Raw genomic sequence first — 55960 nt, 5'->3', positions numbered from 1 at the left:
ACCGGGACTGAAGACGCTGGAGGACGCCACCACCATTCGACGGCGCATTCTGCTCGCTTTCGAGCAGGCTGAGCGGGAATCCGACCCCGCCAAGCGCCAGGCGCTGCTTACGCTGGCGATCGTCGGCGGCGGACCTACCGGCGTGGAACTGGCCGGTACTATTGTCGAACTGGCGCACGACACGCTGCGCGGCGAGTTCCGCAACATCGACACGCGGCAAACGCGCGTGGTGCTGATCGAGGCCGGCGACCGCGTCCTTCCCAATTTCGCCCCGGAACTGTCCGATTACGCCAGCAAGGCGCTCGAGCGGCTCGGGGTGACGGTCGAACTCGGCCGGCCCGTCACGCGCTGCGATGCCGAGGGCGTCGTTTTCGGTGATACGCACCTGCCGGCCAGGACTATCCTGTGGGCAGCAGGCGTTGCCGCCTCACCGGCCGCCGAGTGGCTGGGGGCGGCGGCGGACCGCGCGGGCAGGGTGCTGGTCGAGCCCGACCTGACCGTGCCGGGCAGCCCGGAGATTTTCGTCGTCGGTGACGCTGCGCACGTCTTGCGGCCGGATGGCCGCATGGTGCCGGGCGTAGCACCTGCCGCCAAGCAGCAGGGCCGGCATGTCGCCGCCACGATCAAGGCCCGGCTTGCCGGCGACGCGACCCCGAGGCCTTTCCGTTACAAGCATGACGGCGATCTGGCGACGATCGGCAAGCGCGCCGCCGCGATCGATTTCGGCTGGATCAAGCTTACCGGCCGGCTTGCCTGGTGGCTGTGGGGCCTGGCGCATATCTACTTCCTGATCGGCTTCCGTAACCGGCTTGCGGTTTCGCTGAGCTGGCTATGGATCTACGTGACAGGTCAGCGCAGCGCGCGACTGATCACTCAAGGTGACGACGACAGGAGCTGACGTCTCCGCCCGCGCATATTCATTCGCACGTCATCTGTTTGCTATCTCGGCAGCCAAAGCGCGATCAACCGGTCGGTTGACCTCTTTGAAGACGAAGCTTGTGCACTCGCTCAACCCCATGTCACCACCAGGTGGTGTGGGTTTGTCCTTTCACGTCGGCGGTGCGAAACGCTGCTTGATCACGGGCATGATCAGATCCAGCGCATCCGTGGAAATGCCGCCGGAATAGCCGTCCGGCAACTGGTCGATCAGTTCGGGATCGTCGAGCCCTTGCGAAAAGCCGCCGCCGGCATAGGGGCCGAGCAGGTAGATGCGGGTGTCGACGCCGTCCATGCGATCGAGAAAACGGTCGGGCCAGCCCCACAACCATCGGGCGATGTTGATCGGGATGAGCAGGGTGTCCTGCCGGCAGGCCTCCGGGACATAGCCGCTCCAGCCGAGCGCTGCGTAACGCAGGATACATTGGGTCAGCGATGCGCGGCTCAGCGTATGCATGTCCGGCAGCGCCGCCTTGACCGCCGCGATCGGCCTGTCGCCGCCATACACTGTCAAGCCGGCGCGCTCGGCTGGCGCCAGCGTGGCGAGCCAGGCGGCTAACGTCTCGCCCTCTTTGGGGTCGTTGCTCTTGATGTTGATGTTGAAGCGACGGTCCGGGAAGTGCTGCAGGACCTCGTCCAGCGATGGCATCATGCCGATGCCTTTGCCGCGAAACGGAAAGGTCTTGCCACCATCCGCCGTATAGCCATAGCCGACATCGAGCGCCCTCAACTCGGACATGGCATGGGCGCGCGTTTCTCCCTTGCCTTCAGTGCGGCAATCCAGCGTCCAGTCGTGGAAGACGGCGAATTTGCCGTCCGTAGTAGGGTGGACGTCGAGTTCGAGCGCGTCCGCGCCAAGCGCGAAGGCGGCTTCCATCGAGGGGATCGTGTTTTCAAGGAAAGAATGGCGTGGCGGCAGCATGCGTTCGGCCGTGCAAGTGTCGGGGCCAAGATCCTTGCGGTCGAAATCCTGGGCCATGCCGCGATGGGCAAGCACCGCCGGCGTGCCGGCCGGACGGCTCGACAGCAGCGAGCTGTTGTTAAGCCAGATGCCGCTCGCAGCGACAAGAATGGCAACGAGGAAGATCGTCCGTTTGTGCATGATGTGATTCCAATTCTTGGCGCCGCATCTTGCGTCGGGATCGGACTTTTTCACGGCAGCCAGATGATTGCGTGGCCGCAAATCAAGCGGTGATGTCGCCGAACTGCGCTAAGCCTTGTAGACCACCTGGCGGACATCGATGTAGCTGGCGCGGAAGCCGGCTTCGCAATAGTGCAGGTAAAACTCCCAGAGCTTCTTGAAGCGGTCGTCGAAACCGAGCGGCACGATCTTTTCCCATGACGCCCAGAAGCGGTGGCGCCATTCGGCGAGTGTGCGGGCGTAGTCGTCCGGGAAAATGCGCTCGCGCAGATGAGCGAGGCCATGGTCTTTACCGAGCGTTTTCAGGATCGACGGCGTCGGCAGCATGCCGCCCGGGAAGACGTAACGCTGGATGAAATCCGGCCGCGCACGATAGGTGTCGTAAGCCTTCTCATTGATGGTGATGATCTGCAAGCCGGCGGTGCCGCCAGGCCGCAGGCAATCCTTCATCTTGCCGAAAAACACCGGCCAGTATTTTTCGCCGACCGCCTCGAACATCTCGATCGAGGCTATGCGGTCGTAGGTGCCGGTCTCGTCGCGATAGTCCTGCAGCTTGATGTCGACCTTGTCGGCAAGTCCAGCCTTCTGGACGCGCGCTCTGGCGAAATCATGCTGCTCGCGGCTGATGGTCAATCCGGTGACGCGGCAGCCGATCTCGCGCGCGGCGAATTCGGCAAAGCCGCCCCAGCCGCAACCGATTTCCAGCACGTGGTCTTTCGCGCCGATGCCCGTGTCCTTGGCCAGCGCGCGATACTTGGCGGCTTGCGCGCTTTCCAGATCGTTGGCGCCAGCCGCATAAAGTGCCGACGAATAGGTCATGCTCGGATCCAGCCATTCCCTGTAAAAGGCGTTGCCGAGATCGTAATGCGCCGAAATGTTGCGCTTCGAGCCGGTGCGGGTGTTTTGGTTGAACCAGTGGCGGACACGCTGGGCGGCGTTGATCAGCCAGCTGGCGCCGCCGGCGATGCGCTCTCCGATTTCCGAATTGACCACGAACAGTTCCAGGAAACTGGTCACGTCGGGACTGTCCCAATCGCCGTCCATGTAGGACTCGGCAATGCCGATAGTGCCGCCGGTGAAGGCGCGGCCGAGTAAGCGCCAGTTCTTGAGCACCAGTTCGGCGTCCGGACCTGGCGCCTTGCCGCCGACGAGCACGGCGCGGCCGTCCGGCATCCTCACCTTGAGCGAGCCGCGCGGCAGGTTCATCGCCGCCGACAACACCATGCGCGCCTTGGCCGGCAGGCCTTTTACTGTTTCGGCGAAATTGAATTCGTCCAGCCTGACAGCGTCGCCCGACGCAACGCTGGTGCCTTCCTTATGAGCCATGTCACGCCCCCGGACTTCTGCGGAGCCGGCTTAAGTGGCCAGTTCCACACTCTGACGCAGTTCATTCGCCGGGGCGCGATGGCCGCTCCCGATGAATCCCCACCATAGTCTTTCACGTCCTCGACGCGAACTTCAAGGGGCAGGCGAGGAACTGACTGTGCCAAGCGGCGGCGTTCCGGGCTTTCGGGTGTCCAACGCGGACATTTCACCACGGCAAAGCGAGAAAGATCGGCGAGGTTCGGAGAGAGCGCCGACCAGCGCCGAAATCACTATGGCTGTAGCCATTGCCATGCGATAGTTTTCGCCATGCGTTATGTTATCGTCATTTGCGCCATCACGTTCTTCCTGATCTGGGACGGGCTCTACAATCAGGGCCGCTATCTCGACACCACGGTCAGGGAGATAACGCGTACCGTGCGCCACATCACCAGCCTGGTGTAGATTTCCTTTCCCGCTCGACGCGTGCCGCCGCGACATCGTTGCCGGTTGACGCGACCGCTTTGCCCACACAGAACACGCTTGCACATCGATCGAGGAGGCTGGGTTGATCCGGCATATCGTTTTCTTCAGCGCGCGGCACAAAGAGGATGTCGAGGCCGTACGCACGGGTTTGCTGGCGCTGGGCAACATCCCGCATTCCCGTCTTTTCGAAGTGACGCTCAACACCAAGGTCGATCCGCTTTCGGACGAGATCGACGTGGTCGTCTATGCCGAGTTCGAGGATGATGCCGCTTTGGCCGCCTACAAGGCGCATCCGCTCTATGCCGAGACGACCAGCCAGGTCAAACCGTTGCGCGAATTGCGATATTCGGCAGATGTCGTGGCGGCGCCCTGAAGGGAGAAGCGACCGAACGCGCGTCGCTTATTCTGTCTGAGCGGCGGTCGGTTCGGTCAGATCGGCGCCAGGCCGCTTCGGCGCGTTCCAGACCAGCATGGCAAGGACAGCCATTGCGACGACCGCTGCCCCTACGAACAGTGTCTTTCTCATTTGGATCACGTAGGTTGATTTCCAGCGGCGGCAAGTATTCAGGGGCTCGCGTACCGATGCCGCGCAATCGGCAATCTGGATCCTGGCGGTGTCAGGCGAAGCTCTTGAACCAACCTCCAGAATGATGCACACCGCGCCGGCATGACCGAGACAATGCCAGCAGGCACTCATTCGCCGAGCGCTTATCCGCTAAGCCCCTATCCGCTTGACCATCTTGTGCTGCCTACCGCGAGCCTCGATGGGGCACGGGCGCGGCTCAATTCGCTTGGTTTTGTCGTGGCGCCGACCGGCATCCATCCTTTCGGGACGGAAAACTGCTGCGTCTTCCTTGAAGACGGCACCTATCTCGAGCCGCTGGCGGTGGGCAACGCGCAAGCGGCGGCGAAAGCGATTGCGGACGGCAACGTCTTCGTCACGCGCGATCGCGCCTATCGCGACAAGCGCGGCGACGAGGGATTTTCCGCGCTTGTCCTGGGCACCGGAAATGCGGATGCCGATCATATGCGCTATGTCGAAGCCGGCTTGTCGGCCGGAGACATGCTGAGCTTTTCGCGCGCCTTCGCTGACGCAGCTGGAAAGAGCGACACAGCATCGTTCAAACTGGCCTTCGCCTCGGGTGCCGGGGCGAAAGACGCATTCCTGTTCGCTTGCGAGCGGATCAATGCGCCGAAAGTGGACCGCACCGCATTGCAGGCCCATGCCAATGGCGCAGTCGGCATCATCGAAGTCGTGGCGGTCAGCGACCAGCCATCCGAACAGCATCGATTGATTTCGATCGCGGCGCGCAGTCCCGCGTCCAGACAGGGGAGCACCGCGATGGGCCTGCCGAACGCGACCTTGACCCTGCTTGACCCCGCTGCTTTCGAAGCGCGGTTCGGCATACCTGCCGGCGCGCCATCGAAACTCCGCTTCGCGGCGGTGGTCTTTTCAGTTCGCCGCGCAGACACGGTCGCAAGGCTGCTTGCAGCCTATTCCGTCGAACACGACATACGCGGCAATGATATTGTCGTGCAGCCGGCACCCGGACAGGGTGCGGCCTTTATCTTCCGGGAGATCGCATGAGCAAGCCCAATTCGTCCGTAGCCGTCGGCAATGTCGTCTTCGGCAACACCGCGCCGCTGTCGCTGATTGCCGGCCCGTGCCAGCTTGAGTCGCGCCAGCACGCCTTCGATATGGCTGGCGCACTGAAGGAACTGACTGAGAAGCTGGGGCTGGGTCTCGTCTACAAGACCAGCTACGACAAGGCCAACCGCACCTCGCTTGGCGGCACGCGCGGCGCCGGGCTCGATGCGGCGCTGCCGGTCTTCGACGATCTGCGCAAGGCGTTTTCGCTGCCGATCCTTACCGATATCCACACCGAGGAACAGTGCGCGGTCATGGCGCCGCATGTCGATATCCTGCAGATTCCGGCTTTCCTCAGCCGCCAGACCGATCTCCTGATTGCGGCGGCAAGAACCGGCAAGGTCGTCAATGTGAAGAAGGGCCAGTTCCTCGCGCCGTGGGACATGAAGAACGTCGTCGCCAAGATCACTGGTTCCGGCAACGCCAACGTGCTGGTTACCGAGCGCGGTGCGTCCTTCGGCTACAACACACTGGTGTCCGATATGCGCGCCCTGCCGATTATGGCCGAGATCGGCGCACCGGTTATTTTCGACGCCACGCATTCCGTGCAGCAGCCGGGCGGGCAGGGCGGCTCTACGGGTGGTGATCGGCGCTTTGTCGAGACGCTGGCGCGCGCCGCGGTTGCGGTCGGTGTCGCGGGTGTCTTCATCGAGACGCACCAGGATCCCGACAACGCACCCTCCGATGGCCCCAATATGGTGCCGCTGAAGGATCTTCCCGCCCTGCTTGAAAGGCTGATGGCATTTGACCACGTCGCCAAGAGCTGAGCATGCCCAGGATCCTAAGTCTCGCCTCCCTCTAAACTTGTGACCAGCGGGTGGAATCACTTGGCATCGTAGGAAATGCGGCTAAAACAAATAGATAGAGCGGGATGCCCAGCTCAATTTGAACACATCGAGCTCTAGCGTCGAAAAGTCTGGAACCTTCATCCGCGCCCCTCATTGTCAAGCATAGCGTCAACGACAACGAGGAGTACATAAATGACAACCCAGACCGGACACACTGAAGCCATCGCTGCCTCGCGGGTCATCGGCACATCCGTCTACAACACCGAAGGCACGCATATCGGCGACATCGAAGACGTGATGCTCGACAAATTGTCGAACGGCATCATGTTTGCCGTGATCGGCTTTGGCGGATTTCTCGGCATCGGCGAGAAGTATCACGCCATTCCGTGGGCGACCCTCGACTATGACGAGGACAAGGGCGGCTACGTCGTGCCGTTCACCAAGGAGCAGCTGAAGGCTGCTCCCGCCTATTCTATCAACGAACTGACGGGCGCCGACGGCGAGGCCGCGCGTGACGCTTCATATAGCTACTATAGGGTCGAGCCTTATTGGCATTGACCTTGACCTGCCGGAATCAAAAGGCCCTCGGTTTTCAACCGAGGGCCTTTTTCTGCAGGATATCTACTCCGCCGCTTGAAGGGTCGACAACTCTACCGCGCCTTGTTGAGGCTGCTGAGTGTCACACGACGTCAGAAACGCCGCCGCGATCAGGAACAAACTCACGATACCGCTCAACTGAGACATGGCGAAACTCCTCCAGTTTCGCCCCGCGCAGCTGCGAGCATAAACCAGAAAGCCGCATGCCGCCAAGACTTATGATGACAGCAATTTTTGCTCTGTGAACCGGCATGGCGGAGGTGGTGGCAATATTTGCCGACGCCCCGATTGCGTTTTGCAGCACTTTGGCTAAGACGTGCCCGACGCTTCGTCAGATCAAATCGGGGACATCGCTATGACCGCCATCATCGACATTGTCGGGCGTGAAATCCTGGACAGCCGCGGAAACCCGACCGTCGAGGTCGACGTCGTGCTCGAAGACGGCTCAATGGGCCGCGCAGCGGTTCCCTCTGGCGCTTCGACCGGCGCACATGAGGCAGTCGAGCTGCGCGACGGCGGCGCCCGTTATCTCGGCAAGGGCGTCCTGCGAGCGGTAGAGGCCGTCAATGGCGAGCTGTTCGAGGCGATTGGCGGCATGGAGGCCGAGAACCAGATCCACATCGACCAGACCATGATCGAGCTCGACGGCACGCCCAACAAGAGCCGGCTCGGCGCCAATGCCATCCTCGGCGTGTCGCTGGCAGTGGCAAAGGCTGCTGCGGAAGCGGCAGGCCTGCCGCTCTATCGCTATGTCGGCGGCACCAAGGCGCATGTGCTTCCGGTGCCGATGATGAACATCATCAACGGTGGGGCGCACGCCGACAATCCGATCGACTTCCAGGAATTCATGATCCTGCCGATCGGTGCGCCGACACTGCGTGACGGCGTGCGCTGGGGCTCGGAAATCTTCCATACGTTGAGGAAGCGGCTGAAGGACGCCGGCCATAACACCAATGTCGGTGACGAGGGCGGCTTCGCTCCCAACCTGAAAAGCGCGCCCGCTGCGCTCGATTTCATCATGGAATCGATCGAGCAGGCCGGCTTCAAACCGGGCGAAGAGGTTGCGCTCGGCCTCGACTGCGCCGCGACCGAATTCTTCAAGGACGGCAATTACGTCTATGAAGGCGAGAAGAAGACCCGCGATCCCAAGACCCAGGCCAAATATCTGGCCAAGCTCGCCGCCGACTATCCGATCATCACGATCGAGGACGGGCTGGCCGAAGACGACTGGGACGGCTGGAAAACGCTGACCGATCTCATCGGCAAGAAGACCCAGCTGGTCGGCGACGATCTGTTCGTCACCAACACGGCGCGGCTGCGCGACGGCATCCGCATGGGCGTCGCCAATTCGATCCTGGTCAAGGTCAATCAGATCGGCTCACTGACCGAAACGCTCGACGCCGTCGAGACCGCGCACAAGGCCGGCTATACCGCTGTCATGTCGCATCGCTCGGGCGAAACCGAGGATTCGACCATCGCAGATCTCGCCGTTGCCACCAATTGCGGGCAGATCAAGACAGGTTCGCTGTCGCGCTCCGATCGCATGGCCAAGTACAACCAGCTCATCCGCATTGAGGAAGAGCTCGGCAAGCAGGCGCTCTATGCCGGCAAGTCGATCGTCAAAGGCTGAGCCTACAGAAATATCCGGAATGAGAAGGCGGGGTATTCCCCGCCTTTTTGCTTTCAACATCGCCAAATCCGGCTGCCCGTAACCGTCCATTAAGCACAATCGGGCGAGAAAGGGGCTAGGTCACAGAGTGTTAGAGCGTCCTTTGCGCGTCCAAGAGGATGCGCGGCAGTCTAAGGGGTTTGGATCATGTGGACACGTCAGCACAAGCAGAGAAATACCGGGCGGCTGATCATTCCTTCGCTCTGCGTGGCGTTCCTGGCCTATTTCGGCTTCCACGCCTATCACGGTGAATTCGGCATCTATTCCAAATACCGGTTGGAAGCCGAAACCGTCGACCTGCAAGGTAAGCTCGATGTCGTCAAGGCGCGCCGGCTCGACCTGCAGCGGCGCGTTCAGCTCCTGCATCAGGGCACGCTGGAGAAGGACATGCTTGACGAGCAGGCGCGCAAGGCGCTCAATATGTCCCATGCCGACGAAATCACCATCATGTTACCGGCTGCGGCGAGATAATCATATTTCAGTTAATCGCAAATATTTTCAATGATTTTAATCGCTTAGACGCATGTCAGCCATGCATTTTCAGCATGGCGAAACGCCTTCTCGCGTGTTAGCCTCCCCAAAATCGGTGGGGAGAACTGATCTCCCTCAGTGTCCGCAAGAGACGCCAACAGGGAGTGATGCATGGCCACCGCCGCCAGAAAAGCGCCTGCCAAATCCAAATCCAGATCCGATGGCAAATCGGCGGGGCTTTCAGCCCCCAAGCCTGTCGACTTTACCAAGCAAGAGGAGCTTGACGCCTACCGGCGCATGCTGCTCATCCGCCGCTTCGAGGAAAAGGCCGGCCAGCTCTACGGCATGGGCTTCATCGGCGGCTTCTGCCATCTCTATATAGGCCAGGAAGCAGTCGTCACCGGCATGAAGATGGCGCTGGTCGATGGCGACCAGATGATCACCGCCTACCGCGACCATGGTCACATGCTGGCGATGGAACTGTCGCCCCGCGGCGTCATGGCCGAATTGACGGGCCGCCGCGGCGGCTTGTCCAGGGGCAAGGGCGGCTCCATGCACATGTTCTCCAAGGAGAAGCATTTTTACGGCGGCCACGGCATTGTCGGCGCGCAGGTTTCGCTCGGTACGGGCCTCGCTTTCGCCAACCGCTATCGCGGCAACAACAATGTGACGCTGACCTATTTCGGCGACGGCGCCGCCAATCAGGGCCAGGTCTATGAAAGCTTCAACATGGCATCGCTGTGGAAGCTGCCGGTGATCTACATCATCGAGAACAACCGCTATGCCATGGGCACCTCGGTGTCGCGTTCGTCGGCCGAGACGGATTTTTCGCACCGCGGCGCCTCCTTCAAGATCCCCGGCATTCAGGTCGATGGCATGGATGTTCGCGCAGTCAAGGCAGCCGGCGATCTGGCCACCGAATGGTGCCGCGCCGGCAAGGGGCCGCTGATCCTCGAAATGCAGACCTACCGCTACCGCGGCCACTCGATGTCCGATCCGGCAAAGTACCGCTCCAAGGAAGAAGTACAGAAGATGCGCTCAGAGCGTGACCCGATCGAGCAGGTCAAGGCGCGCCTGATCGACAAGAAGTGGGCCGATGAGGATGAGCTCAAGGCCGTCGACAAGGAGGTTCGCGACATCGTCGCCGACGCTGCCGAATTTGCCCAGAATGACGCAGAGCCGGATCCCTCCGAGCTCTGGACCGACATTGTACTGTAACGGGAGGGCAAGGACATGCCGATCGAAATTCTCATGCCCGCTCTCTCGCCGACGATGGAAGAGGGCAATGTTTCCAAGTGGTTGAAGAAAGAGGGTGACAAGGTCGCCGCCGGTGACGTTCTCGCCGAGATCGAGACCGACAAGGCAACGATGGAAGTCGAGGCCGTCGACGAAGGCACGCTGGCCAAGATCGTAGTTCCAGCCGGCACCGAAGGCGTCAAGGTCAATGCAGTGATCGCCGTGCTCGCCGTTGATGGCGAGGACATCGACAAGGCAGGCGAAGGCGTCGGCGAAGAAGAACCTGCCAAAGCTGAAACCGCAACCACGGAGCCGGCCAAGGCTGAAACGGCAGCGCCCGCGGCTGCGCCGGCCAAGAGCGAGGCAGCAGCACCTGCTGCGGCCGCGCCGAGAACTGAAATTGCCGCCGATCCGGACATCCCGGCTGGCACGGAAATGGTCTCGACCACGGTACGCGAGGCGTTGCGCGACGCGATGGCCGAGGAGATGCGCCGCGATGGCGACGTCTTCGTCATGGGCGAGGAGGTCGCCGAGTACCAGGGCGCCTACAAGATCACGCAAGGGCTGCTGCAGGAATTCGGGGCGCGACGCGTCGTCGACACGCCGATCACCGAGCACGGTTTTGCCGGCGTCGGCGTCGGCGCGGCGATGGCCGGCCTGAAACCGATCGTGGAGTTCATGACCTTCAACTTCGCCATGCAGGCGATCGACCAGATCATCAACTCCGCCGCCAAGACGCTGTACATGTCCGGTGGCCAGATGGGCGCACCGATCGTCTTTCGTGGGCCGAACGGCGCGGCTGCCCGCGTCGCCGCCCAGCATTCGCAGTGCTATGCCGCCTGGTACAGCCACATTCCCGGTCTGAAAGTGGTGATGCCATACACCGCCGCCGACGCCAAGGGATTGCTGAAGGCCGCGATCCGCGACCCGAACCCGATTATCTTCCTCGAAAATGAAATCCTCTATGGCCACTCCTTCGACGTGCCGAAGATGGATGATTTCGTGCTGCCGATCGGCAAGGCGCGCATCCATAAATCAGGCAAGGATGTCACCATCGTCTCCTTCGGCATCGGCATGACCTATGCGATCAAGGCCGAGGCCGAGTTGCGCGGGATGGGCATCGATGCCGAGATCATCGACCTCAGGACCATCCGTCCGCTCGATTTCGACACCATCATCGCCTCGGTCAAGAAGACCAACCGGCTGGTCGTGGTCGAGGAAGGCTTTCCGCAGAACTCGGTCGGCGACCACATCGCCAACCAGGTGTCGCAGCGCGCCTTCGACTTCCTCGATGCACCTGTCATCACCATTGCCGGCAAGGACGTGCCGATGCCCTATGCGGCGAACCTCGAAAAGCTGGCGCTGCCCAATGTCGCGGAAGTCATAGAGGCGGTGAAAGTCGTGACGTACCGGGGTTAACGAGATGTCGCGCGAACTAGAAGTTTCCGCGGAGGTCGTCGAGAACAGCGAATTCGATGAAATACTCCGCGTCTGGATTGGTTCGGACGCGGTCGTCACGATGCAAGACCTCTTTGGACCAAACGCTCACAACTGGGGCATGGTGCTCGCTGATGTCGGCAATGCACATAGCCAGGATGAGACTGGAAAAAGATGGCATCCCTGAAATCGAGACGCTTCAGGCATTGGAAGAAGGCTATCGAGGCAGAATGTCGGAGCAGTTCAATATCCAGCACCGTTCGCTAACCGGGCGGAACTGAGGAGGAAAAATGCCGATCAACATCACCATGCCGGCCCTCTCGCCCACGATGGAAGAGGGCAATCTGTCCAAATGGCTCGTCAAGGAGGGCGACAAGGTTTCGCCGGGCGACGTGATCGCCGAGATCGAGACCGACAAGGCAACGATGGAAGTCGAAGCTGTTGATGAGGGCACGGTCGCCAAGCTGGTCGTTGCGGCCGGCACCGAAGGCGTCAAAGTCAACGCGCTGATCGCCGTGCTTGCGGCTGAGGGCGAGGATGCGGCGGCGGCCGCAAAGAGCGGTGACGGCGCTGCGCCGGCAAAGGCCGAGGCTCCGAAAGCGGATGCCCCCAAAGCTGAAACGCCAAAACCCGAAGCGTCGAAACCGGAACCTGCCGCCGCACCTGCGCCCAAGGCGGAAGCGGCTCCGGTCGCCAATGGCCATGCAAGCGGTGAGCGCACCTTTGCCTCGCCACTGGCCCGCCGCATCGCCCGGGAAGCCGGCGTCGACGTCTCCGCGGTGACCGGCTCCGGCCCGCATGGCCGCGTCGTCAAGGCCGATGTGGATGCAGCGATTTCCGGTGGTGGCGCCAAGGGACCCGCTGCTAAAGCGCCGCCCGCCGGCGCTCCGGCTGTCGCAGCCAAGCCAATGGCGGACGACCAGGTGCTGAAACTGTTCGCCGAAGGCTCCTACGAGCTTGTCCCGCACGACAACATGCGCAAAACCATCGCGCGCCGGCTGGTCGAGGCCACGACCACCATCCCGCATTTCTACCTGACGCTCGACTGCGAGCTCGACGCGCTTCTGGCGCTGCGCACGCAGATCAATGCGGCTGCCCCGGTGAAGAAGACCGACAAGGGCGAAGCGCCGGCCTACAAGCTGTCGGTCAACGACATGGTGATCAAGGCGATGGCGATGGCGCTGATGGCGGTGCCGGACGCCAATGCCTCATGGACCGAAAGCGCCATGGTCAAGCACAAGCATGCCGATGTCGGCGTCGCCGTGTCGATCCCCGGCGGCCTGATCACGCCGATCATCCGCCGTGCCGACGAAAAGACGCTGTCGGTCATCTCGAACGAGATGAAGGACCTTGCCAGCCGTGCCCGCAGCCGCAAGCTGAAGCCGGAGGAATACCAGGGCGGCACCACGGCGGTGTCGAACCTCGGCATGTTCGGCATCAAGGACTTTGCCGCCGTCATCAACCCGCCGCATGCGACGATCCTGGCCGTTGGCGCCGGTGAGCAGCGCGCGGTGGTCAAGAACGGCGAGATCAAGGTCGCCACCATCATGTCAGTGACGCTATCGACCGATCATCGCGCCGTCGACGGTGCGCTCGGCGCCGAACTGCTCGTCGCCTTCAAGCGCATGATCGAAAATCCGATGGGCATGCTGGTCTAGGAAGGAAGAAGGCGGTGCGGAAATTCTTCACCAGCCTTTTTGCCTTCTTCCGCCCCGGCGTGGTGGCAATCATGGTGCAATGGTTGTTGGTGCGCTGGCGCGCCTGGCCGGGCTGTGGCGGGAGCGGAGCGATCGCATGAAGACAATTCTCTGCTATGGCGATTCGCTGACCTGGGGCTATGACACGGCAAGTCTCGACCGCCATCCGCTCGACGATCGCTGGCCGAGCGTGCTGGGGAAGGCGCTGGGCGGCGGTGTTGAGGTCATCGCTGACGGCTTGAACGGTCGCACCACGGCCTTCGACGACCATCTGGCCGGGGCCGACCGCAACGGGGCAAAAGTGCTGCCGACGGTGTTGACGACGCATGCGCCGCTCGACCTGATCATCATCATGCTCGGCGCCAACGACATGAAGCCGTGGATCCATGGCAATCCGGTGGCGGCTAAGCAAGGCATCCGGCGCCTGATCGATATCGTGCGTGGCCATGACTATCCGTTTGATTGGCCGGCGCCGCAGATCCTCGTCGTTTCCCCGCCCGCTGTCAGCCGCACGGAGAATGCCGAATTCAAGGAAATGTTCGCCGGCGGCGACGAGGCGTCGAAGCGGCTGGCGGCGCAATATTCCGCCCTTGCCGACGAGGTCGGCTGCGGCTTCTTCGATGCCGGCACGGTCGCCGAGACCACGCCGCTCGACGGCGTCCATCTCGACGCGGAGAACACGCGGAAGATTGGAAATGCGCTGGCGCCAATCGTGCGCGTCATGCTGGAATTGTGAAGGAGAAGATCCGTGGCTGAGAACTATGACGTCATCATCATCGGCTCCGGCCCCGGCGGCTACGTCACGGCGGTGCGTTCCGCACAACTCGGCTTCAAGACGGCAATCGTCGAGCGCGAGCATCTCGGCGGCATCTGCCTCAACTGGGGCTGCATCCCGACCAAGGCGCTGCTGCGTTCGGCCGAGATCATGCACTATTCGGACCATCTGAAGGACTACGGCTTGAAGCTCGACGGCAAGGTCAGCGTCGACACCGCTGCCGTCGTCGACCGCTCGCGAAAGGTCTCGCTGCGGCTCAACGGCGGCGTTGCCTTCCTGATGAAAAAGAACAAGGTCGATGTGATCTGGGGCGAAGCCAAGCTGACAAAACCGGGTGAGATCGTCGTGTCCAAACCGTCGAAGAAGCCGATGGAGCCGCAGCCGCCGGCGCCCAAGGGCGTCAAGGGCGAGGGCACCTACACCGCCAAGCACATAATCCTGGCCACCGGCGCTAGGCCGCGCGCGCTGCCCGGCATCGAGCCCGACGGCAAACTGATCTGGACCTATTTCGAGGCGATGGTGCCGAAGGAGATGCCGAAATCGCTGCTGGTGATGGGTTCGGGCGCCATCGGCATCGAATTCGCCTCGTTCTACCGCACCATGGGCGCCGAGGTGACCGTGGTCGAACTGCTGCCGGCGGTAATGCCAGTCGAGGACGCCGAGGTCTCGAAATTCGCGCAGAAGCAGTTCGAGAAGCAAGGCATGAAGATCATTCTCGAAGCCAAGGTGACGAAGGTCGAGAAGGGAGCGAACTCGGTCACCGCGCATGTCGAGATGAAGGACGGCAAGGTCGAGAAGATCACCGCCGACCGCATGATCTCCGCGGTCGGCGTGCAGGGCAATATTGAGAATCTCGGCCTCGAAGCGCTCGGCGTGAAGACCGAACGCGGCTGCGTCGTCGTCGACGGCTACGGCAAGACCAATGTGCCCGGCATCTATGCCATCGGCGATGTCGCCGGCCCGCCCATGCTCGCCCACAAGGCTGAGCATGAAGGTGTTGTCTGCGTGGAAAAGATCGCCGATTTCCCCGGCGTACACGCCACTGACAAGCTGAAGATTCCGGGCTGCACCTATTGCAATCCGCAGGTAGCTTCCGTTGGGCTGACCGAAGCGAAAGCGAAAGCCGAGGGCAAGGACATCCGCGTCGGCCGCTTTCAGTTCGCCGCCAACGGCAAGGCCATCGCACTTGGTGAGGACCAGGGCTTCGTCAAGACCATTTTCGACAAGAAAACCGGGCAGTTGCTTGGCGCGCATATGGTTGGCGCCGAAGTGACTGAGCTGATCCAGGGTTTTGTCGTGGCGATGAACCTGGAGACCACTGAGGAAGAATTGATGCACACGATTTTCCCGCACCCAACGCTGTCGGAGATGATGAAGGAAAGCGTCCTTGACGCCTATGGCCGCGCGCTGAACGCATGATAAATCGGCCGCTTGAGACTCAACACGCGAGAGACAAGGAACTCGACGGCAAGGTAATTCGTTTCCGGATGCATTCATCACACAAGGATAGGGCATATGGACGTGAACGGCGTGGGCTGGGTAGCAGCCATCATCATCGGCGGTTTGGCAGGATGGCTTGCCGAGATGTTCATGAAGAGCAATACCGGCATCCTGATGAACATCATTCTTGGCATCGTCGGCGCGATCGTGCTGAATGCCATCCTGCAGGCGCTCAACATCGGCGCCTTCGGCTCCGGCTGGATCGCCTATCTGATCACCGGTTTCATCGGTGCGTGCCTGCTGATCTGGGTAGGACGCATGGTGCGCCGTTAGTTGCTGAACTCTTGCCATGCGAAAACGGCCGTGGCGGCATGCGCCGCCGCGGCCTTTTTCTTTGCTGCGAAAAGTCTTAGATGACTTGTGAAAAGCGAACGTCAGACAGGCGATCGCCAACAAACCGGATTTCAGATGGTCACCGTCCTCGACACGATCGCCAATGCGCCGCGTCTGCGACATCCTGAAAAGGCACACAAGCCCGACCAGGACGTGCTGCGCAAGCCCGACTGGATCCGCGTCAAGGCGCCGATGTCGAAAGGCTATGCCGAGACGCGCGAGATCGTGAAGTCGCACAAGCTGGTGACGGTGTGCGAAGAGGCCGGCTGCCCCAATATCGGCGAGTGCTGGGAAAAGAAGCACGCCACCTTCATGATCATGGGCGAGATCTGCACGCGCGCCTGCGCCTTCTGCAACGTGGCTACCGGTATACCGACCGCGCTCGATCCCGATGAGCCGGCCCGCGTCGCACACGCTGTCAAGCAAATGGGCCTAAGCCATGTCGTCATCACCTCCGTGGACCGCGACGATCTTGCCGATGGTGGCGCGCAACATTTCGCCGACGTCATCCGCGCCATCAGGGCGGCAACACCGTTGACGACAATTGAAATCCTGACGCCCGACTTCCTGCGCAAGGAAGGGGCGCTGGAGGTCGTGGTGGCGGCCAAGCCCGACGTGTTCAATCACAATCTCGAAACCGTGCCGTCGAACTATCTGACGGTCCGCCCGGGCGCCCGCTATTTCCATTCGATTAGGCTGCTGCAGCGGGTCAAGGAACTCGATCCGTCGATCTTCACCAAATCCGGCATCATGGTTGGCCTCGGCGAGGAGCGGAACGAAATCCTGCAGCTGATGGACGATCTGCGTTCGGCCAATGTCGACTTCATGACCATCGGCCAGTATCTGCAGCCGTCGAAGAAGCACCATCCTGTGATCCGCTTCGTCACGCCGGAGGAATTCAAATCCTTCGAAACCATCGGCAAGACCAAGGGCTTCCTGCTGGTGGCGTCAAGTCCGCTGACGCGCTCTTCGCACCACGCCGGCGACGATTTCGCCAGATTGCGCGCAGCGCGGGAAACATTTCTCAAGAAGTCCGCCTAACACTCTGGTTTCATGCCACAATTCGAAGCCCATCGCCGCGTTGCGCATACGCCGGAACAAATGTTCGCTCTGGTCGCCGATGTCGAATCCTATCCGCAATTCGTGCCGCTTTGCGAGGCGCTGACGGTTCGCTCGCGCAAGGAACGCGACGGGCGCTCCCTGCTCATCGCCGACATGAGCATCGGCTACAAGGCGATTCGCGAGACTTTCACGACGCAGGTGCTGCTAAAACCTGACGAGAACGCCATCGACGTCAAATACATCGACGGTCCGTTCAAATATCTGAGCAATGTCTGGCGCTTCGAGCCGGCGGATGGCGGCTGCAATGTCTGCTTCTTCATCGACTACGAATTCAAGAGCCGCATTCTGGGAGCGGTGATGGGGGCGATGTTCGATCGCGCCTTCCGCATGTTCTCCGAGGCGTTCGAAAAGCGCGCCGACGTCATCTATGGGGCAGCGCCGGCGGCCTGATCCGCAGCGAGTGCGCGCAAGCCCAGTTCAAGCGCATGCTTGACCGTCTCCCGGCGGATGAAATTGCGGCCCTTATCGGCGAACAACTGGCATTCGCTGACGACCGGCCGGCCAGTCAAGGCGACACCGAACCAGACCAGGCCGACGGGCTTTTCCGTCGAGCCGCCGCCTGGGCCGGCGATGCCGGTAACGGCAAGGCTCAATCCGGCGCGCGAACGGGTGAGGGCGCCTTGCGCCATCTCGACCGCCGTTTCCCGCGAGACCGCGCCGTGCACTTCAAGCGCGGCGGCGGAAACGCCGAGCATTTCCGTCTTGGCCTCGTTGGAATAGGTGATGAAACCGCGGTCGACCACCGTGGAAGAGCCGGCGATGTCGGTCAGGGCGGCAATAACCATGCCGCCGGTGCAGCTCTCGGCCGTCGCCAGCATGATGCCGCGCTGCTGGCAGGCCTGAAGCAGGGCATCTGCGAGGCCGCTGTCGCTCATTCTGGGACCTCCCCTGGAAACACGACACTGGCGGTCGCGATGGCGGCTATGCCTTCCTCGCGGCCGACAAAGCCGAGCTTTTCGTTGGTTGTCGCCTTGATCGAGATGCGGTCCCGGGAAATTCCCAGCATCGCCGAAAGGGTTTCGGTCATCACTTCGCGATGTGGGCCGACCCGTGGCGCCTCGCAGATCAGCGTGATGTCGGCATTGGCGACGCGCCCGCCGCGCGCGCGCACCAGCTTTGCCGCATGTTCGACGAAGATCCGCGAGGCCACGCCTTTCCACCGTGGATCCGATGGCGGGAAATGCGTGCCGATGTCGCCGGCGCCGCAGGTGGCGAGCAGCGCGTCGGTCAAGGCGTGCAGGCCGACATCGGCGTCCGAATGACCGGACAGTTTCTTGCCGTGCGGGATGGAGACGCCGCACAGCATGACGTGGTCACCGGGCTCGAAGGCATGGACGTCATAGCCATTGCCGGTGCGGATATCGGGAAAACGCGGCCGTTCGCCGGAAAGCCGCTGATCCGCCATCGAAATATCCCTTGCCCAGGTGAGTTTGACGTTGTCTGGCGAGCCCGGAACGATTTTCACCGGAATATGCGCCCATTCGGCAATCGCGGCATCGTCGGTGAAGTCCGCCTTGCCGAGATGATGGGCCTTTTCGTGGGCGGCCAGGATCGGCCAGAACGGAAAGCCTTGCGGCGTCTGGGCGGCATGAAGACCGTTCCTGGAAACCGTCTCGCCGATCATGCCGTCGCCCGACTCACGTTTCAGCGTGTCGGCTACCGGCAGGGCAGGCAGCGCTCCCTGGCGCTCGCCGATAGCGGCGATCGTACGATCTATCAATTCCGCGTCGACGAACGGGCGAACGGCATCATGGACCAGAACCTGGCCCGGCGCATGGCCTCTCAGCGCAAGCAGCCCGAGCCGAACGGAGTCCTGCCTGGACGCGCCGCCGGTGACCGTGACGACCCGATCGGCGCTGGCTCCGGCGGCGCTGCGAAAAAGCGCGCTGTCGTCGGCATGGATGGCAACGACGATGGGGCCGATCCTCGGATGCGCCAAAAACATGTCCAATGTGCGCGCGATGACGGCACGGCCACCAATCCTTTGGTATTGCTTCGGCCCGTCGGCCTGACCGGCGCGCGCGCCGCGCCCGGCCGCGACGATAACCACGGCGACCCTGTCGTCCGCAGCCGAAGCTTGCTTTTCGCTTGCATCTGTCATGCCGAGACGCTTAGTCGCGGCCAAGGCCGAAGGCCAGCATTTTCCCAAATACGCCTCAATGTGACGTCATTGCGCGTTGCACATCGTCACCATTCTGGTTACAGAATGTGCAGCAATCAAAAATGCTTGGTTTTTGTGCATGCCTGATTTGACCAAACTTGATTCGACCCAATTGGCTTCGCCGCTCGATGTGGGAGGCGTGAATATCCGTAACCGCGTGTTTCTCGCACCCATGTCTGGCATAACGGACGAGCCATTCCGGCAACGCGCGCACGCGCACGGCGCCGGGCTGGTCGTGTCGGAGATGGTGGCGAGCGGCGAGCTTGCCAAGGGCAGGGCCGGTTGCGGCCTGCGCATCCGTCATTCCGGGTTGCCGGTTCACATGGTCCAGCTTGCCGGCCGTGAGGCGACGCATATGGCAGAGGGCGCCCGCATAGCCGCGGGCGAGGGCGCCGACATCATCGACATCAACATGGGCTGCCCGGCCAAGAAGGTGACGGGCGGCTATGCCGGCTCGGCGCTGATGCGCGACCTCGATCACGCCTTGTCGCTGATCGACGCGGTGGTCGGCGCCGTCGAAGTGCCGGTCACGGTCAAGATGCGGCTCGGCTGGGACGAAACCGCGCTCAACGCGCCGATGCTGGCGCGCCGCGCCGAGCAGGCCGGCGTCAAGATGGTGACGGTGCATGGCCGCACACGCTGCCAGTTCTACCAGGGCAAGGCCGACTGGCGCGCCATCGCTCGCATAAAGCAGGCTGTATCGATCCCGGTCGTTGCCAATGGCGATGTGGGCTCGCCGGCGGAGGCAGCAATGATCCTCGATCAGTCGGGCGCCGACGCGGTGATGATCGGACGCGCGCATTATGGGGCGCCCTGGACAGCAGGCAGCATCGCGGCAGCCGCGGCAAAAGAGGCGACGCCTGGCGTGCCCGAAGGCCCTGAGGCGTTGGCCGACTACGTCGTTGCCCATTACGAAGACATGCTGACGCTCTACGGCACCGAAAGCGGCGTGCGCCAGGCGCGCAAGCATCTTGGCTGGTATTTCGACCGCCAGGCCGGCGTCATTGATGAGCAGCGAAAGGCCATCCTCACCTCCTTCGAGCCCGTCCGTGTCATTGCCGCGTTGCGTGAGGTGTTTTCACGCGCTCCCGAGGCGATGAACCTGCGGAGCGCGGCATGAACGCCACTGTTGCACAGAGCATGGACATGGCGGACGCCGCCCACATCGTACTCAACACCATCCGCCGCCCGGTGATCATGGTCGATGCGGAGGGGTTCATCACCTTCGCCAATGCCGATGCAGAGGATTTCTTCCGCTCGAGCGCGACCATGCTCGCCCGCAACACACTACATAAGCTCATTCCCTTCGGCAGCCCGTTGCTGACGCTTGTCGACCAGGTGCGCGAGCGCCGGGCACCCGTCAACGAATATCGGGTCGATGTGTCGTCGCCGCGCCTTGGCATCGAGAAAGTCGTCGACCTCTATGTCGCGCCGGTGCCGGAATTTCCGGGCTCCGTCGTGGTGATGTTCCAGGAACGATCGATGGCCGACAAGATCGACCGGCAGATGACGCATCGCGGTGCGGCACGCTCGGTGACCGGCTTGGCCGCGATGCTCGCCCACGAGATCAAGAACCCGCTATCCGGCATCCGCGGTGCTGCCCAATTGCTTGAGCTGTCGGCTTCCGACGAGGATCGCGCGCTGACCCGGCTGATTACCGACGAGACAGACCGCATCGTCTCGCTGGTCGATCGTATGGAGGTGTTTTCCGACGAGCGGCCGATCGACCGCTATCCGGTCAACATCCATGTCGTGCTCGATCATGTAAAAGCGATTGCCAAGAACGGTTTTGCCAAGCGGATCAAGATATTGGAGGATTATGATCCATCATTGCCTCCGGTTTTTGCCAACCGTGACCAGCTCATCCAGGTGTTCCTCAACCTGGTCAAAAATGCTGCCGAGGCGATTGGCGGCGATCCGCAAGGCGAGATCACCCTGTCGACCGCGTTCCGACCGGGCATCCGTGTCTCCGTTCCGGGATCACAGGGCCGCGTGTCGCTGCCGCTGGAATTCTGCGTGCGCGACAACGGCTCCGGTGTCTCCGAAGACATCCTGCCGATCCTGTTCGATCCCTTTATCACCACCAAGCCGAACGGGTCGGGGCTTGGCCTGGCGCTGGTCGCGAAAATTGTCGGCGAGCATGGCGGCATCATCGAATGCGATTCGACGCCGCGCGGAACCACCTTCCGCATTCTGATGCCAGCCTGGAAAGAAACGCCGTTCGGAACGGACGACGATGGCGAAGGAGACCGCAAATGACGGTTCGCGGCAATATTCTCGTCGCCGACGACGACGCGGCCATCCGCACCGTCCTCAACCAGGCGCTTTCGCGCGTCGGCCATGAGGTGCGCGTGACGTCCAACGCCTCGACACTGTGGCGCTGGGTGGCGGCGGGCGAGGGCGATCTCGTCATCACCGACGTGGTCATGCCGGACGAGAACGCCTTCGACATGCTGCCGCGCATCAAGAAGGCGCGACCGGAACTGCCGGTCATCGTCATGAGCGCCCAGAACACGTTCATGACCGCAATTCGCGCCTCCGAAACCGGCGCCTACGAATATCTGCCGAAACCGTTCGATCTGACCGAACTTCTCAACATCGTCAACCGGGCGCTTTCCGAGCCCCGGCGGCCGAAGATCGATGCGCGGGCGGACGAGCCGCCGGAAACGATGCCGCTGGTCGGTCGCTCGGCCGCCATGCAGGATATCTACCGCATGCTGGCGCGGATGATGCAGACCGACCTGACGGTGATGATTTCAGGCGAATCGGGCACCGGCAAGGAACTGGTGGCGCGCGCGCTGCACGAATACGGCCGCCGCCGCGGCGGCCCTTTCGTCGCCATCAACATGGCGGCGATCCCGCGCGACCTCATCGAATCGGAACTGTTCGGTCACGAAAAGGGCGCCTTCACCGGCGCGCAGAACCGCTCGACCGGCCGTTTCGAGCAGGCCGAAGGCGGCACGCTCTTCCTCGACGAGATCGGCGACATGCCGATGGAAGCGCAGACGCGTCTGCTGCGCGTCCTGCAGCAGGGCGAATACACAACCGTCGGCGGCCGCACGCCGATCAAGACCGACGTGCGCATCGTCGCTGCCACCAACAAGGATCTGCGCACGCTGATCAATCAGGGTTTGTTCCGCGAGGATCTCTTCTATCGCCTGAACGTCGTGCCGCTCAGGCTGCCGGCGCTGCGCGAGCGCTCAGAGGATATTCCGGATCTTGTCCGCCACTTCTTCAAGATCGGTGCCAGCGAGGGCCTGCAGACCAAGCGTATTTCCACCGGCGGCATCGAGCTGATGAAGCGTTATCCGTGGCCCGGCAACGTGCGCGAGCTCGAAAATCTTGTCCGCAGGCTGGCCGCGCTTTATTCGCAGGATGAGATTTCCGCCGAGATCATCGAGGCGGAGTTGAAGACCGGCGAAAGGCCGGTCGTTCCCGGTGGCGGCAACCTTATTCCCGACGACCTGTCCATCGGCCAGGCGGTGGAACATTTCCTGCAGCGCTACTTTGCTTCGTTCGCCGGCGAATTGCCCCCCGCCGGCCTCTATCAGCGCATTCTCTCCGAGGTCGAATACCCGTTGGTCCTCGCCTCGATGACGGCAACGCGCGGCAACCAGATCAAGGCTGCGGAACTCCTGGGGCTCAATCGCAACACGCTGCGCAAGAAGATCCGCGAACTCGGTGTCAACGTCTACAAATCGTCCAGGCAGGCATAGAGCGACCTACGTCGGTTCGGACGTACAAAGTTCGCTCTAACGCTTTGAGTTTTCGTGTCGTGCTTCCGGAAACATCGATCCCGATTTTTTCGGCCTGATCCGGTAGAGCGGCGCCTTTCCAGGGGATCGATCGCCGAAAGATTTCCGTCCAGGTCACACTTGTTGCATAATCGCCACAATGCGTTGCATAGATCCGACGCAATCACTGGCTCTAGACGGCGACATGGCTTCACACGCACCGACACTGAGCGAACCGCTTTTCAGCGAACCCGGAACAAGGGACGGACGCCGGCTGCTGGCGCTGCCAGGCGTGGTGGCCGTTGTCGGTGCGCTGGTTACGGCAGCGATCTCCTTCGCCATTCTCGTTGGTGCCACGCCGATCACGCCGGACGAGAGGACGACGCTGGCGCTTATCGCCCTCAATGCGGCGTTCATCCTGTTCCTGATCGCGCTGGTCGGCCGCGAAGTGCATCGTATCCTGATGGCGCGTCGGCGTGGCAAGGCGGCGTCGCGGCTGCATGTACGGATCGTCGCGATGTTCGCGCTGGTCGCTGCGATTCCCGCCATCATGGTGGCAATCATCGCGTCGATCACACTCGACATCGGCCTTGATCGCTGGTTCGAGATCCGCACCAAGACGATCGTCAATTCATCGCTGTCGATTGCGGACGCCTATGTGCAGGAGAACGCGCGCAATCTCCAGGGAACGACGCTGTCGATGGCCTACGATCTCGACGCCTCCCGCACGCTCTACGGCCTCGATCGAACCGGCTTCCTCGATCTCATGAACAAGGAAGCCGTCGGGCGCTCGCTGGCCCATGCCGCACTGGTCAAGCCGGACGGTTCGTTCGTCATGAGCGCCAAGACCGACGCCGATTTTGCCATGCCGGAGCCGCCGGAAGGCGCCATGAGCAGTGCCGCCGACGGCAGGCCGGTGCTGATCGAGCCGAAGACGCGCAACATCATGGGCGCCATCGTCAAGCTGCGCGAGATCGAAGGGCTCTATCTTTACACTATCCGCCTCGTCGACCCCGAGGTGATCAAGGCTCGGCAGATCGTCAGGTCCAACACCGACGAATACCGCGGCCTCGAAGACAATCGCCGCACCTCGCAAGTGGCCTTCGCGCTTCCCTATTTGTCGCTGACGCTGATCATCATCCTGTCCGCCATCTGGACCGGCATTGCGGTCGCCGACCGCCTGGTGCGGCCCATTCGCCAGCTCATCGGCGCGGCCGACGAGGTCGCGACCGGCAATCTCGATGTTGCCGTGCCCGTTCGGCCCTCCGACGGCGACGTCGCCTCGCTCGGCGACACCTTCAACAAGATGCTGCTGGAACTGAAATCGCAGCGTAACGAGATTCTGTCCGCCAAGGATTTGATCGACGAGCGGCGACGTTTTTCGGAAGCCGTGCTTGCCGGCGTCACCGCCGGCGTCATCGGCGTCGATCCGGACGGCATCGTCACCATCGTCAACCGATCGGCCGAGACGATGCTGGCCATATCCGCCACCGCCGCACTCGGGCAGAATCTTTCCGCCGTGCTGCCGCATGTCGGCCGCGTCTTCGAGATCGGCCGCAAATCGGGCAAGCCTGTCCACCGCGAGCAGGTGACCTTCTATCGCGCAGGCGCAGAGCGGACCTTCAACGTGCAGATCACGGTCGAGGCCGGCGGCGACGGTTCGGAGGAGAAGTCCTATGTCGTGACGGTCGACGACATCACCGATCTGGTCCAGGCGCAGCGTTCCTCGGCCTGGGCGGATGTGGCGCGACGCATCGCTCACGAGATCAAGAACCCACTGACACCGATCCAGCTTTCCGCCGAGCGCATCAAGCGCCGCTACGGCAAAGTTATCACCGAAGACCGCGAGGTTTTCGATCAGTGCACCGATACGATTATCAGGCAGGTTGAGGACATCGGCCGCATGGTCGACGAGTTCTCCGCTTTCGCACGCATGCCGAAGCCTGAAATGAAGGCCCTCGATTTGCGCGAGTCGCTGCGCGAAGCCTCGTTCCTCGTCGAAGTGAGTCGCGCCGATATCACCTTCGAGCGCGTGTTCGGCAACGAACCGCTCAAAGGCACTTTCGACAGCCGCCTGATGGCGCAGGCTTTCGGCAATGTTATCAAGAACGCAGCCGAGGCGATTGACGGACTTGATCAAAAGGACCGCTCGCACGGCATAATCCGGATTCAAGCCGGGCGCCAGAATGACGCGATTCGCATCGACGTCATCGACAATGGCAAGGGCCTGCCGCGCGAGAACCGTCAGCGATTGCTCGAGCCTTACATGACGACGCGCGAGAAGGGCACGGGACTTGGCCTCGCTATCGTCAAGAAGATAGTGGAGGACCATGGCGGTCAGCTCGAGCTGCATGACGCGCCGGCGGATTTCCACGGCGGGCGTGGCGCGATGATCAGCATCATCCTGCCGCTTGCCGCCGCCACCGTGCCGTCGCGCGGCGAAGGCAGGACGGAACACGAAAGAGAAACTGAAAAGGTCGGTAATGGCGTCTGACATTCTCATCGTCGATGACGAGGAAGACATCCGCGAACTCGTCGCCGGTATTCTGAGCGACGAAGGTCACGAAACCCGCACGGCATTCGATGCCGACAGTGCCCTGGCGGCGATCGCCGACCGGGCGCCGAGGCTGATTTTCCTCGACATCTGGCTGCAAGGCTCCCGTCTGGATGGACTGGCGTTGCTGGACGAGATCAAGACGATGCACCCGAACCTGCCGGTCGTGATGATCTCGGGCCACGGCAACATCGAAACAGCGGTCTCGGCGATCCGGCGCGGTGCCTATGACTTCATCGAGAAGCCGTTCAAGGCCGACAGGCTGATCCTCATCGCCGAGCGTGCGATTGAAACCTCGAAGCTGAAACGCGAGGTTTCCGATCTCAAGCTGCGCAGCGGCGAAACCTTCGACCTGATCGGCATGTCCTCGGCGATGAGCCAATTGCGCCAGACAATCGAGCGGGTCGCGCCGACCAACAGCCGCGTCATGATCATCGGCCCGTCCGGATCGGGCAAGGAACTCGCCGCACGCGCCATCCACGCGCTGTCAGCGCGCAAGAGCGCGCCGTTCGTGGCGCTGACCGCTGCCAACATCACGCCCGAACGCATGGAGGTCGAGCTGTTCGGTACCGAATCAAACGGTGTCGAACGCAAGGTCGGCGCCCTTGAGGAAGCCCACCGCGGCATTCTCTACATCGACGAAGTGGCCGACATGCCGCGCGAAACGCAGAACAAGATCCTGCGCGTGCTGGTCGAACAGCAGTTTGAGCGGGTAGGGGGCACCAAGCGGGTCAAGGTCGATGTCCGGATCATATCGTCGACATCGCAGAACCTCGAGGCCATGATCGCCGACGGTCGTTTCCGGGAGGATCTCTATCACCGCCTGGCGGTGGTTCCGGTCATGGTGCCGGGATTGGCCGAGCGGCGGGAGGACATTCCCTATCTTGTCGACAACTTCATGAAGCAAATCGCCCGTCAGGCTGGCATCCGGCCGCGGCGCATCGGCGACGACGCGCTGGCGGTGCTGCAGGCCCATAACTGGCCAGGCAATGTCCGTCAGCTGCGCAACAATGTCGAGCGGCTGATGATCCTGGCGCGCGGCGACGATGCCGATGCGCCGATCACCGCCGACCTCTTGCCCGCTGAGATCGGCGACGTGATGCCGCGCACGCCAAATCAGTCCGATCAGCACATCATGGCGCTGCCGTTGCGCGAGGCGCGCGAACAGTTCGAGAAGGACTATCTGATCGCCCAGATCAACCGTTTTGGCGGCAACATCTCGAAAACGGCCGAGTTCATCGGCATGGAGCGCTCGGCGCTCCATCGCAAGCTGAAATCGCTGGGCGTCTGATAGCCAGGCCTACGCAATTATCGGTTACGGCGGCGGCGGAATCGCATAAGAAAGCGCTACAGCGCCGCGCCTTTTGGGACGCGCAAAGGACGCTGTAGCAGTTTGACTTGGCGCACGATCCCTTTCCGAAAACCATTTCGATTTTCGGGATCATGCGCCGACTTCTCCAGGGGTGACCCATGCCGCGCATTGCCTATGTGAACGGGCGCTATGTCGCTCACGCCGACGCTTTCGTGCATATTGAAGACCGTGGCTATCAGTTCGCCGATGGCGTCTATGAGGTCTGCGAGGTGGCGCGCGGCTTCATCGTCGACATGCCCCGCCATCTTGGACGGCTGAACCGCTCGCTGACCGAATTGTCGATCGACTGGCCGGTCACGCGTGGCGTGTTGCCGATTATTTTGCGCGAGGTGGTCCACCGCAACCATGTCACCGACGGCTTGGTCTATCTTCAGGTGACGCGTGGCGTCGCCAGCCGAGACTTTGTTTTCCCGGCGGCGGACACGAAGCCGTCGCTGGTGGTGACCGCCAGGAAAGCCGACCCGGCTGCTGCCGCGAAACGAGCCGAAAGCGGGATCAAGGTCATCACCGTGCCGGAGAATCGCTGGGACCGCGTCGATATCAAGTCCGTCGGGCTGCTGCCAAATGTGCTCGCCAAGCAGAAGGCCAAGGAAGCCGGCGCCCAGGAAGCCTGGTTCGTCGATGCCGATGGCACCGTCAAGGAAGGTGGGTCGTCGAACGCCTGGATCGTCACCGGGGATGGGGTGCTGGTGACGCGTCCGGCCGAGCACGGCATCCTGCGCGGCATCACCCGCACCACGCTGTTCGAGGTAGCTGCCAAGCTCGGCCTAAAGATCGAGGAGCGCGGCTTTTCGGTCGCCGAGGCCCAGGCCGCGCGCGAGGCTTTCATCAGCTCCGCGACCACGATTGCCATGCCGATCGTGGCGATCGACGGTGCTCCCGTCGCCAACGGTCATCCGGGCTCGATAACACTTTCCTTGCGGCAAGCCTTTTTTGACGTTGCGGAAAAAAGTCCAGCCTGATAACCGCACAGGTGGAATGAACATCAATATATCTCGTTCTGCTTGTCGTTATTGACGGCAAGATGGTGTTTGCGTGCTTGACATGTGCCTGACAATTTGGCGCATTGGCCTGCAAACCGAAGGGGATCGGCGAAAGACAAGAACAATGGCGGAACGATCGCAAAATCTTCAGGACCTGTTCCTGAATTCAGTTCGTAAAAGCAAAAACCCACTCACCATCTTTCTCATCAACGGCGTGAAGCTGACCGGTGTGGTCACTTCGTTCGACAATTTCTGTGTTCTGCTGCGTCGGGACGGCCATTCCCAGCTCGTCTACAAGCACGCCATTTCCACGATCATGCCGAGCCAGCCGGTTCAGATGTTCGATGGCGAGGAAAGCCAGGGCGCCTGATTGGCACGTAAAAAAGACGCGGACCGCAGCGTTCGCGAAAAACCAGCATATCAGCCGGGGACGGAAGCCGAAGGCCGGACTCGGGCCGTGGTTATCGTGCCTGTGCTTACCCGCCAGCCGCGCGGCGACGAAGAGACGAATCGTCCGCGCCTGACGCGGTCCGCCGAAGCTCGCCACGACGAGGCGGTTGGCCTTGCCCAAGCCATTGACCTCGACCCGATCCACACCGCGGTGGTGACCGTCAACGATCCGCGCCCTGCGACCTTGCTCGGCAGCGGCAAGGTCGCGGAGTTCGCCGAGATCGTCAAAGAGGGCCATGCCGAACTGGTCATTGTCGACCATCCGCTGACGCCGGTGCAGCAGCGCAACCTGGAAAAGGAATTAAACGCCAAGGTGCTGGACCGCACCGGGCTGATCCTGGAGATTTTCGGCGAGCGCGCGCGGACCAAAGAAGGCACGCTGCAGGTAGATCTTGCGCACCTCAACTATCAGAAGGGCCGGCTCGTGCGAAGCTGGACTCACCTCGAGCGCCAGCGCGGCGGCGCCGGCTTTCTCGGCGGCCCTGGCGAAACCCAGATCGAATCGGACCGCCGTGCCCTGCAGGATAAAATCAAGAAGCTGAAGCACGAGCTGGAAACAGTGCGGCGCACCCGCGACCTGCACCGCGCCAAGCGCAAGAAGGTGCCTTTTCCGGTGGTGGCGATCGTCGGCTATACCAACGCCGGCAAATCGACGCTGTTCAACAGGCTGACCGGAGCAGGGGTGCTGGCCGAGGACATGCTGTTTGCCACGCTCGACCCGACGCTGCGCCGGGTGCGACTGCCGCATGGCACGCCAGTCATCCTTTCGGACACGGTCGGTTTCATCTCGGACCTGCCGACACATCTGATCGCGGCTTTCCGGGCCACGCTGGAAGAGGTGGTCGAGGCCGATCTCGTCATCCATCTGCGCGATATTTCGGATCCCGACACTGCCGCCCAGGCCGAGGATGTCGAGCGCATCCTGGCCGATCTCGGCGTCGATGCCGGCGACACCAGCCGCGTCATCGAAGTATGGAACAAGATCGACCTGCTCGACGAAGGCAACAGGGCTCGGCTTCTTGCCGATGGCGCCGACAGCCAGAAGACGCCGCCGATCGCGATCTCGGCTGCCACCGGCGAGGGCATCGATGTGCTGAAGGCGATCATCGAGACAAGAGTGTCAGGCGAGCTGGAAACGCTGACTGTCACGCTCAAGCCTGAGCAGCTCGGGCTTGTCGACTGGCTCTACCGCAATGGCGATGTGGTCTCGCGCACCGACAATGAGGATGGCGGCTTGACCGTCTCGCTCAAAGCGACGCAAAGCGCGCATGAAGAGATAGAAAGCCGATTACACCGTAAAAACAACGGGTAATTTCTGTTACTTCGCGCTCTTTGCCTGCTGCCAAAGCGCCTCCATTTCGTCGAGCGTGGCCTTTTCCAGCGTGTTTCCGGACGCTTCCAGCGCTAGCTCGACATAGTGGAACCGCGACCGGAATTTCTCGTTGGTGCCGCTGAGCGCCGCTTCGGAATCAACCTTGAGATGACGACCGAGATTGACGACGGCAAACAGCATGTCGCCGAACTCGTCCTTGATCGAAGCCGTATCGCCTTTGGCAAGAGCCTCGCGCAACTCGCCGATCTCTTCTTCGATCTTGTCGAGGATCGGCGCGGCCTCACTCCAGTCAAAGCCGACGCGGGCCGCTTTTTCCTGCAGCTTCAGCGCCCGGGTCAGCGCGGGCAGGGCGACCGGCACGCTATCGAGAAAGCCTTTGCCGTTATCTTCAGGGTCTAGCCCGCGGGCGAGGCGGGCGTTTCGCTTTTCCGCCTTTTCCTCGGCCTTGATCTTCTCCCACATGCCCTTGGCCATACCGGCGCTACGCGCCTTCTCGTCGCCGAAGACATGCGGATGGCGGCGGATCATTTTTGTGGTGATGGCCTGGACAACGTCGCCAAAGGCGAATTCGCCGGCCTCCTCGGCCATCTGCGCATGGTAGACGACCTGCAGCAGAAGGTCGCCGAGCTCGTCGCGCAGATCGTCCAGGTCGCCGCGCGCGATGGCGTCCGCCACCTCGTAGGCTTCCTCGATCGTGTAGGGCGCGATGGTCGAGAAATCCTGCTCGATGTCCCACGGGCAGCCGGTTTCGGGCGCCCGCAGCGCCGCCATGATCTCAATCAGCCGGGAAATGTCCTTCGAGGGTTTCATCGGCCGGATGCTAGCTTGCGTCCGACCGTGTAGCCAACGCCGTCGGACGGCGAGGGGCGATTGTCCACAGCGTTGCTCAGCGTCTCAATCGAGCACGGAGACGATCGCCTTGGCGAGCGCCTCCATGCCGTCCTCCGGCAGGCCGGCGACGTTGATGCGACTGTCGCCGACCATGTAAACGCCGTGCTCGGCGCGCAGCCGCTCGACTTGCGCTTCGGACAGGCCTAGCCGGGAAAACATGCCGCGATGGCTGGCGACGAAATCGAAGCGATCGGAATTGGACTGCCGCCGCAGCGCTTCGGCGAACTGCACCCGAAGCCGCAGCATGCGCAGGCGCATCTCCTCGAGCTCCGCTTCCCAGTCGGCGCGCAGCGTGGCGTCTTCAAGCACGATGCGCACTGCGGCTGCGCCATGGTCCGGCGGCATCGAGTACATGGCGCGCGCCGCCGACAGCATCTGGCTCATGGCCACATCCGCCTGCGCGCCATCTTTTGCCAGGATCATCGCCGCGCCGACGCGGTCGCGATACACGGCGAAATTCTTGGAGCAGCTCGAGGCAACGACCATCTCCGGAACTTTTTCAGCCAGCAGGCGCAAGCCGGCGGCGTCTGTGTCCAGGCCTTCGCCAAAACCTTGATAGGCAATGTCGACAAATGGCAGCAGACCGCACTCGACGACAAGGTCGGCTATTTCAGCCCACTGTGCGGTGTCCAGATTGGCGCCTGTCGGATTGTGGCAGCAACCATGCAGCAGCACCACGTCACCGCTCCTGGCGGTCGCAAGCGCGCTCATCATCTCGGCGAAGCGAACAGAACCTGAGGCAGCGTCGAAATAGGGGTATTCGCGTATCTGCAAGCCGGCGGCACGCATCACCGGCACGTGGTTCGGCCATGTCGGGTCCGATAGCCAGATCGTCGCGTCCGATCGCGTTCTCTTGAGCAGTTCGGCCACCAGCCGCAGAGCGCCTGAGCCGCCAGGCGCCTGCGCCGCACGGATGCGCGTCAATTCGGCCGCAGGGCCAAAGACAAGCCTTGCCATCGCCGTGTTGAACCCGGTATCGCCGGCAAGGCCGAGGTAGGTCTTGGTGTCCTGGCTCTGCAGCAATCGCTTTTCGGCTTCGCGCACGGCGCGCATCACCGGCGTTTTGCCATCGCGATCCTTGTAGACGCCGACGCCGAGGTCGACCTTGTCGGGGCGGGGATCGGCGCGATAGAGGCCGATCAAGGCAAGAATCTTGTCGGCTGGGGCAGGCTGGAGGTCTTCGAACATTTGGCGCGGTTCCGTTGGCCGCGGTGTGATACGCAAATCGGCCGTGCCGCGCCAGCGGTTTTCATTTGCACTAGGCTGAAAACCGCCAAACCGCGCGGCTTTCCGCACGTCAGCCGGTCATGCCATTCTATTACGCCGGCTTGAGGGCAGCAGACGGCAAAGCGGCGACGGATTGCTGCTTCTTGGTGTTGCCCCAACCGATCCGCGGCAGCCATTCGAGGTAATAGGCGAAGCCGAACTGCAGCGCGATGCCTGTCGAGATCAGGATCGTATCGTAGAGAATCCCGCCCGGGCTGACGACCTTCATGACCTGCGCGATCATGGCGAGGATCGTTCCGGCGATGAAGACTGGCAGCGAATGCTTGCCGAGGACCGCGAGCGGGTGTCCGGGCCTGGTCCTCGCCAAGTTGGAAAGCGCCGGGATCGCGACGACCAGATAGGCGATCGCCAGAATGTGCATGAGCCGCGACAGCGACAGGAATGTCTTGTCGAAACCGGTCAGCACGGTAGGCAGGCCGGAGGCCGTCTCGGTGCCCCACAGCGGCAGCCGCACCCAGATCAGCGCGCCGACCAGATACCCGATGGCCGCGCTCGCCATCATCCAGTTGAAGCGGATTTCGCCGCCGCGCTTGACATGCAGCATGCCGGCGATCCCGATGACGAACAGAAACTGCCAGGAGAGGGGGTTCAGGAACCAGAAGCCATCGCCGGGATAATCCGAAGGCGCGATCTGGAAAATGCCAGCGATGAGCCAGAGGACAGCGGACGCAGCAAGCATCAAGCGCAGGCTGAAAGTGCCGATCCACAGGAAAAGCGGTACCGTCAGAAGTACGACGGCATACATGGAAAGAATGTTGTTGTAGCCGATCTGATGCCCGAGCGCCGCGATGCCGAGCAGCGCTTCCGGCGTGTCCTCGATGATCATCTGGATATTGATCAGCTTCAAAAGATCGGGCCGCGAGAAATGCAATGCAGCCGCCGAGAAGATCGCCAGCGTCGCCACGGTGGTCATGATGTGGGTGACATAGAGGACAGCGGCACGCCGCCAGGCTCTCAGGGTCGTGAGCAACCGGTTCCCCGGCTGGAACTTCAATCCGTAGGCGAGCCCAACGGCAATCCCTGAAATCAGCACGAAGGCTTCGGCCGAGTCGGAAAAGCCTAAATTCTTATGCGTGAAATGCTCGAAGATCGTCCCCGGCACATGGTTGATGAAGATCGTCAGTAGCGCTAGCGCGGAAGACATCGATGCGGGTATCCCGCTGGGTTGGCACATTGCCTGTCATGTCGGGGCTTGTCGTGTCTGGGCTTGTCATGTCGGGTCGATAATTCGTTGAACAAAGCGGACCCAGAGGACCGTCGGCGAAGGGAAGATTCGGCGGTGAATGTTTCCTGCCTATAACTCGCTAGTGCCCCGAAAAAGATGACACCTTCGCGATTTCCCGCGTCACAAATTAATTCAGGTATAAACATTGAAATCCACTGGCGCTAAACTGCGGGCGCTGAGGGGCGCGGACGGGAAGCCGTAACCGGCGACGGTGAGGAGGTACGACCTTCCGGATCGAGAAAAAACTCAAGGTGCGGGATTAAAAACCTGTCATGCTCCGTAAACAGGACATGAGAGGGTCGATGCCACGCTTCGATATCGTAGGACAGCTCGGTTCCCTGCGACGCTATGCGCGCTCGCTGACCCGCGACAGCGCCGAAGCGGAGGATCTGGTGCATGACGCGCTGGTGCGTGCCTATGAGCGGCGCGGCACGTTCCGCTCTGGCGGAAACCTGCGCGCGTGGCTGCTGTCGATCGTCCACAATGCTTTCGTTGACGGCTTGCGGTCCCGCAAGTCTGAAGCGGCGCGCGTCGAGCAGGCTGGATATCTTGCTGACGCCAGTATGCAGGCTCCCCAGGAACACTCCGTCCGCCTGGCGCAGGTGCGCGAAGCTTTTTTCAAATTGCCGGAAGAGCAGCGTTCGGCGCTGCATCTCGTTGCCATCGAGGGCCTTACCTACAGCCAGGCTGCCGAGGCCAGCGGCGTGCCGCTGGGAACGCTGATGTCGCGCATCGGCAGGGCGCGCGCGGCGCTCCGTGAAATGGAGAACAAATTGCCGGGGCGATCGAACAGCCACCTCAGGATCGTGGGAGGCCCGTGATGTCCGTGATGAACGAACTGCGCGACCCGGTGACCGATGCCGACCTCGACGCCTATGTCGACGACCAGCTCGACGTTGCCCGCCGCATCGAGGTCGAGGCCTTTCTCTCCGCCCGTCCGGAGGCGGCCGCTCGCGTGATGTCCGACCTCAGGACGCGCGACGAACTGCGCGTGGCGCTTGCCGGATCCAAGGGTATGGCGCGGCCGGCAACGGCCGATGCAGCGCGGCGGCTGGAACGGGGGCTGGCCCGGGGTCGCGTTTTAGGCACGTTTCGCCGGGCTGCGGCGGTCGCAGTCTTGCTCGCCGCGGGCTGGTTGGCGAACGGCATCGTCGGGCCGATATCGGTGACGAAAGTCGTCGCCTCGACCCAGCCGCCTGCCTATCTGGAGGAGGCGATCCGGGCGCATGGCACGACGATCATGCGCGAGGCCATGTCATCTCAGCCCGAAGCGCCGGACTACGATGCGGACGAAATCCGCGCCGCCACGGCGATCGTCATGCCGTCGCTGCCGAAGGACTGGAAGGTCCGTGACGTGCAGATCTATCCCTCGCGGTTCGGCCCGAGCGTCGAGATGGCTGTCGAAACAAATGACCTCGGGCTGGTCTCGCTGTTCGCGATCAGGCCCGGAACGTTCGATGTGGTCAAGCCGACCGCCGCCCCTTCGGGCGAAATTTCCTCGGCCTATTTCCAGATCGGCGAAGTCGCCTACGCGGTCGTCGCCCGAAGCGGTATCCGCGATCTCGATCGCACCGCTGAAACGCTCGCCAAAACGCTTTACTGACCCTCATCAAGGAGAACTCGCATGAACACCCCTGATCTAGGATACCGCACGGGCGTCGGAGCCCAAACCGGGGCCGTCTTCGACGAAGGCCTGCGCAAGCATATGCTGCGCGTCTACAACTATATGGGAGTCGGCCTCGTCGTTACGGGCGTGATCGCCTTCATGGTGGCGTCAACGCCAGCCCTCTACGTGCCGATCTTTTCCAGCCCGCTGAAGTGGGTGGTGATGCTGGCGCCGCTCGCCTTCGTGCTGCTGTTCTCGTTCAAGATGCAGACGATGTCGGCGGCCGGCGCTCAGGCGATGTTTTGGGCATTCTGTGCGGTGATGGGCCTGTCGCTGGCCTCCGTGTTCCTTGTCTTCACCGGCACGAGCATCGCGCGCACCTTCTTCATCGCCGCGACCATGTTTGGCGCGACCAGCCTTTACGGCTATACGACCAAACGCGACCTGACCCAGTTCTCGTCCTTCCTGATCATGGGCCTGATCGGCGTGGTGATTGCCAGCATCGTCAACATCTTTCTCGGCTCGACCGCACTTCAGTTCGCCATCTCGGTGATCGGCATCGCCGTCTTTATCGGTCTCACCGCCTGGGATACGCAGACGATCAAGGAGCAGTTTGCCGAAAACTTCGGTGCGGAATCGCAACAGAAGCTCGCCGTCTTCGGTGCATTCTCGCTCTATCTGAACTTCATCAACATCTTCCAGCTGCTGCTGAACTTCACCGGCGAGCGCGAATAGCCGCGTTGAATCAATGCATGTCGCGGCAGCGGTTTTCGAGCAGCGACATGCATTGACCAGAGACTTAAGCGCGTCGCGAAAATCTCCTGGACGCGGCGCGCCCAAATGACCGGAGTTGCTCCCATGGACAGGAACGACCAGCAGGCGATCGGCAACCTTTTCGAGAAACTTGCGAATGTCGAGCGACAGACGCCGCCGCGCGATGCCGAAGCGGAACGCTTCATCAACGATCAGATTGCCCGGCAGCCCGGAGCGCCATACTACATGGCGCAGACAATCGTCGTGCAAGAGCAGGCCCTGAACGCGGCACAATCCCGCATCGAGGAACTGGAACAACAGGCGCAGCAGTCTGCCGGCGGCGGATTGCTTGGCGGCCTTTTTGGCGGCAGCGGCGCCAGGCGCTCGGGTTCGGTGCCGCGGGTCGGGCGCACCGCTGCTGCTGCGCCGCCGCCTCCGTTTTCCGGCAATGATCGGCAGGGGGCAGGCGGCGGTTTCCTCGCCGGAGCCGCGCAGACTGCGATGGGCGTGGCGGGCGGCGTGCTTCTCGGCAACGCGATCGCAGGCATGTTTGGCGAAAGCGGTGAAGCGCAGGCGGCCGAACAACCGGCGCCACAAGCAGACGATGCCGGCTCCGACGATGCCGGTGATTTCGGCGACGTTGAATTCTGATCATCCGCGGTGCGGGTGGGACCGGTCTTAGACTTCCGCCATTCCGCCGCACGAAGGGCCGGTCGGCGCACAATCCAAGCGGCATGCACTTCCATGGCGCAAGTGCCTCGGTCAGACCTGCCGTCTCTCCGCCATCAGAAACACCGCCAGTAGACAGCACAGCAGGCCAAGGGACAATGGCAGTCCCTGATGTCCAATTAGTTGCATCGCCAGTCCTGTCGCGGGCGAGCCCACGATGCCGCCGATGCCCCATACGAACGCGAAGGCCGCGTTACCAGCGATCAAGGCTTGACCGGTGAAACGCTCGCCGAGTTGGATCAGCGACATGGTGTAGATCCCGAACGAGACCCCGCCCCATACGAAAACGAGCGGCCAGATGAGCCATGAATTGAAGATCGACGGCAGCAGCAGGCAGCCGGCCAGCGAAGCCAGCGCACAGAATAACATGGGCCGCGTCGAGCCGAACCGTTCGGCCACGCGCCCGAGCAAAATCTGCAACACGGCATTGCCTGCGGTGAAACAGGCGATCAGCGAAGCGATGCGCCCCTCGGCGCTGCCGAGCGCGACGCCATAGACCGCAAACAAGGAGATCACGACCTGCTCGAAGACGGCTGCGGCGAAAACCGTGAACAATAGCAGCGGCGCCAGTGCGAAAAAGCCGCCGACCGATATCGCCTTGCCCTCATGCGACATCTTCGGCAGACGCGGCACGACCGCAAGGACGATCAGGCCGCAGAGCGGGAAGGCCACGATGCCGATCAAGAACGGCGGCCAACCCTGCGTGCCGACCAGGCCCAGCGACAGGGGGCCGATGGCGAAGCCACCCGAAACGATCGATGAATAGAGGCCCATGATGCGGCCGCGCCGTGACGCGGGCGTGATCGAGATCAGCCAGGTCTCGCTGATCACGTAAAGCGGATTGACGAAGAAGCCGAGCAGGAAACGCAGCGGCATCCAGGCCCAGACTTCCTGCGTCAAGGCAATCGCGACCAGGGCGAGCGCTGCCAGGATCGAACACAGGATCGCAAGCCGCGCCGCGCCCACGCGCCTCTCCAGCGCCGGAACGAAGGGCGCGGATACGATGAAACCCAGCGGCGTCATCGCCGCCGACAAGCCGATCAGACCTGGTGTCGTTCCCTGCCGCTCCAGAATGAAGCTGAGCAGCGGATAGGTCAGCCCCTGTGCCAGCGCGAACACCGTGACGGTCGCGATGATACCCGCCATCGCAGCCCATGGCATCCGATCCTCTTGCGATGATGTCGTGCTTTCGGCAGTCATTGCGGCATTCGCCTTATGCTTGCCAGAAGGGCTTGGCGATCTCTTCCTCGAACTGCTGTCCCGTCAGACCGATATCGTCGATCAAATGGGGATTGTCCTTCGACATTTGCATAAGCTGCCAGCGAACGCGTTTCCGCTCGCTCCAGGTCGCGACAATGTTTTGCAGCGTCATCAGACTGTAGTGCCGACGCGGCATTTCCGTCGGCACTACGCACGCTCCTGGCCGCGCTGTCTGAGGCGAAACCGACGCAAGAGTATCGTTCATGGCAACCTCCATGTGGGTTTGATGGTCCGAAGGACCGTCGACCTGAAAGAGATTGAATTCTGCAGGATACGAACAGCGTCGTAATTAAGCTCTGGCAAATAGTTCTCAAAACTTCCAAACGGGCTATAGATGCGGCGTATGCAGGAAGAGCGCTTTGCCTTTGGTCCCTTCGTGCTTGATTCCGGTGCGGGAACGCTCCTTCGGAACGATGTCCCCGTTGCCGTTGGCTACCGCGGTCTGAAGCTGCTTGCGGCACTCGTCGCACGGCCCGGCGAAATCCTTGAGAAGGCCGAACTGATGGACGCGGCGTGGCCGGGCACAGCCGTCGAGGAAGGCAACCTCACCGTCCAGATCTCGCAGCTGCGCAAGCTGCTTGGCCCGGCCGCCGATGCCGGTAATGGGGGCAGTGAGTGGATCGCCACGGTTCCGCGCGTCGGCTACCGCTTCACCGGGACCATCGAACAGCTCGGTAGCGCGAAGCGAAAACCTTTGCCGCTGCCCGACAAACCATCGATAGCTGTGCTGCCCTTCGTTAACATCAGCAACGATCCCGAGCAGGAATCCTTCGCGGATGGGTTGACCGAAGACCTGATCACCGACCTGTCCAGGATCTCAGGCCTGTTCGTCATCGCGCGCAACTCGGCCTTTGCCTACAAGGGGAGGGCGATGGATGTGCACGCGATCGCACAGGATCTTGGCGTACGATACCTGCTGGAGGGTAGCGCAAGACACGCTGCGGGGCGTGTGCGCATCAACGCACAGCTGGTCGACGCGGTGAGTGGCGATCATCTATGGGCGGAACGCTTTGATCGCAGCCTGGAAGATATCTTTGCCGTTCAGGACGAGGTCACCGGCATGATCGTGGAGGCGTTACTGGGCCGTCTGCGCGCACCGCCGCAGCGCAATCGGCCTAAAAATCTCGATGCCTACGATCTCTGCGTGCGGGCGCGCAAGCTGATGGATGACACGCCGCAGATGGCGCGGGAAGCGCATCTGATGCTCACGCGCGCGGTTTCGCTCGATCCGGAATATGCCGAGGCCTATCGCTGGCTTGCGATGAACCACTGGATGGGACGGGTGCATTCTGGCGGACCAACCGAAACGTCCCGTAGCGTTGCCTTGGAACTGGCGCGCAAAGCGGTGGCGATCGACCCCAACGATGCCGGCTGCCGCTGGGTTTTGGCTTATCTGCTGGCATATGAGCGCAGCTTCGCCGAAGCAGATGCGGAATTCGCCAAGGCGATCGAGCTCGACCCGAACGAGGCCGATGCCTGGGCGGCATTATCCGACATCGCGGTCTTGGCCGGGCGGGTCGAGGAGGGCCTTGAGCACATTCGCAAGGCGTTCCGGCTGAACCCGTTTCCGGCAAGTTGGTACTATCTCACGCTCGGTCAGGCGCAATATGCGGCCGGCGAATACGAAGCCGCTGTCGAGACCCTGCGCAGGGACGAGACGTATCGCACAAGCTCACGCCGTTTTCTGGCCGCAAGCCTTGCCCAATTGGGGCGGCTCGACGAGGCGCGCGCTGAGGTCGAACTGTTCCTCGTCGGCAACCCTGATTTCACAACCGGCCACTGGGCCGCGACGGAGCCATTCCGCGACGCTGCGACGCTTGAGCATTTCGTCGATGGCTTCCGCAAGGCCGGTCTTCCGGAGTGATGCGCCGTATCATCGAACGCGCCGTCCCATAACGGCGCTTTCGCACTGTTCGTGCAACCTACTCTTCAAAGCGACCCGTGGCATTTCCTCCAAAATCAAGCGGCCGTAATGTTGCAATGAAGCCCGTCGGGGCGTCCACGGGCGGCGAGGGGACGGCCTCAAACCTGCCGGACGATGGTGCCGATCCCATTGACGAGTAGGCGCGCGGCGGTCAGCGCCGACAGGCCGTCAATGTCGGCCGGAGGATAGAGCTCGACAAGATCGAATCCTGCAATCTTGGCCCGTTTGCCGAGGCCCGCGATGAGATCTATCACCTGCGTGTAGGTGAGGCCGCCGGGCGTGCGCGCCGCCACGCCCGGCATGATGCCGGGGTCGAGGCCGTCGCAGTCGAGCGTGACGACAACCCGCGCTCCTTCCGGAATATGCCGGAGTGCGGCTTCGATGCCCTGGGCGTGAACCTCGCGGGCAGTCACGAAGCGGCTGCCATAGCGCCGCGCTGCTTCGATTTCGGTGAGGCGCGCGCTGCCGACACTACGGAGTCCGACCTGCACGATGCCGGCAACATGCGGCATCTCGCTCACCCGACGCATCGGGCTTGAATACCCGTAGCGTTCGCCATGCAACTCGTCGCGCCAGTCGATATGAGCGTCGATCTGCAGGATCCAGACCGGCCCGTGATCGGCAAAGCCGGCGAGAAAGGGAATGGGCACGGAATCGTCGCCGCCGAGCAGGATTGGTACGGCTTGCGATGCCAGGACTTCGCACGTCTTCGCCTCGATCCGCGCCCGGTTGCCGGCATTGTCGTGCATGGTGGTCGGAATATCGCCGGCATCGATGCAGCAGACCGACTTACCGTCGAACAGCGGGCCGCCGAGGTCGAAATCCCAGTGTTCGACGAGCTCGGCATCTTCCTGGCTCGCAGCGCGGACGGCGTCGGCGGCCAAGGCATAGCCGCTGCTGTCCTTGCCGGGATATGTACTGCCGTGACCGGCTCCGAAGATCACCACACGAGGCAGGCAGCCATCGGCGAGGCGATCGGGAAAGCCGAGAAAGCGAGGCGAGGCGGTCATTCCTGATGGCCTTGATGAATCAGAGAGTCTCTTGGTATCAGGTTGGCGAAGCCCTGTGGAGCGAAACGCGCCGATCTAGCCGTCCTCAAGGCCACATCGGAAAGTCGCATAAGATAGATTATGGAACTGAACGACATTGCGGTCAGGCCAAATTCCATAAAATTGTCAATGGCTTGCCCCTACTTCAGCGGAGCCGACGCCGGCCGCTTAGAGGCTACGCGTCAGGACTTCAGGCTGCGAGCGTCGCCACGACAGCCCGCGCGGCCTTGCGTGTGGCTCGGCGGCAAACAAGGTGTGTCGTGAGCGCCGGCCGCTGACAGACGCGATCGAAACACGATAGATGCTGCCAGCCATCAAAAATCGTTCCTATCATGCTGATTTAAAAGGTATTTCTATCGTCATGCCATCATGGGCTGGCTCGACATCGGCTGGCGTCTCGGCCATCACGGTGGCGTAGTCGAGCGGCACATGCATATGCGTCAGCACGGCCGTTTTCGGCGCCAGTTTTTCGATCCAGCCGAGCGCTTGGCCGAGCGACAGATGGCTCGGGTGCGTCCTGTATTGCAGCGCGTCGATGACCAGCACGTCCAGATCGCGCAGCCGTTCGGCGGTAGCGTCCGGGAAATCACTGATATCGGGGCAATAGGCGAGCCCGCCGATGCGAAAACCAAGCGATATGATGTCGCCATGGATCTGCGGCAGCGGCTCGAGGGTGAGGGCACCCCCCTCGCCCTCGATCACCACCGGCCTGGCGTGATCGATAATATGGGGCTCGACGATGGGCGGATAGGAACTGCCTAGCGGTGTTTCGAAACAATAGCCGAACGCTTCCCGCAACCGCAGCATGGTGGGCTGGTCGGCGTGGATATCGATCAGATGACGCTGCTCGAGCACGAAGCCACGCAAATCGTCGATGCCGTGGATATGGTCGGCATGCGGATGCGTATAGACGACCGCATCGATGCGCCTGACCGATGCCAGCAGCATCTGCTCGCGGAAATCCGGCCCGGTATCGATGACGACTGTGGTTCTGTCGCCGTTCGCCGCGATCCGCTCGACGAGCGCTGCGGTGCGCATGCGCCGGTTCCTCGGATTGGCCGGGTCGCAATTGCCCCAGTCGCCAGTGATGCGCGGCGTGCCCGGCGATGAGCCGCAGCCGAGAATGGTGAGGCGTAGCCGGTCGCTCATGCGTCAGGTGCTCGGCGGGCTTGGGCGCGGCATCTTCCTGAACAGCCGGAAGAAATTGTCCGTGGTGACGGCAGCGATCTCAGCCTCGCTGATCCCGACCGTTTCGGCCAGCACCTTGGCTGTATGCGCGACATAGGCAGGCTCGTTGCGCTTGCCGCGGAACGGTATCGGCGCCAGATATGGCGCATCGGTTTCGACCAGCAGGCGGTCGTGTGGCACGTCGGCGGCGATGGCGCGCAGCTCGGTCGAATTCTTGAAGGTCAGGATGCCTGAAAAGGAAACGTAGCCGCCGAGCGCCACGCCGACTTCGGCCAGCCTGCGCCCGGACGAAAAACAGTGCAGGATGAAGGGGAAGGCGCCCTTCCCTGTTTCGTCCTCGAGGATATCAGCCATGTCGCTGTCGGCGTCGCGCGAATGGATGACCAGAGGCAGGCCCGTTTGACGCGCGGCGGCAATATGGGTGCGAAAACCCTGCGCCTGGGCATCGCGCGGCGCATGGTCGTAGAAGTAATCGAGCCCAGCTTCGCCGATCGCCACCACTTTGGAATGAGCGGACAGCCCGACAAGCTCCTCGACGGTCACGTCCAGCTCTTCGGCGGCGTTGTGCGGATGGGTGCCGACAGAGCAATATACCTCGTCAAAAGATTCAGCGATTTCAAGCACTTGTTGGAATCGCTTCACGCGCGTCGAGATTGTCACCATGCGACCGATTCCAGCGGCTGAGGCGCGGTTGACGATGGCCGCCCGCTCGTCTGCGAAATCCGGAAAGTCGAGATGGCAGTGACTGTCGACCAGCATCAGATGTTCGCGTCCGGCTGCTCGACATAGCGTGGAAACACCGGTTCCGGCGCCGGCAGAGCAGTGCCTGAAACCAGCGCGTGAGCCTCGGCGACATGCGCGAAATCGCGGCTGTCCGCCGGCACCGCCAGCAGGTCGAGCAGCTTCGCCGCCGAGGTCGGGACGACGGGCTGGCAAAGGATCGCGACGCGCCGGATCACCTCGGCCGTCGTCCACAGCACCGTTTCCATTCGCGCGGGATCGGTCTTCTTCAGCGCCCACGGCTCCTGCCCCGCGAAATAGCGGTTGGCTTCGGCCACGACGCCAAAGATCGCCGCCAGCGCCAGATGGATGCCCTGTTCGGCCATCGTCCTGCGCGCGGTGACAAGGGCGGCACTTGCCTGATCGAGGATCGCCTTGTCGGCATCGCTCAATTCGCCGCGTTTCGGCACCACGCCGCCGCAGTTCTTGGCGATCATCGACAGCGAGCGCTGCGCCAGATTGCCGAGATCGTTGGCAAGGTCGGCATTGGTGCGGTTCACGATGGCATCGTGGCTATAGCTGCCGTCCTGGCCGAACGGCACTTCGCGCATGAAGAAATAGCGCACTTGGTCGAGGCCGTAATGCTCGATCATCGCGAACGGATCGACGACATTGCCGACCGACTTCGACATTTTCTCGCCGCGGTTGAACAGAAAGCCATGCGCAAACACGCGCTTCGGCAGCTCGATCCCCGCCGACAGCAGGAAGGCCGGCCAGTAGACGGCGTGGAAGCGGACGATGTCCTTGCCGATGACGTGGACGTTTGCCGGCCAGAAGGACCATCTCTCATTGGCTCTATCCGGAAAACCGGCAGCGGTGATGTAGTTGGTCAGCGCGTCGACCCAGACATACATCACATGCTTGTCGTCGCCCGGCACCGGTACGCCCCATTTGAACGTGGTGCGCGAGATCGATAGGTCCTTCAGCCCTGATTTGACGAAGCTGACGATTTCGTTGCGCCGCTCCACTGGGCCGACGAATTCGGGGTTGCTCTCATAGAGCGCGAGCAACCTGTCCTGATAGGTGGAAAGCCGGAAGAAATAGCTCTCTTCCTCGGTCCATTCGACTGGCGAGCCGAGTGGTTCGCGGCGCACGCCGTCGTCGCCGACCTTGGTTTCGGCCTCGTCGAAATAGGCTTCCTGCCGCACCGAATACCAGCCGCTATAACGGTCGAGGTAGATGTCGCCATTCTCCGCCATGCGCGTCCAGATCGCCTGGCAGGCCTTGTAGTGGCGCTCTTCGGTGGTGCGGATGAAGACGTCGTTCGAACAGCCGGTCGCTTCGAGCATCGAGCGGAAGATCGCCGAATTGCGATCGGCAAGCGCTTTTGGCGTCAGGCCTTCGGCGTCCGCCGTCTGCTGCATCTTCAAGCCGTGCTCGTCGGTTCCCGAGACGAAGAAAACGTCTTTGCCGTCGAGCCGGTGGAAGCGGGCCAGCGTGTCGCTGGCGATGACATTGTAGGCATGGCCGATATGGGGCTTGCCGTTCGGATAGAAAATCGGCGTCGTTAGGTAGTATTTTTCGCGTGCCATGGATGAGCCGTCATGAATGTCTGAATGAAGATGTAGCGGTGAGATATCGCATCGAAACGGCGATTGCCATCCCGATGGGCCGTCACATTCGCATTGCAGAATTCAGGCGGTCGATCATGGTCAGGGCGTGCTGCTTCTTGTCGAGATTGTAGGTGTCGGTCTCAGATATAGCGTTCAGCGCCTCGTGCCAAGTATCCGACAGTGTTTTCGCCCGCGCCAGGTCGCCCGCCAGCGCGGCCTGACTTGCGCCGGTCGAGAGCAGGTCGAGCGCACGGCGATTGAAGATATCGAACTGGATCGCCTGATCGCGACCGGCGACTGCCTCCGCGAGGCGATAGGCGCCGGCAACATCGCTCTTTCGTGCTGTCGCCAGGGCATCGAGCGTCTCGGCGATTTCCAACCCGCCATACTGCGTCAGCAGGATTGCGGTGCGTGCGCTGCCCCCTGCCCGCTTGGCCAGTGCCGCGCGCGCCGCGGGGTCGTCCGGCGGCGGTGGTTCGACGTTCTCCAGAACCGCCATAAGGCTCTCGGCATCGAGCGGTGTCAGCCGCACCATCTGGCAGCGCGACCGGATCGTCGGCAGCAGGCTGCCCGGTGCATGGACGATGAGGATGAACAGTGTTCGCGCCGGTGGTTCTTCAAGATTCTTCAACAAGGCATTGGCCGCATTGACATTCATGTCGTCGGCCGGATCGACGATCACTACCCGGTAGCTGCCGTCATGCGAGGTCAGCGACAGGAAGCGGCTGACCTTGCGGATCTCGTCGACGGTGACGACTGTCTTGAAGCTTTTCGTTTTGTCGTTCGGCGGGCGGGTCAGATGCAGCACCGAAGGATGCGCGCCGGTGGCGATCTGCCGAAACAGCGATGATGCCGGATCGGGAACGGCGAGAATGTCCGGCGCCTGCTCGAACGCCGGATGCTTCAACAGATGATGCGCCAGATGAAAGGCGAGCGTCGCCTTGCCGATACCGACCGGTCCGACAAAGATCAGCGCATGCGGCAGCTTCCCGGAGCGATATGCCGACGCCAGCATGTTCGCCACTTGGCCATGCCCGACCAGTCGCGGGGTCTCGGAAGGCTCCGGTACGCCGTCGAGCGTGTCGTGCTGTTCTGGTGCAATCCGTTCGAAAATCATGCCGGCGACACCTGTTTCCTGTGCACCGGCGTCATCGTCTCCAAGGCGGCGAAAACGGTGGCGGTGACGACATTCTCCACCGCGTCGGGGTCGGCGGACGCATCGACGACGATGCAGCGCTCGGGCTCCGCCGCGGCGATCGCCAGAAAGGCTTCGCGGCGACGCTGATGGATATCGAGCGTTTCCTTTTCGAAGCGATCGGCGCCGGCATCGGTACCCCGCCGTACCGTGGCGCGCCGCAGTCCTTCGGCGGGATCGATATCGAAGATCAGCGTCATGTCAGGCACCATGCCGTTGATGGCGACCTTTTCCAGCGCCTCCATAAACGCCGGGTCGAGACCGCCGGTGACGCCTTGGTAGACGCGTGAGGAGTCGAGGAAGCGATCACAAAGCACGATCGAGCCGCGCTCGACCGCCGGCCGAATGACCTGCTCGACATGGTCGGAACGCGCGGCGGCGAAAAGCAGCGCCTCCATCTTGGGGCCGAACGGTTCGGCCGCACCCGAAAGCAGGACATGCCTGACCGCCTCCGCGCCGGGCGAGCCGCCTGGCTCACGCGTGACAAGGACATCGTATTTCTTGGCGCGCATCTTGCTGGCCAGCCGCGAGATCTGCGTCGACTTGCCTGCCCCTTCCCCGCCTTCGAAGGTGATGAAAAATCCGCGCGCCAATCAAAAAGCCTTCTTCCATACTGCGGGAACCGTCTTAGTCCCGGTCAGAAAAAAGGTCCACCACGACGGGCTAACGCAGCCAGCCGACGGCCAGTTCCTTGACGGCATCAAGCGCGCGTTGCCGCAACGAGCCCACGCCAACCGACTCGGCAGCGAAAAGCGGCGTCTCCTGGCTCAGTGTGTCCCCGATCCAGACCTGCAGTGCGCCCACCGGCTGCCCTTCTTCCACGGGTGCTGCAACGGGACCGTCATAGACGATCTTGGCGGTCAGCTTGTCGCGGTTGGCGATGGGCAGGAAGATGTTCACCGGCCCCTTTGCCTTCAGCGCCACGCCGGATTTCGCACCGCCGAAAACCTGGGCCTCACCGACGGCTTCGTCCTTGGCGAAAATCTCGGTCTTCTGGAAGGCGCGAACGCCCCACTCGAGCAGCTTTCGTGCCTCCTCGGCGCGCTCGCGGTCGCTTGCCAGTCCGCTCATCGCCGCGACGATGCGTGTGCCATCGTGACTGATCGAGCCGACGATGCCGAAGCCGGACACCTCGCTCATGCCGACCGCCAGGCCATCGGCACCGATATCCATCGCCAGCAGCGGATTGCGGTTCCGTTGGGTAATCTTGTTCCAGGTGAAGTCCGTCTGACCATAGTAGCGATAGAGATCCGGGTACTCGCGCCAGATATGCAGGGCCAGAAGCGCAAGCTCACGAACCGTCGTTTGCTGACCGTCGGCCGGCAGACCGGTTGAATTGAGGAATGTCGATTTCTCCAGACCAATCCGCCTCGCCCGGTCGATCATCTTAGTTGCGAAATTCGCCTCCGATCCGGCGAAGCCTTCGGCGATGATGATGCAGCCGTCATTGGCCGCCTGGACCGTCACGCCCTGGATCAAGTCTTCGAGCCGGATCGTCGATTTGAGCTTGGCAAACATGGTCGATGTTCCGGATGGCGCGCCGCCCGTGCGCCATGCGTTCTCACTCACCACGAAAGTGTCATCGAGCGTCACGCGCCCTGATTTGATGGCGTCAAAAACCACTTCCATCGTCATCAGCTTGGCCAGTGACGCCGGCGGCATTGGCTTGTCGGCGTCCTTGGAAAACAGCACCGTTCCGGTTTCGGCATCGATCATGAAGGCCCGCGTGGCCTTGGTCTCGAAAAGCTGCGCCGCGGCCGGCGCCAGCGAAAGCAGCAGGAGGCCAAAACCCAGGAGCCCGGCGACGGGCGCGGCGAAGCGAGATTTCATCAGAGGGTCGACCTGTCAGCCGGCATTTCTGGGCAAGCTCTACAAGCTATCAGGCTTTGTCCCGGCCGATCAACCGCGCCATGGATGACTAGAGCGGTTCATCGTTTCACGGAAATGCCGAACCGCTCTATCTCTTTGTTTTTCCTCATGGAAAGCGCTACGCGCTTTTCAGTTCCGAACCACGAACGCGTCCGGCGCGCCATGCGACCAAGCCGCCTGCAGCATCTCGTCCAGGCTGCCATGGCCGTCCGGGTAGAGATTGACCGAATACCAGTCCTTGCCCTCGAATTCGGAGCGCTGGATTTCGGTCTTGCCGAAGCCGGAAAGCTGGGCTGCCACGCGGTTCGCCTCGGCGGCATCGTCGAACGAGCCCGCCGCGACATAGTCCGTCGGTGATCCCCCTGAAGGCGCTTGCCGCTTCCACGATTGAAGAATTTCGGCGGGCGACATGCCGGTGCCATCCAGCGCTGCAAAGACATTGGAGCCGCGCTGCACGCGTTCGTCCGCGTAAGACAGCGACGCCACGGTGAACGGCGATTGCGCCGGCAGATTGATCTCCGGGCGTTCCGGCACGATCGGCCCGAAATCGGGCAGCGTCACAGTGCCAGCAGCCGACGTCTGCGCCGACGTGACAGGTTGTGCTGATGCGGAATTCGTCAACTGACCGGGAAATGGAGCAGCGGCAGCGCCCAACGCCGTGCTCGGCGACGGTCCGTTCATGGCGATCATGACGCCGGTGGGCAAGCCGTCCGACGGATCCGGCGCCCTGTTGCCGGGATTGTAGGAGGCCATCAGATACTGGTCGTCCTTGCCGTCGAGCGGCGCGCGGCCGACATATTCGACCTTCACCTTAGCCGTGCCGCTGTTGGCATAGTCGAGCATTTCGGCGGCGCGCTTCGACACATCGATGATACGCCCGTCATGGTAAGGGCCGCGGTCGTTGACGCGCACGATGACCGAACTGCCGGTCTTCATGTTGGTGACCCTGGCATAGCTCGGCAGCGGCATGGTCGGATGCGCGCCGGTCAGGTGGGTCATGTCGTAGACTTCGCCGTTGGCGGTCAGCCGACCGTGGAAGGCGTCGCCATACCAGGAGGCGAGACCCACCTTGGCGTAGCGCTTGTCTTCCTTCGGATAATACCACTTGCCGCGCACCTGATAGGGCTTGCCCAGCTGGTCGCGTCCGCCGCCGCGCTGCAGGCCGGACTTCTTGAAGGTAACGCGCGGGCTGGCCTTTACGCCATATTCGGATTCGGCAAAATATTCCTTGGAGCGGGGCTTCGTGTTGACCATTGCCTTCGGCTGTGGCGGGGCGGCGCAAGCCGCCAGCAAGGCGGCCGACAGGGCAAACAACGTGAAAGCGCAAGCGCGACGAAGATGCGGGCGCGCCGTGCTCTGCATGTTTCGATTGTCCCCTCTTAACAGGCACCGCAACTTGACTGTCGGCAGGGCTAAACCCCTCGACAAATGCTAGCGCCACCCTGATTCGCTATTCCTTTTGCGCAGGAATTGTTTATCAGCCTATTAACCGATTATGGTCGGAACCGGGCGAGATTGTGGCACAAACGGTCCCAGGCGATCGCTGTGAAAAACCGCTGCTTTTCGATCATCGGCGCAGCGCTGTTCGTCCTGCTTCCGCCCCGCGGTCAATCGTCCATGCTCTGCCCTTGGCTGGAAGAGGCCGCGGCTGGTTGACAGGACTTCGTCGGGCGCACTAGAGCAGTGAAGCGAGAATGATCTCCGGGCGGCGCAGCAGCGCCAACAGGTACGAGTTGAGATCAGGACGAGCATCCAAGTGGTTGAAAAATCACGATGGAGGGATGGCCGAGCGGTTTAAGGCACCGGTCTTGAAAACCGGCGTGGGTGCAAGCCCACCGTGGGTTCGAATCCCACTCCCTCCGCCAGATGCCGTTGAGCGCATCGCCGACATGTCGCGCGCGGATCTGCGACCCCGGTCACTGTATCCGCCATCACACTCGCTGCTCATCATGACGAACAGTGTTCGTTCGAATGATGCTTTTCCGTTGCCTTGAGCGCAAGCTTTTGATCAGCCAGCACAGCGCCTCCTCTAAGCCCGCTGGTGGTCAAGGCCCGGCGGCCTGCTGATGGTCACCCCCCCGATGGGGCTGCCGGGCCGCTTGAACTTGCGCCTACGGTCCATTTTCTGCGACCACTCATTGTGTCGCGTGGACACAGTAATTCCCCTTTTAAAGGCGTCGAGATGCTCCGAGTGCCGCAAAGTCAGTTCCTAAAACCTGAAGATCGGGCGATCTGCCAGCGGGTGGTCGACCAGATAGCCGCCGACGCTAAATGGTACAGCACCTCGATAGACGGTCAGATTCTGGCCTCGACCACACTGGCTCTCTTTCAATCCGGGGTCGTCAATGAAACGAATTTGCTGGCACATGTTCGCGCGCGCCGCCACGATTTTACTAAGCTGACCGACTAGCCGCTATTCTCCAAAGCTGGAAATCTCCGAATCCTGAACCGGTTTCGGCTCACCGACTGGGTCAAGCCCGGCAAGGCGGATGAGGTAAACTTGCGTTACCTGCGATCAAATTCGAACCCAAGCGGTTTGAGTTTGATCGCAACTGCAGGAATAGAGAAGGACCGTCTGGCGAACGTCCAGGACCGGAGCACGAAAGCCACCTGACGCGATGACCACGACGACTGAAGACATATATCGGCCGCTGGCGTTAACGGCGCGGTTGATTATCCAGTGCTGGCCCCAACTATTGCTTGTCGGCTGCCTTGGTGTGATCGCTCGTGATCTGCTGCTTCAGGGCGCCGTGACGATCGGCCTCCAATTCCCACTAGGCGGTATGGTCATGCTATCGCTGGTGATTCTCGCCAAGCTGACGGTATTGGTCATGATGTTCGTGGTGCTCCGGCCGCACATGCCGGCGGTGGCGGCACTGAGACAAAAAGCAAAAAAGGGAGCGGACGAAAACAAGCGCGAGCCAATCCTGGCGATTACCGCGGCCGCGATCCTGCCGTTCTTCGCCTACTATGCCGCATGGGGTTTTCTCGGCGACACGGTCCGCGAGTATTCGCGCATGGCGCTGGCCCAAGCCGAACTCGGCAAGAGCGTCGACATCTTCGCCATTCTGCAGTCGAGCGGCGTGGTACTGTCGATCGTCGTTTGCTGGCTGGTGCGTTTTGCCGCCAAGCGGCTGAATACGCGCGCCTCTCACCCCTACTGGCGGCTGCTGATCGTGGCGACGGACGCAACTTGGGTCTTCATCGGTCTCTACGCGCTCGGCGAATGGAAAGACCAGTTCATCCGCTGGCTTGGCGCAGGCGCCGCGCTGCAACAGCTCAGCCTCGATTTGCTTGCGCCGGTAAGTCAAGCGGTTGCGGCCGGCCAGTTCGTTCCCGTGGAATTCCGGCAGCGTCCCTTCGGAGAGCAGCTTCAGAATCTTTTCTTTTTCGCATTGCTGCCGATTGTCTGGCTGGTGATGACGGCAATCATCAACGGCTATGAGCTTTCCGCGCCGGCCGCTTCCGCTCCTGCGCCATCGCGCACGATGTCCTGGCAGAAGTGGCTGAAGGATTTCGCGACCCATTTCGTTGGCGGCTATCGCAGCCGCTACTCGCCGGTTTGGACTTGCCTCAAGCTGACGCTCAGTGCCGGCCTCGCGACGCTTGTCACCTTCGTCATCGCCTATCAGGCCATCTCGTGGGCCGGCGCCTGGATGTGGTATGGCCTGACAAGGCTGATCGGAGCGCATGATCTCGCAACCTGGCAGATCTTCGCCGACACGATCAGCCTGTTCATCGGCAGCCCAAGCGACCTCGACGGGGGAATCCTGCTCGACGCGGTCCGGGTCGCGCTGCTTGCAGCCGTGCTTGAGACTGCAGTCGCCATGGCTGGCGAAGCGAACGCCCTCAGGTCCGCGGTTCGTTGACGCTGAGATAATTCGGCAGCGCCGAATAGAGGCCGATCGACAGTGTGAGGCTGCTTGCCGCAGGCGGGATCGAAAAGCTGGCAGCCATCCGTGCCGGTTTGCCGGGTTCCGCCGCCGCGAATGCGCTGCCGCCACACAGAGACCGTTGCTGGGCCTCCGGATATTGCTTCCTGACCACCGGATCGGCAAACAGGGTTGGCTGCCATTCGCGACCGCTCCCATCGGAAAGCCGCACCTGGCATGGAACGGCACCGAGCGCCTTCGGGTCGTCAGGGAGAGCCTCGAATTCGGCAAGGACGACGGCGTTTCCCTTGCTGCCTGCCAGCCTGGTGAAGCGCGTCACGGTCCAGCTTGCGCCGGCATAGTCGATCGGCTGCCCCAAGCTCGCAGAGACCGGCTGACGCACATGTTGGGAGCGCCAGTCCTTGATGCTTCCCCACGTTTGCGCGGCGAGCGCGGCGGGCAGCGCAACCACGAGCGCCATCATGCTCAGCCAGTAGCGTCGCCGCGTTGACATCACCTTTGCGGGAGAACTGTCCATGGTGGTCCTTCCTGGTTGCGGCGGATGGCGATCGCGGGCTCGATGTCCTTGCCGGAAACGTTCGTGGCGATGCGGATCTCATCGTCGAGCGGCAGCAATTTTGTGCGTGCAACCACCACGGTCCCGCCGGCGACGGCGTCCTCCGGCACCTCGAACACCAGAAGGATACGGCGTGGCAGGCCGGGCTGGTAGGCACTACCCGGCATCATTTCGATCGTCGCCGGCACTCGGTCGGTCAGAACATAACGGACGCCGCTGCCGCTCAGCCACTCGCCTGAAGTGAGACCCAAGGTCTCGAATTTCGCCTCGGCTTCGCCTTCGACCACAACCCATACGCCGGAACTCGTGTAGGTCTTTGACTTCCCGAAGGTCTCGACGTTGAGAACCCGCGCCACCCTGGCGCTATCCACCGAAAGCGCAAACGCGCGAGCCTCCACACGCTTGTTCATGCCGCCCGAAGAGACGATCGGCGATGTAATGTCGCTGTAGAGCGGACGCGTATGCTGTATGCCGTAGAGCACGGCGGCAGCGAGCAGCAGCGCAAGCACCGAACGCACCACGCGCATCATGGCGCCTTCCCCACCGGCAGATCGACCGTCGCAACGGGATCGCGGTCGTACCACCCACTTGCGCCGTAGAGATTGTCGCGCAGCTTGTAGATCTGGCCGGTGACGGTGATCGTCACCTTGTCCGGCACGGGCACACCGGCCGGCCACTCCCAAGCCATCGTCGCGCGTTCCGGCATGTTGGGGTTGAAATATCCCGCCAGATACTTGTCGCGATCGAGATAAACCGTTGGCATTGGCAGCCTTTGCGCCGGAGCGTTGAGCGTGACGGCGCGGTAGAGCACGTTGTTTGGGGTCGCGGAACGGTTCACCACGTCCAGGTCCACCATCAGAAGCTGCACAGGCTGCGATGGGGGAACGCCTGTCGGCGGCACGGTTCCGACACGTGCCGTTCGCAAGGTGACGAACCAGCGACCGGTATCGATCTGCTGGCCCGCTTGCACAACAGGCACCGTTGGCGGATGGGCAGCTTCGTAGAGCGTCATCGAAAACGAGATTGCCGATGCGGCCAGTCCACCCAGACCAGCGATCAAAAAAGCGTACAGTCTTTGCCGTATTGTCGTTCGTGTCAGTTCCGTCATGCGCGGCGCGGTATGTGATGGTTCTCAGGCCAGCCTTATACGATGCGAGCCACGCCATCGGACAATAATTGTTACATCGTTAAACAGCAGCGCTTGCCCCTTTGACTAGGTTCAGCGCCGCTATAACCACCCGCGCAAATGGAAGCGGCCGCCCGGGAAAGAAATAGGCGGGCATGACGATCTTCCCGCCGGCCTCCTCGACGCGGCGCTGGGTCTCCTAAGGTTCTCGGCGTGCCTCGTCCCGTTTTGGCACGATCGGATTGGCATCTAAATTGCAAATTGAGACTCGCCCCGAGTTGGGGCCGAAATCGGTCTGGTACATTCGAAGCGGGGCTCGCTGATTGATTGGGGGGGAAACTTCTTCGGTCACTATGTGAGCGCCTTCATATCAGTTTCACATACGACGGCTTTGAATGGTGTCGCCAGAGCGCTGGCGAGGGAGATGGAAATGGGTTTAGCCGAAAACTTGTCTGATGTTTCGCTCACATTCGCTTGTCCGGATTGCTCGCATCCGACTGTAAGGAAGGGCTCTGCGCTGAGAACAATCGCGCACATCAGATGCGACGGGTGTAACGCCAAGGTGCGGATCACTTATCCGCAGAAGCTAGCGATCTTCGAAAAGCACAAGCTATTAGCCACCAAAGGCGCCTTGCGATTGGCTATTTTTCAGGCATAGGCAGCGACTAACAGGACCTCAACAGGACGTTGCTTTCTCGCTAAGCGCTACTTTAGCTTGTCCTTAATTTTCCAGCAGCATGAGTCGCAGTAGGGAGAAATGGTCGTGCCTTCGTCGGAGGTGCGGGACATGCAGAAGGAAAGTTGATGGGGGCGCCGGATCCGGTCCGGCGTCCCTCTCCACCTCTTCACTTCGCCGACCACACGGCCAGCTCGTAGCCGTCCGGATCGGAAAAGTGGAAGCGGCGGCCGCCCGGGAAGGAATAGGCGGGCTTGACGATCTTCCCGCCGGCCTCCTCGACGCGGCGTTGGGTCTCGTCGAGCTTGTCGGCATAGAGGATCACCAGCGGCCCGCCTGCCGCCTTGCTCTGGCCACCGAGGGCAAAGCCGCCGGTCAGGCGGCCATCGTTGAACTCGCAATAGCTCGGCCCGTAGTCCTTGAAGGACCAGCCGAAGGCCTTGCCATAGAAGTCGCGCGAACGCGGGATGTCGTCGACGGAAAACTCGACATAGTCGATGCGCTTGTCGTTGCTGGATTTGGCCATGATCTTCTCCTTTCGCGGTCTTTGGAAGCTCAGCGTTCGAGCATTGCCTTCAGGGTGTTGAGGTCGCGCTGCACGGCGGCGGCGTCGGCAGCGAAGATCTCCTCTGTCATGTCCGGTGCCTTCAGAAGCGTGAACATGACTTCTGCGCCGGTGCCATTGGGAACCACGCGCACCGCATTGCGGGTTTCCTTAGCCTCGGCAAAGACGATGTGATCGAGGACACCGAATTCATTGGGCGGGGAGAAGCGGATGCGGATAACCCGGCCATCGGGGTCCTCCGCCGTCCATTCCTCGCCCGATCTTTCGAAGCGTCTGCCGAGGCCTGCCGCCCAGCGCTGGAAATTCTCCGGGATGGAGGCGAAGTCGTAGACTTCGCGCCAGTCCCGGTCGATGGACACGGCGATGATGCGGGATTTGTAGATGGTCATATCTGCCTCCTTTCCAATGGAGGCAGACTAGACAGCGTTGGCGGCGGCGTATTGAACGAAACGGCCAGTTCAGGCGCCGAACTGTCGCAGAACCGTCGCGGGCGAGAATCCCGACAGGCGCCGCACCTCACGCGTGAGATGTGCCTGGTCGGAATAACCCGCTTCGAACGCAAGATCGACAAGGCGCGGCTCCGCGAACTGCCGCGCCAGGCTCAAAAACCGCTGGAATCGGAGAATGCGGTCGAGCGTCTTTGGACCATAGCCGAAAGCCTCTTGGCAGCGACGGCGAAGCGTTCGCGGGCTGACGTCGAGCCGGTCGAGGATGACCGCCATCCCCGGGCCGGCGGATTCCGTTTTCAGCGCGTTGAAGGCAAATCCCATCTCCGGAGGCGGCGGCTCGACATCGGGCGCAAGCCTGGAGAGTGCCGCTTGCATCGCCCGCATCCGCTCCGCCGTGGAGGATGCATCGCCAATTCGCTGGGCGATTTCGCGCGCCGGCGCTCCCCAGAAGCGGCTGAGTGCCACCCGCCCGCCGACGATCTCCGACATCGGCAAGCCGAGCCACGGGCTTGCCGCCCCCGGCCGGAAGCGGGCGCCGATCACGGTTGAGCCGGGAGTCAGCGTAGCGAGGGCAACGGCCACGTCGGGGCCCGCCACGACGAGATCGCCGTCGATCCAGGTGATGTCGACGCAACCGTCGGGGACCACCGCCGACAAGCTTCCCGCGTCCCGTCGCAATGTATTGGACCAGACACACTGGAAATGCCTTTCGAGTACGGCCGGAGGATCGAACTCGCGGTATTCCCCAATCACCCCGGAAAGGATGGGTGCTCCGGAAAGGACGGGGGTATTGTCGCCAGGCGTCACGAGCCTCTCCTGTGAGGAACGCTTTCGCAGGGATCGCACTCTTCGGTCCCCGAAATCTATTGCGATGGCGGCTTTCTTCAACCCCTGTTGTGGTTCTCGACCAACCCTGCCTGGTATGGTTGCGATGCCAGGCGCCGGTGGGCGAAGTCCGTGACCCTGGCGCCTGCGCGCGACGCACGCCATCAACCGAAGATCCGCGGCGATTGCCGCATGACATCATTTTTACTACTCCTATGCCTGCAGAGGACCGCTTGGCATGAGCATTTTCGACAGATTTTCCTTGGCTGGCCGTGTGGCGCTCGTCACCGGAGGCGGGCGCGGGCTCGGCTTCGAGATCGCGCGCGCCTTTGCCGATGCGGGAGCCCATGTGGTTGTGACCGGACGTACGGCCGCGGTGCTCGACGGCGCCGTCGCCGCCATTGCAGAAGGCGGCGGCAGTGCCGAGGCGGCGGTCTTCGACGTAGCAGACGTGGCGGCCGGCCGCGCCGCCATCGCGGATGTCCGCAAGGCTCGCGGTCAGCTCGATATCCTCGTCAACAATGTCGGCGCCCGCGACAGAAGGCCGCTCGCCGCGTTCGACGACGACGATATCCTTGATCTGATCCGGACCGATCTGCTTTCGGCGATCTCGCTGTCGCGGGATGCGGCGGAAATCATGAAGGCGCAAGGGTATGGCCGGTTGATCGCCGTTACCTCGATCGTCGGCGAGATGGCACGTCCCGGCGATGCCGTCTATCCCGCTGCCAAGCAGGGGCTGACCGGCCTGATGCGCAGCATGGCGGTCGAATACGGCGCGCATGGCGTAACCAGCAACGCCGTTGCCCCGGGGATGTTCGCAACCGAGACCAATGCCG

The 55960-nt window shown here is 62.1% G+C and carries 56 protein-coding genes, 1 tRNA gene and 1 pseudogene (2 of these 58 cut by a window edge); 34 read left to right on the top strand and 24 right to left on the bottom strand.

All coding sequences use genetic code 11. The annotated features are described in order from the left end of the window. Positions 1-898, top strand: partial view of an NAD(P)/FAD-dependent oxidoreductase gene (locus tag NKH73_RS08690; RefSeq protein WP_352930357.1) — the 3' portion only. 368 nt of this gene lie to the left of the window's left edge; only the last 898 of its 1266 coding nucleotides appear in the window; its start codon lies beyond the left edge, outside the window; the stop codon is at positions 896-898. Positions 899-1048: 150 nt separating this feature from the next. On the opposite strand, the gene NKH73_RS08685 is transcribed toward NKH73_RS08690, so the two are convergent. Next, positions 1049-2038, bottom strand: a complete 990-nt coding sequence (locus NKH73_RS08685; protein WP_352930355.1) for a glycerophosphodiester phosphodiesterase family protein — start codon at positions 2036-2038, stop codon at positions 1049-1051. Positions 2039-2146: 108 nt separating this feature from the next. Beyond that, positions 2147-3403: a class I SAM-dependent methyltransferase gene (locus tag NKH73_RS08680; RefSeq protein WP_352930353.1), complete on the bottom strand. Its 1257-nt coding sequence runs from the start codon at positions 3401-3403 to the stop codon at positions 2147-2149. Between the two features lie 306 nt (positions 3404-3709). Here NKH73_RS08680 and NKH73_RS08675 point away from each other — a divergent pair, with 306 nt between their 5' ends. Both NKH73_RS08675 and NKH73_RS08670 read left to right on the top strand, forming a co-directional pair. Then, the gene (locus NKH73_RS08675; RefSeq protein ID WP_352930351.1) at positions 3710-3844 is read left to right on the top strand and encodes a hypothetical protein; all 135 of its coding nucleotides are present in this window, start codon (positions 3710-3712) and stop codon (positions 3842-3844) included. Positions 3845-3947: 103 nt separating this feature from the next. Then, positions 3948-4238 carry a Dabb family protein gene (locus NKH73_RS08670; protein WP_352930349.1) on the top strand — a complete coding sequence of 97 codons (291 nt, stop codon included), beginning with the start codon at positions 3948-3950 and terminating at the stop codon, positions 4236-4238. A 27-nt stretch (positions 4239-4265) separates the two neighbouring features. Here the strand turns inward: NKH73_RS08670 and NKH73_RS08665 are convergent, their stop codons facing one another. Continuing rightward, entirely contained in the window at positions 4266-4391 is a 126-nt protein-coding gene (locus NKH73_RS08665; protein WP_352930347.1) for a hypothetical protein, read from the bottom strand. Positions 4392-4532: 141 nt separating this feature from the next. Between NKH73_RS08665 and NKH73_RS08660 the strand changes: the two genes are divergently transcribed. The 14 genes from NKH73_RS08660 (at position 4533) to NKH73_RS08595 (ending at position 17528) form a co-directional block, all read left to right on the top strand. After that, a complete protein-coding gene (locus NKH73_RS08660) occupies positions 4533-5453 on the top strand; it encodes a VOC family protein (RefSeq protein WP_502893874.1) in 921 nt (306 codons plus the stop codon). Beyond that, a complete protein-coding gene (gene kdsA / locus NKH73_RS08655; protein WP_352930343.1) occupies positions 5450-6280 on the top strand; it encodes a 3-deoxy-8-phosphooctulonate synthase in 831 nt (276 codons plus the stop codon). The genes NKH73_RS08660 and kdsA overlap by 4 nt, the downstream gene beginning before the upstream one ends. Positions 6281-6493: 213 nt before the next feature. Beyond that, the gene (locus tag NKH73_RS08650; RefSeq protein WP_352930342.1) at positions 6494-6859 is read left to right on the top strand and encodes a PRC-barrel domain-containing protein; all 366 of its coding nucleotides are present in this window, start codon (positions 6494-6496) and stop codon (positions 6857-6859) included. 394 nt (positions 6860-7253) lie between these two features. Continuing rightward, positions 7254-8528, top strand: coding sequence for a phosphopyruvate hydratase (eno, locus tag NKH73_RS08645; protein ID WP_095488607.1), 1275 nt, complete (start codon positions 7254-7256; stop codon positions 8526-8528). 186 nt (positions 8529-8714) lie between these two features. Next, a complete protein-coding gene (locus tag NKH73_RS08640) occupies positions 8715-9038 on the top strand; it encodes an FtsB family cell division protein (RefSeq protein WP_352930339.1) in 324 nt (107 codons plus the stop codon). Positions 9039-9209: 171 nt separating this feature from the next. Beyond that, positions 9210-10256, top strand: coding sequence for a pyruvate dehydrogenase (acetyl-transferring) E1 component subunit alpha (pdhA, locus tag NKH73_RS08635; RefSeq protein WP_352930337.1), 1047 nt, complete (start codon positions 9210-9212; stop codon positions 10254-10256). A 15-nt stretch (positions 10257-10271) separates the two neighbouring features. Continuing rightward, the gene (locus tag NKH73_RS08630; RefSeq protein ID WP_352930335.1) at positions 10272-11693 is read left to right on the top strand and encodes a pyruvate dehydrogenase complex E1 component subunit beta; all 1422 of its coding nucleotides are present in this window, start codon (positions 10272-10274) and stop codon (positions 11691-11693) included. A 4-nt stretch (positions 11694-11697) separates the two neighbouring features. Further along, complete coding sequence (locus NKH73_RS08625) at positions 11698-11898, top strand: DUF5076 domain-containing protein (protein ID WP_352930333.1); 201 nt, start codon at positions 11698-11700, stop codon at positions 11896-11898. A 103-nt stretch (positions 11899-12001) separates the two neighbouring features. Beyond that, positions 12002-13369 carry a pyruvate dehydrogenase complex dihydrolipoamide acetyltransferase gene (locus tag NKH73_RS08620; RefSeq protein ID WP_352930331.1) on the top strand — a complete coding sequence of 456 codons (1368 nt, stop codon included), beginning with the start codon at positions 12002-12004 and terminating at the stop codon, positions 13367-13369. Positions 13370-13505: 136 nt separating this feature from the next. Beyond that, positions 13506-14144 (top strand): SGNH/GDSL hydrolase family protein, encoded by a 639-nt coding sequence (locus tag NKH73_RS08615; RefSeq protein ID WP_352930329.1) that lies wholly within the window; start codon positions 13506-13508, stop codon positions 14142-14144. A 12-nt stretch (positions 14145-14156) separates the two neighbouring features. Continuing rightward, positions 14157-15602: a dihydrolipoyl dehydrogenase gene (gene lpdA, locus NKH73_RS08610; RefSeq protein WP_352930327.1), complete on the top strand. Its 1446-nt coding sequence runs from the start codon at positions 14157-14159 to the stop codon at positions 15600-15602. 96 nt (positions 15603-15698) lie between these two features. Beyond that, positions 15699-15956: a GlsB/YeaQ/YmgE family stress response membrane protein gene (locus NKH73_RS08605; RefSeq protein ID WP_352930325.1), complete on the top strand. Its 258-nt coding sequence runs from the start codon at positions 15699-15701 to the stop codon at positions 15954-15956. Positions 15957-16091: 135 nt separating this feature from the next. Further along, positions 16092-17057: a lipoyl synthase gene (lipA, locus tag NKH73_RS08600; RefSeq protein WP_352930323.1), complete on the top strand. Its 966-nt coding sequence runs from the start codon at positions 16092-16094 to the stop codon at positions 17055-17057. 12 nt (positions 17058-17069) lie between these two features. After that, positions 17070-17528: a type II toxin-antitoxin system RatA family toxin gene (locus tag NKH73_RS08595; protein WP_352930321.1), complete on the top strand. Its 459-nt coding sequence runs from the start codon at positions 17070-17072 to the stop codon at positions 17526-17528. Here the strand turns inward: NKH73_RS08595 and NKH73_RS08590 are convergent. Both NKH73_RS08590 and NKH73_RS08585 read right to left on the bottom strand, forming a co-directional pair. Continuing rightward, positions 17504-18013, bottom strand: coding sequence for a CinA family protein (locus tag NKH73_RS08590; RefSeq protein WP_352930319.1), 510 nt, complete (start codon positions 18011-18013; stop codon positions 17504-17506). The genes NKH73_RS08595 and NKH73_RS08590 overlap by 25 nt on opposite strands. After that, positions 18010-19239: a bifunctional 2-C-methyl-D-erythritol 4-phosphate cytidylyltransferase/2-C-methyl-D-erythritol 2,4-cyclodiphosphate synthase gene (locus NKH73_RS08585; protein WP_352930317.1), complete on the bottom strand. Its 1230-nt coding sequence runs from the start codon at positions 19237-19239 to the stop codon at positions 18010-18012. The genes NKH73_RS08590 and NKH73_RS08585 overlap by 4 nt, the downstream gene beginning before the upstream one ends. Before the next feature lie 139 nt (positions 19240-19378). On the opposite strand from NKH73_RS08585, the gene dusB reads away from it, so the two are divergent. From dusB to hflX, 8 genes are all read left to right on the top strand, one after another. Continuing rightward, positions 19379-20419 (top strand): tRNA dihydrouridine synthase DusB, encoded by a 1041-nt coding sequence (dusB, locus tag NKH73_RS08580; protein ID WP_352930315.1) that lies wholly within the window; start codon positions 19379-19381, stop codon positions 20417-20419. Beyond that, a complete protein-coding gene (locus NKH73_RS08575) occupies positions 20416-21558 on the top strand; it encodes a two-component system sensor histidine kinase NtrB (RefSeq protein ID WP_352930313.1) in 1143 nt (380 codons plus the stop codon). The genes dusB and NKH73_RS08575 overlap by 4 nt, the downstream gene beginning before the upstream one ends. Further along, on the top strand, positions 21555-23015 hold the full coding sequence (gene ntrC, locus NKH73_RS08570; protein WP_352930311.1) for a nitrogen regulation protein NR(I): 1461 nt from the start codon (positions 21555-21557) through the stop codon (positions 23013-23015). The genes NKH73_RS08575 and ntrC overlap by 4 nt, the downstream gene beginning before the upstream one ends. 178 nt (positions 23016-23193) lie before the next feature. Then, positions 23194-25527, top strand: coding sequence for a sensor histidine kinase NtrY-like (locus tag NKH73_RS08565; protein ID WP_502893875.1), 2334 nt, complete (start codon positions 23194-23196; stop codon positions 25525-25527). Beyond that, a complete protein-coding gene (gene ntrX / locus NKH73_RS08560; RefSeq protein WP_352930307.1) occupies positions 25517-26878 on the top strand; it encodes a nitrogen assimilation response regulator NtrX in 1362 nt (453 codons plus the stop codon). The genes NKH73_RS08565 and ntrX overlap by 11 nt, the downstream gene beginning before the upstream one ends. A gap of 179 nt (positions 26879-27057) precedes the next feature. Continuing rightward, positions 27058-27921 carry a D-amino-acid transaminase gene (locus tag NKH73_RS08555; RefSeq protein WP_352930305.1) on the top strand — a complete coding sequence of 288 codons (864 nt, stop codon included), beginning with the start codon at positions 27058-27060 and terminating at the stop codon, positions 27919-27921. Positions 27922-28066: 145 nt separating this feature from the next. Then, positions 28067-28312 (top strand): RNA chaperone Hfq, encoded by a 246-nt coding sequence (hfq, locus tag NKH73_RS08550; RefSeq protein WP_006202172.1) that lies wholly within the window; start codon positions 28067-28069, stop codon positions 28310-28312. Further along, a complete protein-coding gene (gene hflX / locus NKH73_RS08545; protein ID WP_352930303.1) occupies positions 28313-29704 on the top strand; it encodes a GTPase HflX in 1392 nt (463 codons plus the stop codon). It begins immediately after the preceding gene. 6 nt (positions 29705-29710) lie between these two features. On the opposite strand, the gene mazG is transcribed toward hflX, so the two are convergent. The 3 genes and pseudogenes from mazG to NKH73_RS08530 form a co-directional block, all read right to left on the bottom strand. Continuing rightward, complete coding sequence (gene mazG / locus NKH73_RS08540) at positions 29711-30535, bottom strand: nucleoside triphosphate pyrophosphohydrolase (protein WP_352930301.1); 825 nt, start codon at positions 30533-30535, stop codon at positions 29711-29713. Between the two features lie 84 nt (positions 30536-30619). Further along, complete coding sequence (locus NKH73_RS08535) at positions 30620-31804, bottom strand: amino acid aminotransferase (protein WP_352930299.1); 1185 nt, start codon at positions 31802-31804, stop codon at positions 30620-30622. Between the two features lie 130 nt (positions 31805-31934). Next, positions 31935-33087 (bottom strand): annotated as a pseudogene (locus tag NKH73_RS08530) (OpgC family protein). Between the two features lie 343 nt (positions 33088-33430). Between NKH73_RS08530 and NKH73_RS08525 the strand changes: the two are divergent. The 4 genes from NKH73_RS08525 (at position 33431) to NKH73_RS08510 (ending at position 36138) form a co-directional block, all read left to right on the top strand. After that, entirely contained in the window at positions 33431-33949 is a 519-nt protein-coding gene (locus tag NKH73_RS08525) for a sigma-70 family RNA polymerase sigma factor (protein ID WP_352930297.1), read from the top strand. 8 nt (positions 33950-33957) lie between these two features. Continuing rightward, positions 33958-34731: an anti-sigma factor family protein gene (locus tag NKH73_RS08520; protein WP_352930752.1), complete on the top strand. Its 774-nt coding sequence runs from the start codon at positions 33958-33960 to the stop codon at positions 34729-34731. A 21-nt stretch (positions 34732-34752) separates the two neighbouring features. Then, complete coding sequence (locus NKH73_RS08515; RefSeq protein WP_352930295.1) at positions 34753-35469, top strand: Bax inhibitor-1/YccA family protein; 717 nt, start codon at positions 34753-34755, stop codon at positions 35467-35469. A 123-nt stretch (positions 35470-35592) separates the two neighbouring features. Further along, complete coding sequence (locus tag NKH73_RS08510; RefSeq protein WP_352930293.1) at positions 35593-36138, top strand: DUF2076 domain-containing protein; 546 nt, start codon at positions 35593-35595, stop codon at positions 36136-36138. 111 nt (positions 36139-36249) lie between these two features. Here the strand turns inward: NKH73_RS08510 and NKH73_RS08505 are convergent, their stop codons facing one another. Both NKH73_RS08505 and NKH73_RS08500 read right to left on the bottom strand, forming a co-directional pair. Further along, positions 36250-37416 (bottom strand): MFS transporter, encoded by a 1167-nt coding sequence (locus NKH73_RS08505; protein ID WP_352930291.1) that lies wholly within the window; start codon positions 37414-37416, stop codon positions 36250-36252. A 13-nt stretch (positions 37417-37429) separates the two neighbouring features. Beyond that, positions 37430-37681: a DUF1127 domain-containing protein gene (locus NKH73_RS08500; RefSeq protein WP_352930289.1), complete on the bottom strand. Its 252-nt coding sequence runs from the start codon at positions 37679-37681 to the stop codon at positions 37430-37432. A 129-nt stretch (positions 37682-37810) separates the two neighbouring features. On the opposite strand from NKH73_RS08500, the gene NKH73_RS08495 reads away from it, so the two are divergent. Then, positions 37811-39340 carry a winged helix-turn-helix domain-containing tetratricopeptide repeat protein gene (locus NKH73_RS08495; RefSeq protein WP_352930287.1) on the top strand — a complete coding sequence of 510 codons (1530 nt, stop codon included), beginning with the start codon at positions 37811-37813 and terminating at the stop codon, positions 39338-39340. Between the two features lie 158 nt (positions 39341-39498). Here the strand turns inward: NKH73_RS08495 and NKH73_RS08490 are convergent, their stop codons facing one another. The 8 genes from NKH73_RS08490 to NKH73_RS08455 all read right to left on the bottom strand — a co-directional run bounded on the left by NKH73_RS08490 (position 39499) and on the right by NKH73_RS08455 (position 48396). Then, complete coding sequence (locus tag NKH73_RS08490) at positions 39499-40410, bottom strand: agmatinase (protein WP_352930285.1); 912 nt, start codon at positions 40408-40410, stop codon at positions 39499-39501. A gap of 369 nt (positions 40411-40779) precedes the next feature. Further along, positions 40780-41598 (bottom strand): MBL fold metallo-hydrolase, encoded by an 819-nt coding sequence (locus tag NKH73_RS08485; protein WP_352930283.1) that lies wholly within the window; start codon positions 41596-41598, stop codon positions 40780-40782. Positions 41599-41601: 3 nt separating this feature from the next. Next, a complete protein-coding gene (locus tag NKH73_RS08480; protein ID WP_352930281.1) occupies positions 41602-42396 on the bottom strand; it encodes a TatD family hydrolase in 795 nt (264 codons plus the stop codon). Then, positions 42396-43949, bottom strand: a complete 1554-nt coding sequence (gene metG / locus NKH73_RS08475; RefSeq protein WP_352930279.1) for a methionine--tRNA ligase — start codon at positions 43947-43949, stop codon at positions 42396-42398. The genes NKH73_RS08480 and metG overlap by 1 nt, the downstream gene beginning before the upstream one ends. An 82-nt stretch (positions 43950-44031) precedes the next feature. Further along, positions 44032-45087, bottom strand: coding sequence for a DNA polymerase III subunit delta' (locus tag NKH73_RS08470; protein ID WP_352930277.1), 1056 nt, complete (start codon positions 45085-45087; stop codon positions 44032-44034). After that, complete coding sequence (gene tmk, locus NKH73_RS08465; RefSeq protein ID WP_352930275.1) at positions 45084-45758, bottom strand: dTMP kinase; 675 nt, start codon at positions 45756-45758, stop codon at positions 45084-45086. Before tmk ends, NKH73_RS08470 begins: the two co-directional genes overlap by 4 nt. 70 nt (positions 45759-45828) lie before the next feature. Then, entirely contained in the window at positions 45829-46995 is a 1167-nt protein-coding gene (locus NKH73_RS08460) for a D-alanyl-D-alanine carboxypeptidase family protein (RefSeq protein ID WP_352930273.1), read from the bottom strand. A 168-nt stretch (positions 46996-47163) separates the two neighbouring features. Beyond that, entirely contained in the window at positions 47164-48396 is a 1233-nt protein-coding gene (locus NKH73_RS08455) for a septal ring lytic transglycosylase RlpA family protein (protein ID WP_352930271.1), read from the bottom strand. Between the two features lie 413 nt (positions 48397-48809). On the opposite strand from NKH73_RS08455, the gene NKH73_RS08450 reads away from it, so the two are divergent. From NKH73_RS08450 to NKH73_RS08440, 3 genes are all read left to right on the top strand, one after another. After that, positions 48810-48899, top strand: a tRNA-Ser gene (locus NKH73_RS08450). Between the two features lie 317 nt (positions 48900-49216). Then, a complete protein-coding gene (locus tag NKH73_RS08445) occupies positions 49217-49444 on the top strand; it encodes a hypothetical protein (RefSeq protein ID WP_352930269.1) in 228 nt (75 codons plus the stop codon). A 208-nt stretch (positions 49445-49652) separates the two neighbouring features. Then, positions 49653-50903 carry a hypothetical protein gene (locus tag NKH73_RS08440; protein ID WP_352930268.1) on the top strand — a complete coding sequence of 417 codons (1251 nt, stop codon included), beginning with the start codon at positions 49653-49655 and terminating at the stop codon, positions 50901-50903. On the opposite strand, the gene NKH73_RS08435 is transcribed toward NKH73_RS08440, so the two are convergent. From NKH73_RS08435 to NKH73_RS08410, 6 genes are all read right to left on the bottom strand, one after another. Continuing rightward, entirely contained in the window at positions 50884-51444 is a 561-nt protein-coding gene (locus NKH73_RS08435) for a hypothetical protein (RefSeq protein ID WP_352930266.1), read from the bottom strand. The genes NKH73_RS08440 and NKH73_RS08435 overlap by 20 nt on opposite strands. Continuing rightward, entirely contained in the window at positions 51420-52013 is a 594-nt protein-coding gene (locus NKH73_RS08430; protein WP_352930264.1) for a hypothetical protein, read from the bottom strand. Before NKH73_RS08430 ends, NKH73_RS08435 begins: the two co-directional genes overlap by 25 nt. Beyond that, entirely contained in the window at positions 52010-52495 is a 486-nt protein-coding gene (locus NKH73_RS08425; RefSeq protein ID WP_352930262.1) for a hypothetical protein, read from the bottom strand. Before NKH73_RS08425 ends, NKH73_RS08430 begins: the two co-directional genes overlap by 4 nt. A 959-nt stretch (positions 52496-53454) precedes the next feature. Next, the gene (locus NKH73_RS08420) at positions 53455-53811 is read right to left on the bottom strand and encodes a VOC family protein (protein ID WP_352930260.1); all 357 of its coding nucleotides are present in this window, start codon (positions 53809-53811) and stop codon (positions 53455-53457) included. Positions 53812-53840: 29 nt separating this feature from the next. Next, a complete protein-coding gene (locus NKH73_RS08415) occupies positions 53841-54239 on the bottom strand; it encodes an SRPBCC family protein (RefSeq protein ID WP_352930258.1) in 399 nt (132 codons plus the stop codon). Positions 54240-54308: 69 nt separating this feature from the next. Continuing rightward, complete coding sequence (locus NKH73_RS08410) at positions 54309-55052, bottom strand: DUF6597 domain-containing transcriptional factor (protein ID WP_352930750.1); 744 nt, start codon at positions 55050-55052, stop codon at positions 54309-54311. Positions 55053-55362: 310 nt separating this feature from the next. On the opposite strand from NKH73_RS08410, the gene NKH73_RS08405 reads away from it, so the two are divergent. Then, positions 55363-55960 carry the 5' portion of an SDR family oxidoreductase gene (locus NKH73_RS08405; protein ID WP_352930256.1) on the top strand. 173 nt of this gene lie beyond the right edge of the window, so the window shows 598 of its 771 coding nt (coding positions 1-598); the start codon lies at positions 55363-55365; the stop codon falls past the right edge of the window.

The organism is Mesorhizobium sp. M0938 (genome assembly GCF_040319125.1).
In the GTDB taxonomy this organism is placed as follows: domain Bacteria; phylum Pseudomonadota; class Alphaproteobacteria; order Rhizobiales; family Rhizobiaceae; genus Mesorhizobium; species Mesorhizobium robiniae.
Note: the sequence above shows the minus strand (reverse complement) of the source record. Positions and strands in the feature narration are given on the sequence as shown.

What these genes read in the sequence shown, in the direction of transcription:
- NKH73_RS08685 (WP_352930355.1), bottom strand. Translation starts at nt 2,038, where the DNA reads ATGCACAAACGGACGATCTTCCTCGTTGCCATTCTTGTCGCTGCGAGC.
- NKH73_RS08680 (WP_352930353.1), bottom strand. Translation starts at nt 3,403, where the DNA reads ATGGCTCATAAGGAAGGCACCAGCGTTGCGTCGGGCGACGCTGTCAGG.
- NKH73_RS08675 (WP_352930351.1), top strand. Translation starts at nt 3,710, where the DNA reads ATGCGTTATGTTATCGTCATTTGCGCCATCACGTTCTTCCTGATCTGG.
- NKH73_RS08665 (WP_352930347.1), bottom strand. Translation starts at nt 4,391, where the DNA reads ATGAGAAAGACACTGTTCGTAGGGGCAGCGGTCGTCGCAATGGCTGTC.
- NKH73_RS08660 (WP_502893874.1), top strand. Translation starts at nt 4,533, where the DNA reads ATGACCGAGACAATGCCAGCAGGCACTCATTCGCCGAGCGCTTATCCG.
- kdsA (WP_352930343.1), top strand. Translation starts at nt 5,450, where the DNA reads ATGAGCAAGCCCAATTCGTCCGTAGCCGTCGGCAATGTCGTCTTCGGC.
- NKH73_RS08650 (WP_352930342.1), top strand. Translation starts at nt 6,494, where the DNA reads ATGACAACCCAGACCGGACACACTGAAGCCATCGCTGCCTCGCGGGTC.
- eno (WP_095488607.1), top strand. Translation starts at nt 7,254, where the DNA reads ATGACCGCCATCATCGACATTGTCGGGCGTGAAATCCTGGACAGCCGC.
- NKH73_RS08640 (WP_352930339.1), top strand. Translation starts at nt 8,715, where the DNA reads ATGTGGACACGTCAGCACAAGCAGAGAAATACCGGGCGGCTGATCATT.
- pdhA (WP_352930337.1), top strand. Translation starts at nt 9,210, where the DNA reads ATGGCCACCGCCGCCAGAAAAGCGCCTGCCAAATCCAAATCCAGATCC.
- NKH73_RS08630 (WP_352930335.1), top strand. Translation starts at nt 10,272, where the DNA reads ATGCCGATCGAAATTCTCATGCCCGCTCTCTCGCCGACGATGGAAGAG.
- NKH73_RS08625 (WP_352930333.1), top strand. Translation starts at nt 11,698, where the DNA reads ATGTCGCGCGAACTAGAAGTTTCCGCGGAGGTCGTCGAGAACAGCGAA.
- NKH73_RS08620 (WP_352930331.1), top strand. Translation starts at nt 12,002, where the DNA reads ATGCCGATCAACATCACCATGCCGGCCCTCTCGCCCACGATGGAAGAG.
- NKH73_RS08615 (WP_352930329.1), top strand. Translation starts at nt 13,506, where the DNA reads ATGAAGACAATTCTCTGCTATGGCGATTCGCTGACCTGGGGCTATGAC.
- NKH73_RS08605 (WP_352930325.1), top strand. Translation starts at nt 15,699, where the DNA reads ATGGACGTGAACGGCGTGGGCTGGGTAGCAGCCATCATCATCGGCGGT.
- lipA (WP_352930323.1), top strand. Translation starts at nt 16,092, where the DNA reads ATGGTCACCGTCCTCGACACGATCGCCAATGCGCCGCGTCTGCGACAT.
- NKH73_RS08595 (WP_352930321.1), top strand. Translation starts at nt 17,070, where the DNA reads ATGCCACAATTCGAAGCCCATCGCCGCGTTGCGCATACGCCGGAACAA.
- NKH73_RS08590 (WP_352930319.1), bottom strand. Translation starts at nt 18,013, where the DNA reads ATGAGCGACAGCGGCCTCGCAGATGCCCTGCTTCAGGCCTGCCAGCAG.
- NKH73_RS08585 (WP_352930317.1), bottom strand. Translation starts at nt 19,239, where the DNA reads ATGACAGATGCAAGCGAAAAGCAAGCTTCGGCTGCGGACGACAGGGTC.
- dusB (WP_352930315.1), top strand. Translation starts at nt 19,379, where the DNA reads ATGCCTGATTTGACCAAACTTGATTCGACCCAATTGGCTTCGCCGCTC.
- NKH73_RS08575 (WP_352930313.1), top strand. Translation starts at nt 20,416, where the DNA reads ATGAACGCCACTGTTGCACAGAGCATGGACATGGCGGACGCCGCCCAC.
- ntrC (WP_352930311.1), top strand. Translation starts at nt 21,555, where the DNA reads ATGACGGTTCGCGGCAATATTCTCGTCGCCGACGACGACGCGGCCATC.
- NKH73_RS08565 (WP_502893875.1), top strand. Translation starts at nt 23,194, where the DNA reads ATGCGTTGCATAGATCCGACGCAATCACTGGCTCTAGACGGCGACATG.
- ntrX (WP_352930307.1), top strand. Translation starts at nt 25,517, where the DNA reads ATGGCGTCTGACATTCTCATCGTCGATGACGAGGAAGACATCCGCGAA.
- NKH73_RS08555 (WP_352930305.1), top strand. Translation starts at nt 27,058, where the DNA reads ATGCCGCGCATTGCCTATGTGAACGGGCGCTATGTCGCTCACGCCGAC.
- hfq (WP_006202172.1), top strand. Translation starts at nt 28,067, where the DNA reads ATGGCGGAACGATCGCAAAATCTTCAGGACCTGTTCCTGAATTCAGTT.
- mazG (WP_352930301.1), bottom strand. Translation starts at nt 30,535, where the DNA reads ATGAAACCCTCGAAGGACATTTCCCGGCTGATTGAGATCATGGCGGCG.
- NKH73_RS08535 (WP_352930299.1), bottom strand. Translation starts at nt 31,804, where the DNA reads ATGTTCGAAGACCTCCAGCCTGCCCCAGCCGACAAGATTCTTGCCTTG.
- NKH73_RS08525 (WP_352930297.1), top strand. Translation starts at nt 33,431, where the DNA reads ATGCCACGCTTCGATATCGTAGGACAGCTCGGTTCCCTGCGACGCTAT.
- NKH73_RS08520 (WP_352930752.1), top strand. Translation starts at nt 33,958, where the DNA reads ATGAACGAACTGCGCGACCCGGTGACCGATGCCGACCTCGACGCCTAT.
- NKH73_RS08515 (WP_352930295.1), top strand. Translation starts at nt 34,753, where the DNA reads ATGAACACCCCTGATCTAGGATACCGCACGGGCGTCGGAGCCCAAACC.
- NKH73_RS08510 (WP_352930293.1), top strand. Translation starts at nt 35,593, where the DNA reads ATGGACAGGAACGACCAGCAGGCGATCGGCAACCTTTTCGAGAAACTT.
- NKH73_RS08505 (WP_352930291.1), bottom strand. Translation starts at nt 37,416, where the DNA reads ATGACTGCCGAAAGCACGACATCATCGCAAGAGGATCGGATGCCATGG.
- NKH73_RS08500 (WP_352930289.1), bottom strand. Translation starts at nt 37,681, where the DNA reads ATGAACGATACTCTTGCGTCGGTTTCGCCTCAGACAGCGCGGCCAGGA.
- NKH73_RS08495 (WP_352930287.1), top strand. Translation starts at nt 37,811, where the DNA reads ATGCGGCGTATGCAGGAAGAGCGCTTTGCCTTTGGTCCCTTCGTGCTT.
- NKH73_RS08490 (WP_352930285.1), bottom strand. Translation starts at nt 40,410, where the DNA reads ATGACCGCCTCGCCTCGCTTTCTCGGCTTTCCCGATCGCCTCGCCGAT.
- NKH73_RS08485 (WP_352930283.1), bottom strand. Translation starts at nt 41,598, where the DNA reads ATGAGCGACCGGCTACGCCTCACCATTCTCGGCTGCGGCTCATCGCCG.
- NKH73_RS08480 (WP_352930281.1), bottom strand. Translation starts at nt 42,396, where the DNA reads ATGCTGGTCGACAGTCACTGCCATCTCGACTTTCCGGATTTCGCAGAC.
- metG (WP_352930279.1), bottom strand. Translation starts at nt 43,949, where the DNA reads ATGGCACGCGAAAAATACTACCTAACGACGCCGATTTTCTATCCGAAC.
- NKH73_RS08470 (WP_352930277.1), bottom strand. Translation starts at nt 45,087, where the DNA reads ATGATTTTCGAACGGATTGCACCAGAACAGCACGACACGCTCGACGGC.
- NKH73_RS08460 (WP_352930273.1), bottom strand. Translation starts at nt 46,995, where the DNA reads ATGAAATCTCGCTTCGCCGCGCCCGTCGCCGGGCTCCTGGGTTTTGGC.
- NKH73_RS08455 (WP_352930271.1), bottom strand. Translation starts at nt 48,396, where the DNA reads ATGCAGAGCACGGCGCGCCCGCATCTTCGTCGCGCTTGCGCTTTCACG.
- NKH73_RS08445 (WP_352930269.1), top strand. Translation starts at nt 49,217, where the DNA reads ATGCTCCGAGTGCCGCAAAGTCAGTTCCTAAAACCTGAAGATCGGGCG.
- NKH73_RS08440 (WP_352930268.1), top strand. Translation starts at nt 49,653, where the DNA reads ATGACCACGACGACTGAAGACATATATCGGCCGCTGGCGTTAACGGCG.
- NKH73_RS08435 (WP_352930266.1), bottom strand. Translation starts at nt 51,444, where the DNA reads ATGGACAGTTCTCCCGCAAAGGTGATGTCAACGCGGCGACGCTACTGG.
- NKH73_RS08430 (WP_352930264.1), bottom strand. Translation starts at nt 52,013, where the DNA reads ATGATGCGCGTGGTGCGTTCGGTGCTTGCGCTGCTGCTCGCTGCCGCC.
- NKH73_RS08425 (WP_352930262.1), bottom strand. Translation starts at nt 52,495, where the DNA reads ATGACGCTCTACGAAGCTGCCCATCCGCCAACGGTGCCTGTTGTGCAA.
- NKH73_RS08420 (WP_352930260.1), bottom strand. Translation starts at nt 53,811, where the DNA reads ATGGCCAAATCCAGCAACGACAAGCGCATCGACTATGTCGAGTTTTCC.
- NKH73_RS08415 (WP_352930258.1), bottom strand. Translation starts at nt 54,239, where the DNA reads ATGACCATCTACAAATCCCGCATCATCGCCGTGTCCATCGACCGGGAC.